46 protein-coding genes, 1 tRNA gene, 2 pseudogenes and 1 riboswitch (2 of these 50 running past the window's edge) are annotated in these 57,671 nt (G+C 43.8%); of the genes and pseudogenes, 21 read left to right on the top strand and 28 right to left on the bottom strand.

Annotation, left to right across the window (positions count from 1 at the left end; genetic code table 11):
- Together ptsP and F972_RS01965 are read left to right on the top strand one after the other, a co-directional pair.
- On the top strand, positions 1 to 1,196 hold the 3' portion of the coding sequence (ptsP, locus tag F972_RS01970) for a phosphoenolpyruvate--protein phosphotransferase (RefSeq protein WP_004680589.1). Its footprint begins 1,099 nt before the window's first position; the window shows 1,196 of its 2,295 coding nt (coding positions 1,100-2,295); its start codon lies off the left edge, out of view; the stop codon is at positions 1,194 to 1,196.
- 255 nt (positions 1,197 to 1,451) lie between these two features.
- Entirely contained in the window at positions 1,452 to 2,972 is a 1,521-nt protein-coding gene (locus F972_RS01965; protein ID WP_004756204.1) for a catalase, read from the top strand.
- A 59-nt stretch (positions 2,973 to 3,031) separates the two neighbouring features.
- Here the strand turns inward: F972_RS01965 and F972_RS01960 are convergent, their stop codons facing one another.
- Positions 3,032 to 3,355: a GNAT family N-acetyltransferase gene (locus tag F972_RS01960; protein WP_228127211.1), complete on the bottom strand. Its 324-nt coding sequence runs from the start codon at positions 3,353 to 3,355 to the stop codon at positions 3,032 to 3,034.
- A 56-nt stretch (positions 3,356 to 3,411) separates the two neighbouring features.
- Here F972_RS01960 and F972_RS14935 point away from each other — a divergent pair.
- A protein-coding gene (locus F972_RS14935) for an IS4-like element ISAba1 family transposase (RefSeq protein WP_141629355.1) occupies positions 3,412 to 4,502 on the top strand; the annotation gives its coding sequence in 2 pieces (ribosomal slippage) (positions 3,412 to 3,949 and positions 3,949 to 4,502; 1,092 coding nt in all).
- 200 nt (positions 4,503 to 4,702) lie between these two features.
- Here the strand turns inward: F972_RS14935 and F972_RS01945 are convergent.
- The 6 genes and pseudogenes from F972_RS01945 to F972_RS16520 all read right to left on the bottom strand — a co-directional run bounded on the left by F972_RS01945 (position 4,703) and on the right by F972_RS16520 (position 9,677).
- A complete protein-coding gene (locus tag F972_RS01945; RefSeq protein ID WP_004756210.1) occupies positions 4,703 to 5,755 on the bottom strand; it encodes an MBL fold metallo-hydrolase in 1,053 nt (350 codons plus the stop codon).
- 421 nt (positions 5,756 to 6,176) lie between these two features.
- Positions 6,177 to 6,785 (bottom strand): glutathione S-transferase family protein, encoded by a 609-nt coding sequence (locus F972_RS01940; RefSeq protein ID WP_004680602.1) that lies wholly within the window; start codon positions 6,783 to 6,785, stop codon positions 6,177 to 6,179.
- Between the two features lie 52 nt (positions 6,786 to 6,837).
- A complete protein-coding gene (locus F972_RS01935) occupies positions 6,838 to 7,536 on the bottom strand; it encodes a helix-turn-helix transcriptional regulator (RefSeq protein WP_004680604.1) in 699 nt (232 codons plus the stop codon).
- A 75-nt stretch (positions 7,537 to 7,611) separates the two neighbouring features.
- Complete coding sequence (locus F972_RS01930; RefSeq protein WP_026040077.1) at positions 7,612 to 8,286, bottom strand: HAD-IA family hydrolase; 675 nt, start codon at positions 8,284 to 8,286, stop codon at positions 7,612 to 7,614.
- A 20-nt stretch (positions 8,287 to 8,306) separates the two neighbouring features.
- Complete coding sequence (locus F972_RS01925; protein WP_004637773.1) at positions 8,307 to 9,239, bottom strand: RluA family pseudouridine synthase; 933 nt, start codon at positions 9,237 to 9,239, stop codon at positions 8,307 to 8,309.
- Between the two features lie 62 nt (positions 9,240 to 9,301).
- A pseudogene (locus F972_RS16520) lies at positions 9,302 to 9,677 on the bottom strand (hypothetical protein).
- 354 nt (positions 9,678 to 10,031) lie between these two features.
- Between F972_RS16520 and F972_RS01920 the strand changes: the two are divergent.
- The 3 genes from F972_RS01920 to F972_RS01910 all read left to right on the top strand — a co-directional run bounded on the left by F972_RS01920 (position 10,032) and on the right by F972_RS01910 (position 15,777).
- Positions 10,032 to 13,382 (top strand): Rne/Rng family ribonuclease, encoded by a 3,351-nt coding sequence (locus tag F972_RS01920; protein ID WP_004680609.1) that lies wholly within the window; start codon positions 10,032 to 10,034, stop codon positions 13,380 to 13,382.
- A 247-nt stretch (positions 13,383 to 13,629) separates the two neighbouring features.
- Positions 13,630 to 15,471: a long-chain-acyl-CoA synthetase gene (locus F972_RS01915; protein WP_004680611.1), complete on the top strand. Its 1,842-nt coding sequence runs from the start codon at positions 13,630 to 13,632 to the stop codon at positions 15,469 to 15,471.
- Between the two features lie 230 nt (positions 15,472 to 15,701).
- Positions 15,702 to 15,777, top strand: a tRNA-Lys gene (locus F972_RS01910).
- 124 nt (positions 15,778 to 15,901) lie between these two features.
- On the opposite strand, the gene hemW is transcribed toward F972_RS01910, so the two are convergent.
- Positions 15,902 to 17,056, bottom strand: coding sequence for a radical SAM family heme chaperone HemW (hemW, locus tag F972_RS01905; protein WP_004763739.1), 1,155 nt, complete (start codon positions 17,054 to 17,056; stop codon positions 15,902 to 15,904).
- A 109-nt stretch (positions 17,057 to 17,165) separates the two neighbouring features.
- Between hemW and F972_RS01900 the strand changes: the two genes are divergently transcribed.
- The 4 genes from F972_RS01900 to F972_RS01885 all read left to right on the top strand — a co-directional run bounded on the left by F972_RS01900 (position 17,166) and on the right by F972_RS01885 (position 20,899).
- Entirely contained in the window at positions 17,166 to 17,627 is a 462-nt protein-coding gene (locus F972_RS01900) for a DMT family transporter (protein WP_004763738.1), read from the top strand.
- Between the two features lie 28 nt (positions 17,628 to 17,655).
- Positions 17,656 to 19,017, top strand: a complete 1,362-nt coding sequence (locus tag F972_RS01895; RefSeq protein ID WP_004756218.1) for an MATE family efflux transporter — start codon at positions 17,656 to 17,658, stop codon at positions 19,015 to 19,017.
- Between the two features lie 189 nt (positions 19,018 to 19,206).
- Complete coding sequence (locus F972_RS01890; protein WP_004756220.1) at positions 19,207 to 20,499, top strand: ABC1 kinase family protein; 1,293 nt, start codon at positions 19,207 to 19,209, stop codon at positions 20,497 to 20,499.
- Between the two features lie 145 nt (positions 20,500 to 20,644).
- On the top strand, positions 20,645 to 20,899 hold the full coding sequence (locus F972_RS01885) for a type B 50S ribosomal protein L31 (protein ID WP_004756222.1): 255 nt from the start codon (positions 20,645 to 20,647) through the stop codon (positions 20,897 to 20,899).
- A gap of 113 nt (positions 20,900 to 21,012) precedes the next feature.
- Here the strand turns inward: F972_RS01885 and crcB are convergent, their stop codons facing one another.
- Positions 21,013 to 21,393 carry a fluoride efflux transporter CrcB gene (gene crcB / locus F972_RS01880; protein ID WP_004756224.1) on the bottom strand — a complete coding sequence of 127 codons (381 nt, stop codon included), beginning with the start codon at positions 21,391 to 21,393 and terminating at the stop codon, positions 21,013 to 21,015.
- Positions 21,394 to 21,522: 129 nt separating this feature from the next.
- A riboswitch (Fluoride riboswitch) is annotated at positions 21,523 to 21,589 on the bottom strand.
- Between the two features lie 267 nt (positions 21,590 to 21,856).
- Between crcB and F972_RS01870 the strand changes: the two genes are divergently transcribed.
- Positions 21,857 to 22,189: a HopJ type III effector protein gene (locus tag F972_RS01870; protein ID WP_004756226.1), complete on the top strand. Its 333-nt coding sequence runs from the start codon at positions 21,857 to 21,859 to the stop codon at positions 22,187 to 22,189.
- A 50-nt stretch (positions 22,190 to 22,239) separates the two neighbouring features.
- Here F972_RS01870 and F972_RS01865 read toward each other — a convergent pair whose 3' ends face one another.
- From F972_RS01865 to F972_RS01855, 3 genes are all read right to left on the bottom strand, one after another.
- Positions 22,240 to 22,842: a flavin reductase family protein gene (locus F972_RS01865; protein WP_004756228.1), complete on the bottom strand. Its 603-nt coding sequence runs from the start codon at positions 22,840 to 22,842 to the stop codon at positions 22,240 to 22,242.
- 131 nt (positions 22,843 to 22,973) lie between these two features.
- Complete coding sequence (locus F972_RS01860) at positions 22,974 to 24,173, bottom strand: TIGR03862 family flavoprotein (RefSeq protein WP_004756230.1); 1,200 nt, start codon at positions 24,171 to 24,173, stop codon at positions 22,974 to 22,976.
- Positions 24,163 to 24,810 (bottom strand): class I SAM-dependent methyltransferase, encoded by a 648-nt coding sequence (locus F972_RS01855; RefSeq protein WP_004680636.1) that lies wholly within the window; start codon positions 24,808 to 24,810, stop codon positions 24,163 to 24,165. Before F972_RS01855 ends, F972_RS01860 begins: the two co-directional genes overlap by 11 nt.
- Before the next feature lie 91 nt (positions 24,811 to 24,901).
- Between F972_RS01855 and F972_RS01850 the strand changes: the two genes are divergently transcribed.
- A complete protein-coding gene (locus F972_RS01850) occupies positions 24,902 to 25,093 on the top strand; it encodes a DNA gyrase inhibitor YacG (RefSeq protein WP_004680638.1) in 192 nt (63 codons plus the stop codon).
- 27 nt (positions 25,094 to 25,120) lie between these two features.
- On the opposite strand, the gene F972_RS01845 is transcribed toward F972_RS01850, so the two are convergent.
- From F972_RS01845 to F972_RS01825, 5 genes and pseudogenes are all read right to left on the bottom strand, one after another.
- Entirely contained in the window at positions 25,121 to 25,765 is a 645-nt protein-coding gene (locus tag F972_RS01845; protein ID WP_004680640.1) for an MBL fold metallo-hydrolase, read from the bottom strand.
- 23 nt (positions 25,766 to 25,788) lie between these two features.
- Positions 25,789 to 26,805, bottom strand: coding sequence for a ferrochelatase (gene hemH, locus F972_RS01840; RefSeq protein WP_004680643.1), 1,017 nt, complete (start codon positions 26,803 to 26,805; stop codon positions 25,789 to 25,791).
- Between the two features lie 87 nt (positions 26,806 to 26,892).
- Positions 26,893 to 27,876: pseudogene (locus F972_RS01835) on the bottom strand (DUF4062 domain-containing protein); the annotation flags it as partial.
- Positions 27,877 to 28,335: 459 nt separating this feature from the next.
- Positions 28,336 to 29,214, bottom strand: coding sequence for a glutamate racemase (murI, locus tag F972_RS01830; RefSeq protein WP_004763733.1), 879 nt, complete (start codon positions 29,212 to 29,214; stop codon positions 28,336 to 28,338).
- 47 nt (positions 29,215 to 29,261) lie between these two features.
- Complete coding sequence (locus F972_RS01825) at positions 29,262 to 29,900, bottom strand: DUF1285 domain-containing protein (protein ID WP_004763731.1); 639 nt, start codon at positions 29,898 to 29,900, stop codon at positions 29,262 to 29,264.
- A gap of 186 nt (positions 29,901 to 30,086) precedes the next feature.
- Between F972_RS01825 and F972_RS01820 the strand changes: the two genes are divergently transcribed.
- Entirely contained in the window at positions 30,087 to 31,799 is a 1,713-nt protein-coding gene (locus tag F972_RS01820; protein WP_004763730.1) for an electron transfer flavoprotein-ubiquinone oxidoreductase, read from the top strand.
- A gap of 263 nt (positions 31,800 to 32,062) precedes the next feature.
- Here F972_RS01820 and F972_RS01810 read toward each other — a convergent pair whose 3' ends face one another.
- A complete protein-coding gene (locus F972_RS01810; protein WP_004763728.1) occupies positions 32,063 to 32,857 on the bottom strand; it encodes a tetratricopeptide repeat protein in 795 nt (264 codons plus the stop codon).
- A gap of 35 nt (positions 32,858 to 32,892) precedes the next feature.
- Positions 32,893 to 33,150 carry a sulfurtransferase TusA gene (gene tusA / locus F972_RS01805; protein WP_004680654.1) on the bottom strand — a complete coding sequence of 86 codons (258 nt, stop codon included), beginning with the start codon at positions 33,148 to 33,150 and terminating at the stop codon, positions 32,893 to 32,895.
- Between the two features lie 175 nt (positions 33,151 to 33,325).
- Between tusA and F972_RS01800 the strand changes: the two genes are divergently transcribed.
- Together F972_RS01800 and lnt are read left to right on the top strand one after the other, a co-directional pair.
- Positions 33,326 to 34,165 carry a CBS domain-containing protein gene (locus F972_RS01800; protein WP_004756240.1) on the top strand — a complete coding sequence of 280 codons (840 nt, stop codon included), beginning with the start codon at positions 33,326 to 33,328 and terminating at the stop codon, positions 34,163 to 34,165.
- A complete protein-coding gene (lnt, locus tag F972_RS01795; RefSeq protein ID WP_004756242.1) occupies positions 34,162 to 35,721 on the top strand; it encodes an apolipoprotein N-acyltransferase in 1,560 nt (519 codons plus the stop codon). The genes F972_RS01800 and lnt overlap by 4 nt, the downstream gene beginning before the upstream one ends.
- 55 nt (positions 35,722 to 35,776) lie before the next feature.
- On the opposite strand, the gene F972_RS01790 is transcribed toward lnt, so the two are convergent.
- The 3 genes from F972_RS01790 to gspF all read right to left on the bottom strand — a co-directional run bounded on the left by F972_RS01790 (position 35,777) and on the right by gspF (position 38,133).
- Complete coding sequence (locus tag F972_RS01790; protein WP_004756244.1) at positions 35,777 to 36,121, bottom strand: hypothetical protein; 345 nt, start codon at positions 36,119 to 36,121, stop codon at positions 35,777 to 35,779.
- Between the two features lie 264 nt (positions 36,122 to 36,385).
- Complete coding sequence (gene gspG, locus F972_RS01785; protein ID WP_004756246.1) at positions 36,386 to 36,919, bottom strand: type II secretion system major pseudopilin GspG; 534 nt, start codon at positions 36,917 to 36,919, stop codon at positions 36,386 to 36,388.
- Between the two features lie 8 nt (positions 36,920 to 36,927).
- A complete protein-coding gene (gene gspF, locus F972_RS01780) occupies positions 36,928 to 38,133 on the bottom strand; it encodes a type II secretion system inner membrane protein GspF (RefSeq protein WP_004756247.1) in 1,206 nt (401 codons plus the stop codon).
- A 162-nt stretch (positions 38,134 to 38,295) separates the two neighbouring features.
- On the opposite strand from gspF, the gene F972_RS01775 reads away from it, so the two are divergent.
- From F972_RS01775 to F972_RS01755, 5 genes are all read left to right on the top strand, one after another.
- Positions 38,296 to 40,521, top strand: coding sequence for a primosomal protein N' (locus F972_RS01775; RefSeq protein ID WP_004756249.1), 2,226 nt, complete (start codon positions 38,296 to 38,298; stop codon positions 40,519 to 40,521).
- A gap of 37 nt (positions 40,522 to 40,558) precedes the next feature.
- Positions 40,559 to 42,376, top strand: coding sequence for a cation:proton antiporter domain-containing protein (locus tag F972_RS01770; RefSeq protein ID WP_004680666.1), 1,818 nt, complete (start codon positions 40,559 to 40,561; stop codon positions 42,374 to 42,376).
- A gap of 118 nt (positions 42,377 to 42,494) precedes the next feature.
- Positions 42,495 to 43,370 (top strand): Hsp33 family molecular chaperone HslO, encoded by an 876-nt coding sequence (locus F972_RS01765; RefSeq protein ID WP_004680667.1) that lies wholly within the window; start codon positions 42,495 to 42,497, stop codon positions 43,368 to 43,370.
- A gap of 255 nt (positions 43,371 to 43,625) precedes the next feature.
- The gene (locus F972_RS01760) at positions 43,626 to 44,591 is read left to right on the top strand and encodes a DnaJ C-terminal domain-containing protein (protein ID WP_004680668.1); all 966 of its coding nucleotides are present in this window, start codon (positions 43,626 to 43,628) and stop codon (positions 44,589 to 44,591) included.
- Positions 44,592 to 44,602: 11 nt separating this feature from the next.
- Positions 44,603 to 44,929: a chaperone modulator CbpM gene (locus tag F972_RS01755; RefSeq protein ID WP_004763725.1), complete on the top strand. Its 327-nt coding sequence runs from the start codon at positions 44,603 to 44,605 to the stop codon at positions 44,927 to 44,929.
- 62 nt (positions 44,930 to 44,991) lie between these two features.
- Here the strand turns inward: F972_RS01755 and F972_RS01750 are convergent, their stop codons facing one another.
- From F972_RS01750 to rpsO, 4 genes are all read right to left on the bottom strand, one after another.
- Positions 44,992 to 47,985 (bottom strand): hypothetical protein, encoded by a 2,994-nt coding sequence (locus tag F972_RS01750; protein ID WP_004763723.1) that lies wholly within the window; start codon positions 47,983 to 47,985, stop codon positions 44,992 to 44,994.
- A 237-nt stretch (positions 47,986 to 48,222) separates the two neighbouring features.
- On the bottom strand, positions 48,223 to 49,446 hold the full coding sequence (locus F972_RS01745; RefSeq protein WP_034422377.1) for a magnesium transporter CorA family protein: 1,224 nt from the start codon (positions 49,444 to 49,446) through the stop codon (positions 48,223 to 48,225).
- 86 nt (positions 49,447 to 49,532) lie between these two features.
- Positions 49,533 to 51,620, bottom strand: a complete 2,088-nt coding sequence (pnp, locus tag F972_RS01740; RefSeq protein ID WP_171062614.1) for a polyribonucleotide nucleotidyltransferase — start codon at positions 51,618 to 51,620, stop codon at positions 49,533 to 49,535.
- Positions 51,621 to 51,889: 269 nt separating this feature from the next.
- Positions 51,890 to 52,159, bottom strand: coding sequence for a 30S ribosomal protein S15 (gene rpsO / locus F972_RS01735; protein ID WP_004637724.1), 270 nt, complete (start codon positions 52,157 to 52,159; stop codon positions 51,890 to 51,892).
- A gap of 237 nt (positions 52,160 to 52,396) precedes the next feature.
- On the opposite strand from rpsO, the gene F972_RS01730 reads away from it, so the two are divergent.
- Positions 52,397 to 53,695, top strand: coding sequence for a serine hydrolase domain-containing protein (locus F972_RS01730; protein ID WP_004763717.1), 1,299 nt, complete (start codon positions 52,397 to 52,399; stop codon positions 53,693 to 53,695).
- A 719-nt stretch (positions 53,696 to 54,414) separates the two neighbouring features.
- Here the strand turns inward: F972_RS01730 and recD are convergent.
- Both recD and F972_RS01720 read right to left on the bottom strand, forming a co-directional pair.
- Positions 54,415 to 56,118 carry an exodeoxyribonuclease V subunit alpha gene (gene recD / locus F972_RS01725; RefSeq protein ID WP_378251354.1) on the bottom strand — a complete coding sequence of 568 codons (1,704 nt, stop codon included), beginning with the start codon at positions 56,116 to 56,118 and terminating at the stop codon, positions 54,415 to 54,417.
- A 147-nt stretch (positions 56,119 to 56,265) separates the two neighbouring features.
- Positions 56,266 to 57,671 carry the 3' end of a UvrD-helicase domain-containing protein gene (locus tag F972_RS01720; RefSeq protein WP_004756256.1) on the bottom strand. The gene runs 2,323 nt beyond the window's last position, so only the last 1,406 of its 3,729 coding nucleotides appear in the window; the start codon falls outside the window, past its right edge; it ends in the stop codon at positions 56,266 to 56,268.

Raw genomic sequence — 57,671 nt, 5'->3', positions numbered from 1 at the left:
ACATGGTAATCGTGGCACGCGCTCTGGGGATTCCAACGGTTGTGGGTGTCACCGAATTGCCAATCAACACCCTTGATGACATTGAGATGATTGTCGATGCCTATCAGGGACGTGTTTTTGTCAATCCACCGCGCCGTCTACGCCAGCGTTATAAGGAAGTCCAGAAAGAAGAAGAACAGATTGCCAAAGATTTGAAGCAATACGAAACCCGTGATGCCATTACTCCTGACGGGGTGGAAATTCCATTGTTCGTCAACACAGGCTTGATGATTGATGTGGTGCGTGGGGTTCAACGGGGGGCCAAGGGCGTCGGTTTATATCGCAGTGAAATTCCGTTTATGTTGCGTGAGCGCTTCCCAGGTGAGGAAGAGCAGCGTGCCATCTATCGTCAACAGCTTAGCCATTTTGCCAACAAGCCTGTGATTATGCGGACGCTGGATATTGGTGCGGATAAGGACCTACCCTACTTTAGCATTGAAGAGGAAAACTCGGCACTAGGCTGGCGTGGCCTGCGCTTTACCCTTGACCATCCAGAAATCTTTTCCGCACAGATTCGCGCCATGCTCAAGGCCAGCATCGGCTTGAATAACCTACATATCCTGCTGCCGATGGTCACCAGTGTCAGTGAGGTGGAGGAAGTCCTGTATTTGCTGGAACGTGACTGGATTGCGGTTCAGGAAGAAGAACAGGTGAAGATCACCAAACCTAAAATCGGCATCATGGTTGAGGTTCCAAGTGTCCTGTTCCAGATTGATGAATTTGCAGAGTTGGTAGACTTTTTCTCTGTAGGTTCCAACGACCTGACCCAATACCTGCTTGCGGTTGACCGTAACAACCCGCATGTTGCCAATGTCTATTCACATTTTCATCCGTCTGTGCTGCGGGCTTTGCAAAACCTTGTTCAAGCCTGCCATCAGCACCAGAAGCCGATTAGTGTATGCGGAGAAATGGCGGGCGACCCCCTGACCGCCATCCTGCTCATGGCGATGGGGTTCAATACACTTTCCATGAGTTCAAGCAACATCTTGCGGGTACGTAAAGCCATTTGCCATGTGCCGATGAGCGATGCCAAAAAGCTATTGGACGATGTGTTAAAAATGAACAATCCTTTGCTGATTAAAAGCTGGCTGGAGCATTATTTTAGAACCCATGGCTTAGCCGATATGGTCAAGTCTAATCGCTTGCTCAGTGCATAAAGTAAAAAAGCATCCTGTTTAGGGTGCTTTTTTTAACAGTATCTATAAGCAAAAAAACGTAAATCCTGTTTAAGATGGTATGCTGTGTCCATCGAATAAAGCACTTGTTGTATGCGCTTTTATCCATTGGAAAAAAAGCCACCAGCAGCCTATTGTTAAACTATAAACATCCAACACATTTCATGATGCAATTTACAACAACTCAATAATTCGGATGACTCAACTCAACAGTCATCCTGTAAATGGAGAATAACCATGAGCCAAGACGATAAAAAATGTCCTTATAGCCAACTTACAACAGACTTTGGTGCGCCCGTCGTTGACAACCAAAATAGTTTAACTGCGGGCGCGCGAGGACCACTCCTTGCCCAAGACTTGTGGCTAAATGAAAAACTTGCCAATTTTGTGCGTGAAGTGATTCCTGAGCGTCGTATGCATGCCAAAGGTTCAGGTGCATTTGGTACATTTACGGTCACCCATGATATTACCCAATACACTCGCGCTAAAATTTTTAGTGAAATCGGCAAAAAAACTGAAATGTTCGCCCGTTTTACCACCGTTGCAGGTGAACGCGGTGCGGCCGATGCAGAACGGGACATTCGCGGTTTTGCGTTAAAATTCTATACAGAGGAAGGCAACTGGGATATGGTGGGCAACAACACCCCTGTATTCTTCCTACGTGATCCACGTAAATTCCCTGACCTGAACAAAGCGGTCAAACGTGACCCGAAAACCAATTTGCGCAGTGCAACCAACAACTGGGATTTCTGGACACTGCTTCCAGAAGCGCTGCATCAGGTCACCATCGTGATGTCAGACCGTGGTATTCCTGCCAGCTACCGTCATATGCATGGTTTCAGTAGTCACACCTATAGTTTCATCAATGCGGCCAATGAACGTTTCTGGGTGAAATTCCACTTTAGAACCCAGCAGGGCATTAAAAACCTGACCGATGCTGAAGCCGAAAGCATCGTAGGGAAAGACCGTGAAAGCCATCAACGTGACTTATTTGATGCGATTGAAAATGGTGATTATCCAAAATGGACACTTTTTGTTCAGGTTATGCCAGAACAGGATGCAGAGAAAGTACCATACCATCCATTCGACCTGACCAAAGTTTGGCCTCATGGTGACTATCCACTCATCGAAGTTGGGGAGTTTGAGCTAAATCGTAATTCAGAAAACTTTTTCTTGGATGTTGAACAATCCGCCTTTGCACCGAGCAACCTCGTTCCTGGCATTAGCGTTTCACCAGATAAGATGTTACAAGCACGTCTATTCAACTATGCCGATGCTCAACGTTATCGTTTAGGTGTGAATTATCAACAAATTCCAGTCAACGCGGCACGCTGCCCTGTACATAGCAATCACCGTGATGGTCAGGGCCGTATTGATGCCAACTATGGCGGTTTACCACACTATGAGCCAAACAGCTTTAATCAGTGGCAGGAACAACCCCAATATCGGGAACCCCCATTGAAAATCAATGGCGATGCTGATTTCTGGGATTTCCGTGAAGACGATAATGACTACTTTAGCCAACCCCGCGCACTATTTGAATTAATGGAACCTGAGCAACAACAGGCATTGTTTGACAATACAGCAGGCGCGATGGGTGATGCACTAGACTTTATTAAATATCGCCATATTCGTAACTGCTATGCATGTCATCCCGCTTATGGTGAAGGTGTCGCACAAGCATTAGGTTTAACTGTAGCTGATGCTCAAGCCGCACGTGCAACCGATCCAGCGAGACATTTACCAAGCTTTCTTTAATTTTTGAAGTACAAAAAAAGCCATCCTCGGATGGCTTTTTTTACCCAAACAATTTAAAGCTACAAACTCAAATGCAAAATTGGGAAAGGTTTGCCCAATCCGTCCAGTGGGGAACGAGAAATGACTTTAAAGCCTAAACATTCATAGAAACCAACTGCCTGTGGATTTTGTTCATTGACATCTACGTTAGTCGCACCAAGCTGTTCAACTGCATAAAATAACAACTGCTTGCCAATGCCTTGACCTCGTGCTGCATTTCGAATAAACAACATCTCAATCTTTTTCTCTGCCACACCAACAAAGCCCAAAATCGTACCTGTATCACTTTTCATACACTTTAAAGTGACTGCTGGAAAAGCCTGTTCCATCTCTGTACACGACAAAAATAGATAACTCATTGAAATAATGTCACAATAATTGTTTTCTAACGACGAATACTATGACACATCTCAATGAGTTATATCTTATCTTAAACAAATCTCTAAAATGGAACAAGTCACATTTAAAGTGCTTTTCGCTCATCATGCTTGCGATCATTTTAAAGCAAACGTGCAATCTTTCTTCTGCATCTAAAGCCTTGCCCATCAAGTGCTTACCACAATCATTTTATCGGCGTATGCAGCGCTTCTTTGCAGGTCAGTATTTTGATTATCGTCAAATTTCTCAGTTGATTTTCAATATGTTTTCATTCGACCAAGTGCAACTGACTTTAGATAGAACCAATTGGAAATGGGGAAAACGAAATATTAATATCCTGATGCTCGCAATCGTTTATCGTGGAATAGCGATACCTATCCTTTGGACATTGCTTAATAAACGTGGAAATTCAGATACGAAAGAGCGTATTGCTTTGATTCAACGCTTTATAGCCATTTTTGGTAAAGACCGTATTGTGAATGTGTTCGCAGACAGAGAGTTTATCGGTGAGCAGTGGTTTACATGGTTAATTGAACAAGACATCAACTTCTGCATTCGTGTAAAAAAAACTTCATTGTCACCAATCATTTAGGAAAGAATCATAAAATTAGTGATTTATTTCGCCATCTTAAAGTTGGTCAAATTGAATGTCGTAAACGACGGATTTTGGTTGGTCGGGTGAAACTATATATAAGTGCACTACAGTTAGAAAATGGAGAGCTTTTACTCGTCGTTTCTCCTCAGTTTAATGCCAATGCTATTCAGGATTATGCATTACGCTGGGAAATTGAAACCTTATTCAGTTGTCTCAAAGGACGCGGGTTTAATCTTGAAAATACGCGCTTGACAGACCCTAGACGAGTGAAAAAATTGATTGCGGTGTTAGCTATAAGCTTCTGTTGGTGTTACTTAACGGGTGAATGGCAACATAATCAAAAAAAAGCGATAAAAATAAAGAAGCATGGACGACTCTCAATGAGTTTATTTCGCTATGGTTTAGACTATGTTCAAATGGCGATTCAGCATTTAATTGGTTTTGGGAAAAAAGAAGAGTTTAAGGAAATTTTGGCAATTTTAAGAAAGCAGAATCCTGATAGGATAAGGGTTCTGTGAAATTTGTCGTGTACAGAGCTGTTCCATAATGATTGGCTTAAAAAAGGCAATATCATCTTCACTAATAAAATCATGTGTTGCTCGAACAGAATCCTCCCAAACGGCTAGTAGTTCTGCATAGTTTTCAGGATGTACAGCGTCTAGGACCATAGTTTTCTCATATTTAAAAATAACAAATCAAGATTTAGCTTAATTAAGTTTTAAGCACGTATGAAATGCCCTTCACGAATACAATAAAAAGGACTAATCAATCTTGAAGATGATTTCATTGCATGCATCAATTCATTTTCTGGCGTATCACGGTCTTCATCCGTCAACTGAAAAGTTCGATAATGAATCGCCAAAGAACGGTGGGCATGGAGATCTAAATGAGCGTGGAATGCATCCTGTGGATTCATATGCACATAACGCATCAACTGACGTGGCTCATAGGCGCCAATCGGCAGCAACGCAATTCTTGCAGCCCCATAGCGTTCATAAATTTTCTTGAAATGACCTGCATACCCGGTATCACCCGCAAAAAAACAGTGCCCCGTTCTTGCCAATAGTGAAAATCCGCCCCACAGCGCCCTGTTCTGGTCCCTGACACCACGTCCTGAGGCATGCTGCGCTGGTGTATAGGCGATCTTTAACTCATCATGAAAGGGGATTTCCTGCCACCAGTCCATTTCAATGACATGCAGGTGCTTCGGTAGATAGTGACCATTGCCCAAACCCGTATAAATTGGCATTTCAAACTTCTGATGTAACCAATCCAGAGTTGCTAAATCCATGTGATCATAATGATTATGACTCAGCAAAACCCCATGAATAGTTGGCAAATGCTCTAAAGCTATGCCTGCGGTACACACACGCTGCGGCCCTCGCCCTTGTCTTGGGCTGGCATATTCACACCAAACAGGATCGGTCAAAAAATTATAAGGGCCGATTTGAATCAAAACAGTAGCATGACCAATAAACCACATTTGCCAATCATTGAGATCTGCATGCGGACGGTTTTGTGGCAATTCCAACATCTGATTACGCAGATTCAATTCTTGCGCAGGATCAACACGCCATGTAAAAGACTTACGCGTCGCAAGCCATTTAAATAAAGCTTTACGACCCAACGATGCTAAAGGTCTTTCTAGATTATAAAAACGATCAATACCAGAATGCTCAGAAGCCTCGTGTGGAAATGGAGGTTTCTCCCAAGTGTGGCTCAAGCAAGATTGTGTCGGCAATTGATAGGTTAATGTCGGCTTATCTTTCATGTACGTCTTCTTTGGTGGAATCCAATCGCATGAGGCATCAGCGAATATGTATTAAATGATAAGAAGTCTTTCAATCTAAATTTTATCAAATCAATAGATTGTATAATTTTTAAAGGATTTTATTTCATCCAAATCATCGACTTCAATCCTCACATAAGGTTCTTAGTTATGCTGATTTTCTCTAGTCGAGTCAATATAATTTTATTGCTGATCCTCATTGTTTACTTAATTTATGTAAGCTGACGTAATCCATTTTTTCCAAAACCTAAAATGAATAAAAAAACAGCCGATTAATACGACTGTTTTCTGCTTTCGTTTATTAGAACTGTTTCATCACTATTTAGCCTCTTTATATTTCTCCCATAGGGGCATGAGGAACGTTTGAAGTTTCACAAGGGAATTGATGAAAGAAATCTATTTTTTATACGTTACTAAAAAATGCAGCGAACTGTTGATAACTTGGTCGTTGGCTGACATTTTCTAAATAACGTTCTATTGCAGGATGAGGTTCTATTTCATTCATTTTTAACTGCCAAAATAACATCGCGGCGACCATCACATCCGCCGCAGTAAACTGAGCCCCACATAAATATGGATCCGCTGCACTTAAGCCTTGCACAAAAGCAGTATAAACATCTTGATCGTCACCATATCCAACAAACATCTTCTGTTCTGGTTTTATTGTTATACCGAGCATTTTATTGGTCGATGCAGCATCCCACGGTCCAGAAATGAAGAATAACCAACGATAATAAACACCACGTTGCGGATCATTTAACGCTGGCGCTAAGCCTTTCTCTGCAAACTTATCGGTCAAATAAGCGCAAATAGCCCCCAACTCATAGATCACCACATCATCATCAACCAGAACAGGTACTTTCCCAAAAGGATTCATTTTTAAATATTCAGGTGTTTTCATTTCCGTATCAAAAGCAACTTCAATGCGTTCACATTCAATACCCAGTTCGATTAACAACCAATCGACAACAACACCACGTGAAAAAGAATTTGTATATAGTTTTAGAGCCATTTTGATATTTCCTTGTTTATTTGGTCTTATTTAAATTTAATACTTGTGATTGTCAGTTTTTGTCAGTAGTCGAATGGCAAACTTCTTGTATCCACCATTGTTGGAAAAGTTGTTGTTTAAAATGAGGATATAACTCTTGGCTTAAACTCAATTGCTGTATGCGATCTATTCTGAAATGTCGAAAGCCATTACGCAGTTCACACCATGCTGCTAAAACGATACGATCATTAAAATATCCTAATGCAAATGGCCACAATACTCTTGAACTGACTCGTTGCTGCTCATCGGCATAATCAACCATGATTTTGACTTGTTGACGAATCGCAATTCGAACCTGCTCGACTAACTGCTCATCTACAGGCAACCATGTTTGAATTGATCTTAGCGTGGTTTGTTGTAGTAGATGCTGACAATTCGTAGGTAGCACCGCATTCAGTTTTGCCAATACAGAAGTTGATGCTGATTTTAGGGCTTGATCAGGAATCTCACTTAACCAGTTTAATGCCAAGAAAATAGCTTCAATTTCGGTTTCATTTAATGTCATCGGTGGAAGTAAGAAGTTTTCTTTCAGTTGAAAACCTAGACCCGCAGCAGCATCAATATTTACCCCTTGCTCTCGCAAACTCTCAATATCACGATAAACACTACGCTGACTGATCCGTAAACGTTCCGCCAGTACCTTTGCTGTTACTGGATATCGATATTCTCTTAATAATTGCAAAAGATTGAGCAAACGAATTGAGCGACTCATGGTTTCCCTATTGCTTTGTTATTATTGTCTGATGGGAGAGCATACTCCCCCACCTTAGTGTAATGCTTAAACCACTTAACTCTCTGAGAGTGCCGTCGATTGTATCATCCCTTGCAAATAATCATGCAATTGTTGCACATTATCCGCAATCGTAAGCGGTTGATAACGTTGTAACGTTTCAACACTATGCACGCCATAACTGACGCCGATTCTTGGCATATTCAGATTTTGTGCCATCTCAAGATCATAACTGGTATCTCCCACCATAATGGCGCGATCCACAGCCACATCCATCTCTGAAATGATTTCTTTTAACATCAATGGATCTGGTTTCGATCTTGTTTCACTCGCCGCACGGGTAATATCAAAAATGTCATGGCTATTGGTTTGTCCAAGCACCCGATCCAAGCCTTTACGGCTTTTGCCCGTCGCAACAGCAAGTTTTAAACCTTGTTGCTTTAAATCTGCGAGTAGTTCAGCAACCCCATTAAACCAGACATCACCCTTCGAGTTCGCCACATAATGATCCGCATAACATTGCAAAATATCCTGCTGTAAATGAGGCACTTGTGGAAATAAGATTTGCATGACCTCAGGCAAACCCAAACCAATAATACTTTTCGCAGCGTCATTGCTCAGCGGCTGTTCAAATTGTTGTGCAGCATGCTGCAAACTTGCCACAATTTGCCCAACAGAATCAAATAAGGTTCCATCCCAATCAAAAATCACCAACTCCACATTTTGACGCATGATGATGTTCTCAATTTGATTCATGATTGCTTTCTCAACTCATCAATTAACTGCTGCATATCTTCAGGCATGGGTGCTTCAATGGTTGGATAATTTGGAATCTCTAAACGCATGGCATGTAAACACAAACGTCGCGCTTCAGGCCCTGAATACGCTGTATTGTGCCCATATTTATCATCACCAATCAGTGGATGACCAATACTTAAACCATGTACACGAATTTGATGGGTACGACCTGACAAAGGCGAAGCATGCACCAGAGTTGCTGTTTTAAAACGCTCAGCCACCTTCCATTCTGTTTTACTGGGCTTACCTTCTTTGGTGACACGCACACGGCGTTCACCATTAGCCAGTTCATAACGCAATAAAGGTGCGTCAATCAACTGCTTATCCAAGCTGACCTGTCCTTTGACAATCGCCGCATAGGTTTTTTGAATTTTATGCTCACGCAGTAGGTCTTGTAGCAATTTTAAGGTGCTACGCTTTTTACTGATCATCACCAAGCCAGAAGTGTCTCGGTCAATCCGATGAATCAGTTCTAAATATTTTTTTCCTGTCGCCGCACGTAAAGCCTCAATCAAGCCATATGCGACACCACTACCGCCATGTACTGCAATACCGGAAGGCTTATTGACCACCAATAAACCTTCATCTTCATAGACGACACGGCTCAATAAGCTTTGAGCAACGCTATCACTCACAGGCGCAGCCGTTTCATCTTTTTGCTCATAACGAATCGGTGCAACACGAATCTGGTCACCAATCTGCAACCGTGTTTCTGCTTTTATTCTTTTTTTATTGACACGTACTTGTCCTTCACGAATCAAACGATAGATTCGACTTTTTGGAACACCTTTTAATCGGGTAAATAAAAAGTTGTCTATTCGCTGCCCGTCTTGATGCTCATCCACGTCAAACCAAGTGACACTTTGCCATTGTTGTGTAGAATTCATACGCTCGATTTATCCAAGATTTGCTAAATATGATTAAAAAATGATCATTTAGCTAAGTTATTTCACAAGAAACCTAAACTTAGCCCATAGGCAGATGCCGCAAGGTTTGATATATTCAGCGCACGGATACCACCGTAAGTGAGCATCAAATCAAAAATTTTATTTAGATAAAATTTTAAATCGATGAGATATTCACCAACAGCTCGGATAGGTCGTAAAGAATTATGCCGACGCCGAAGGCTTATTATATCGGCAAAATGACAAACTGTTGCGTTTAATTGTGCATCTGCACATAGGGTTTATTGATATTTCAATATACCCTGCGGTTTGTCCAGAAAAAATATGTTGCCAACAGGTTTGTTGGCTATTAAATGTAAACTGATCCACATCAGACAATTTGCTCCCTGATGCCGCATTCAGGCTAAAGCGTTGATGCATTGGAACTGCCAGGCGAAGATACGATGATCATTCCGTATCAGGACGTCCAAATGGGGCGGCCTTAATGCTTAATGACAGTGAAAGTCATCACATCCAATGCACCGCTCACCCGCCAGTGAAGCGCACAGGAAACTTGGATCATTTAGGGTCCAGTGATATATCACGGTGCCCAGGATTGAAGCAGGATTGCCGACATCGAAATAACCGTATCAGAACCCAGAACTGGATTTACAGTCAGTGGTTTCAGAGCTTCGCATATCAAAGCTGCTCCTGAGTCTTGATCACGCCAATTTGATGTTTGCTCAAAAATAGCGAGCGAGTTGTTTGTGTGTATCACTATTAGGTGTCACACCCATGAAACGTATGCTGATTAATGCAACCCACGCTGAAGAGGTTCGCGTTGCACTTATCACTGGTAGTCGTCTTTACGATTTTGATCTGGAAAATCGTACTCGCGAACAGAAAAAATCAAACATCTATAAAGGTCATGTCACTCGTGTTGAACCGTCTCTAGAAGCGGTTTTTGTCGAGTACGGCGCTCAGCGCCAGGGCTTTTTATCAATGCGGGAAATTGCAAACTCGTATTTCAAGGCGGACCCACGCCAAACCTCCAACATCCGTGAACTGATCACCGAAGGCACAGAATTATTGGTCCAGGTTGAAAAAGAGGAACGTGGCAACAAGGGTGCCGCGCTTTCAACTTTCATTTCACTGGCTGGCCGTTATCTGGTTCTGATGCCAAACAATCCGAAAGGTGGTGGCATCAGCCGTCAGATTTCAGGTTCTGTGCGCGAAGAACTCAAAGAAATTCTATCTTCTTTAAATTTACCTCGTGGCATGAGCGTCATTGTTCGTACTGCGGGTATCGGTCGCTCACAGGAAGAACTGCAACTTGACCTACAGCATTTGCTGGACCTTTGGGCACAAATTCAGGGTACGGCAAGTTCTGGTCCATCACCAATGCTGGTGCATCAGGAAGCGGGTGTGGTGACACGCGCCATCCGTGACTATCTACGTGATGACGTTGCTGAAATCCTGATTGATAGCGAACAGGCCTATAATGAAGCTTACAACTTCGTTAAAGCTGTGATGCCACGTCAGCTGGACAAGTTAAAAACCTATACCCAGAATGAGCCATTATTTGCTCATTTCGGTATCGAAAGCCAAATCCAGACTGCTTATGAACGTGAAGTAAAACTTCCTTCTGGCGGTTCAATCGTGATTGACCAAACCGAGGCGCTGGTTTCCATCGATATTAACTCGGCGAAATCAACCCGTGGTCATGATGTTGAAGAAACCGCATTAAATACCAACCTTGAAGCGGCTGAGGAAATTGCGCGTCAACTTCGTTTACGCGATATTGGTGGTTTGGTGGTGATCGACTTTATCGACATGGCCAAGGACCGCAACCAGCGCATGGTTGAGGCGAAACTTCGTGAAGCAACTCAAAGTGACCGCGCACGTATCCAGTTCGGCCAGCTTTCACGTTTTGGCCTGATGGAAATGAGTCGTCAGCGTTTGCGCCCATCGCTTGAGGAAGCAACGGGCTATGTGTGCCCACGCTGTCATGGCACAGGCATGGTACGCGACCTACGCTCCCTTTCACTTTCAATTATGCGTAAAGTGGAAGAAATTGCATTACGTGAACGTCAAGGCGAGGTACAGGTAGAAGTCCCTGTGGAAATCGCTGCATTCCTGTTGAATGAAAAGCGTCACAGCCTTGTATATCTGGAACAAACCTCCAATGTGCGTGTCACCATTCTGCCGCATCCACATTTGGAAACGCCACATTATGAAATCCAGTACAATCCAGCAGGCTTTGCGCCATCCAGCTATGAACGCACTGAAGCGACCCGTGACAGTGAAAAACAACTGGGTTATGAGTCTTCTGAATGGCATCTGGAAGAAGCTGAGCACAGTCATGCTGCTCCAGCACAGCAGCAGGCGACAGCGCCACAGAAAAAGGCTATAACACAGCAAGGCACTGCCCAGCCAAAACAGGCACAGGCAGCAGCGTCAAAAGCAGCAAGCCCTTGCGCATGGTTAGAGAACCTGTTTGTTCAAAAACAGGCTCAGACCATTGATCAGTCCCGCTCTGCACAAAATGCGGCGTCAGCTATTGAACAGATGATCAATAATGGCGCTGTGAGCCGTGGTCAATTCGGCCAGGTTGAGACAGCTGCAATTGCGGAAACAACAGCAAATAATGTCTATATTTCCCAGACACCTGTAAAGCAGGAAACTCGCGAAGCGTTTGAGAAAGACGAAAAACTGAACCGTCCAAATCAGTCTCAAAACCCAAAGAAACGTAAGCATAAAGAGCAACGTGAACAGCATGTACTTGCCCATGAGCAACAAAATCAGGTGCATGAGGAAGTTGTTCAACTGTCACGTCAGGAACAGCGTCAAGAGCAACGTGACCTGAAACGCCAGCAAAAACGTCCGCAGGAATCACAAAACCAGCAACAGCAAAATGATGCTGTTCATGGAAATGATACCTCTGTACCGTTGCCACGTCGTGACCGTCATAGCCAGCAGCGTCCAAACCGCCCGAACCGTCACCGTGACCAAAGTGTTCTCAACGAAACGCCTGTTGCAGTTGAGGCTGCATCCAATCCACAGCAGCTTAAAGTTGATGTGATTGATACACCTCGCACTGAACCAATGAATACGGCATTGATCGTCAACATTGATCAGGGACAAAGTGAAATTGTTGCGCTCAATCCACAGCAGACCACTGCGCCAGCACCACAGGCCGAGCCAGTAAAAGCGGTTGTGAGGGCTGCTGAAACAACTGCGCCTGTTCAGGCAGAGCAGGTTGCTGCTGAAACAACACCAGTTGAAGAGGCAACCCAGGCACCAGCGAAACGTGCAAGCAATGATCCACGTTCACGCCCTCGTCAGCGTGGGGCGCAAAGCAGCCAAAAAATGGCAGCAAAAATTGCACCATCGCAAATTCCAGCGTTGGGACAATACACCATGGGTGGCCTGATTCGTCATATTTATGGTGAAGACTGCAAATTCCTGATTGAGCAGTTTGGTTTGGTGACTACATTCAACCGTGCCTTGCAGAAGTTCGCTGAACAATATGCCAGCACCCTGGTGGTTGAAACAGCTGCTGAGGAAAAGCGCCCTGTTACACGTGATGTAGAACTTCCACGCCAGAAGCCAACCGAAGAAGCTGAACCAGCACCTGTATTGCCATTAACACCACCAGAAGCATCCGCTTCGCGTGTTGCCAACGATCCACGTGAACGTCGTCGTTTAGCAAAACTTGCGGCTGAGCAAGCAAAAGAGGAGCATCTGGCTTCCAATATAGCGCCTGGTGCCCCTGTAGAAAGCACTGAAACCACGCAAGAAGTGCAGGAAACAGCAATTGCGACTGTTGTTGCGCAAAACACTGTTGGTGATGCAGCACCTGAACAACAGGCACTGGCACTTACAAATGAAGAAATGCCTGTGGTGGTGGAAGAAACAGCACCTGTTGAAGCAGTTGAGTCAGCGCAAGCTGCTGTTGAGACTGAAACTGCGGTGGTTACAGATGCAGTTGAAGCAGTGCAGACTATTGAAAACACTGAACCAGTCGCAAGCACTGAAGAAACAGATGTGGAAGATGAAGCTGCCAAAGCGGAAAAGGAGAAATCTACCCGCCCTCGCCGCCCTCGTGGACGACCACCGAAAAAGAGTATCGTTGGCAATGAATAATTTGCTAAATTACACTCAATAAGCAAAAGCCTAATCATTTCGATGATTAGGCTTTTTTGTTACTGTAAAATGTAGCGTCATTGAGATATTGTAAGAGAGCTAGGCCCTTGCGCTGCTTTAGACGCAGCTCAGGTTGATTGCTCTAGGGAATCGCCACTAAAAGCAGCATCAACAGCAAAGATGTTAAATGGTAGTGTTCCAAAAAATAGCCACTTCTTGGATTGATCAAAAAATAAACAGGATTGATATGAGCCAAACTACGCAGACCGATATTATTACCATTGGTGATGTCGCAACCCGACTTCCGAACTTCATTACCAAAGTACCTCATATCCTCAGTGGTCTTAAACAGGCATATTTGCGGACACCAGCCTCTCCAACTGGTTTAGGGATCGCATTTGAAAAAGCAGTAAAGCGTAACCCACAAGGTATTGCACTGTTATTTGAAGATCAAAGCTATAGCTATCGAGCACTAAATGAATGGGCAAACCAGATTGCACATTACTATTTGTCTCTTGGCGCAAAAAAGGGTGATGTTATTGCGGTGATGGTTGAAAACCGTCCTGAACTGATTGCTACGATTGTTGCTTTAGCTAAAATTGGTGTCACGATCGCACTCGTAAACACATCACAAGTCGGTAAAGTCCTTGCTCATAGCATTAATTTGGTTAATCCAATTGCAGTGATTGCAGGTGAAGAAGTCCGTGCTGCGATTGATGAAGCTCGCCCAGAATTAAAAGTGCCACAAGACCGTTTCCACTGGTTTGCTGACCAGGAAACGCGCAAGCATGCTGGTACTGCACCTAAAGACTATGTCAATCTTGCCCAGCAAATTGATCAATTCCCGAAATTCAATCCATCCACCACACGTACAGTGACAGGTAAGGATGGCCTGTTCTATATCTATACTTCTGGTACAACAGGTCTGCCTAAGGCGGTTATTTTCACCCACAGCCGCTGGACGCTAGCTTATGGTACATACGGCCATATCCTTAATCTTGGCAAGGATGACGTGATGTATGTGACCCTGCCACTTTACCATGCAACAGGTGTGGTGGTGTGCTGGTGTGGCGTGATTGCGGGTAGTGCAACACTTGCGGTACGTCGTAAATATTCAACCAGTGCATTCTGGAAAGATGTTCAAAAATTCAATGCATCTGCGATTGGTTATGTTGGTGAGCTTTGCCGTTACCTCATTGATGCGCCGACAACGGAACTTGATCGCGCCCACCGTGTCACCAAAATGATTGGTAACGGTATGCGTCCAAACATCTGGGGCAAATTCAAGGAACGTTTTGGTGTGCAGGAGGTTCTTGAACTTTATGCATCAAGTGAAGGCAATGTTGGCTTTAGCAACATCTTCAACTTTGACAATACCGTGGGCTTCTCTCCTACCCCTTATGCCATTGTTGAGTTTGACAAGGAAAAGAATGAGCTTGTCCGTGACAAGAAAGGCCACTGCAAGAAAGTGAAGACAGGTGAAGTGGGCCTGCTGATTGGCAAAATTACCAGTCGTTCCCCGTTTGATGGCTATACCGATCCTGAAAAGAACAAGTCGGTTATTCTTAAGGATGTATTTACCAAGGGTGATTCATACTTCAATACAGGTGACCTGGTTCGTGACATCGGTTTCCGCCATGCACAGTTCGTGGACCGTTTAGGCGACACTTTCCGATGGAAAGGTGAAAACGTATCCACCACCGAAGTTGAAAACATGGTTTGCGAATACCACAAGATCGCAGAAGCGGTGGTTTATGGCGTGGAAATTCCAAATACCAATGGCCGTGCAGGTATGGCTGCAATCACGCTTGTGGATGGTGAAGAACTGAATGAAGCTGATTTAAGCGCTATGGTGAACGTATTCAAGAAATACCTGCCATCATACGCAATCCCAGTATTCCTTCGCGTTCAGGCCAAGGTTGAAACCACAGGCACATTTAAGTATCAGAAAAACAAGCTGAAAGAAGATGCCTTTAATCCAGCCAAAACGTCTGAACGTTTGTTGGTGTTATTACCAGGCGCAATAGCCTATTGCGATGTAAATGCTGAAATCTTTAACAATATTCAAAATTATCAGTACCGCTTTTAGTTTATTTTTTAGCTAAACGAGAGGAAATCGTGTTTTTTATAAACAATCATTCGCATGATTTACAATTTCCTCTTGTGTTAGCTGAATAAATTGCTAGAATACGCAACATCAAAACGATGCAGTGTTTGAAAGATTTATCTTTCCTCTGATTGCTTAGGATCCAAGACCAAAGAAAGTCATAGATTTTCTCTTGCGCTCGGGTAAAGCGTTGCTTTACTTATCCTCGCTCAGGGTCGTTAGCTCAGTCGGTAGAGCAGCGGACTTTTAATCCGTTGGTCCCGCGTTCGAATCGCGGGCGACCCACCAGATTCTAAAAAACCTCATCTTAAATGATGAGGTTTTTTATTTTGTGCGGACTATCTTTCTAAAAGATGACAACAAATAATAGATTACTTTAAGCATTCTTGCTCAAAGCAATCTTGCAGCTAAATTATAAAAAACTTTCCAACACCGAATTTAAAAACACATGCCCCTGTTTAGTACATGAGATGCGGTTTAAATCGTTAATCAATAAATTCTTTTCACGCAATTGGTTCAATGTTTTATTCAGGTCATTTAGATCAAGTCCTGTACACTGCTCATAAAGTTCGGCATTAACTCCATCATTTAAACGCAATGCATTCATCATAAATTCAAAAGGCAATTCATCGGCTTCAATCTTTTTCATCTGGAGATGATCCGCAGGAACCTTGGCTAAATAATCCCTAGGCAAACGGGTTTTCTGAAAACGATAAATTCCATCTGGACGGGTGATCTTAGCATGTGCCCCCGCTCCAATTGCCAAATAATCGCCAAACTGCCAATAGTTCAGGTTGTGCGCTGATGGCTGTTCTTTACGCCATGCAGAAACCTCATAATTGATAAAGCCCTGTGCCTTTAAATAAGCTTCGCCCTGCTCCTGTATCTGCTCCAACAGTTCATCTTGCGGTAAAGCAGGTTGGGTACGAAAGAAAACGGTATTCGGCTCAATCGTTAACTGATACCAACTGATATGGGTTGCGCCCTGCTCTACCGCAAGTTTAAGGTCAGTTAAAGCCTGTTCAAGGGTTTGTTGCGGTAAACCATGCATTAAATCCACATTAACACGCTCAAAGCCTGCCTGCCGCGCCTGCTGAATGGCACTGAGCGCATTATCGGCAGAATGAATCCTTCCCAAACGCTGTAAATGTTCCGTATTAAAACTTTGCACACCAATCGACAATCGGTTAATGCCCGCAGCAAGATAATCTGCAAAAGGATCATGCTCAACCGTTCCAGGGTTGGCTTCCAAAGTGATTTCGCAATCAGGTTCAAAGTCCAGACGAGCCCTGAGCTTTTCAAATAACCATGTGTAGCCCTGTGCAGAAATCAGCGATGGCGTCCCCCCCCCAATAAAAACGCTATGGATAGAGCGCCCTTGTGCCATTTCCAGCTGAGTTTCAAAGTCAGCCACCAATGCCGCCAGATACTGCTGTTCCAAATCTGTAGACAATTGACCATCAGGTACAGCATGTGAGTTAAAGTCACAGTATGGGCACTTGCGCACACACCAAGGCATATGGATATAAAGTGAAAGTGGAATAAGGGCTGGATTTAATGCACTCAAAATATAAGCTCAATAACAGAACTTAATTATTTTAACATGACTCGACTAATCAACGGCTCATCATCTATGTTATGTATGAGAATTACCAAGAATAATGAATGATATAAATATGATCAAACTCTCAAGCCAGTTACTTTTTATCATTCCCCTCGCTTTGGGAATTGGTATTGCAATGGCCTTTCAAACTGCAATAAATACCCAGCTTAAAACATATTTACATTCGCCCATACAGGCCGCTTTTATTTCATTTTTGTTTGGTACAATTATTCTTGCGGTTATGGTCTATTTCCAGAGCGCAGCAAAGCCAAGTTTAAGTGAACTCTTACACATTCCGTGGTTCTTGTGGCTGGGTGGGATACTTGGGGTTTATGCAATTAGTACGAGCATCTATACTGCACCTAAACTTGGCTTCTTAACATTTACGGGTTTGGTCATTTTTGGGCAGCTTTTCATTTCCATGTTACTGGATCATTTTGGCTGGTTAGGGACAGAGAAAACCCCTATCAACTGGCAGCGCCTACTGGGCGGTATTGTCATTTTCCTTGGTGTTTTACTGACTTTACAACGCTGATTTTTCACAATTTTAAAGAGTATTTTTTGTGCCCCACACCCACACTGCACGGTTTGAACTTAAGCAACTGTTTCACCTGATGTTACCCATCCTGATTACACAGTTCGCCCAAGCGGGTTTAGGCTTGATTGACACGATTATGGCAGGCCACTTATCCGCAGCCGACCTTGCCGCAATCGCGATTGGTGTGGGCCTGTGGATTCCAATTATGCTGCTGTTTGCAGGCATCATGATTGCCACCACCCCACTGGTTGCGGAAGCACGGGGCGCAAAAACCCCTGAGAAAATCCCAACCATTGCACGCCAGTCCTTATGGGTTGCCGCAATTCTTGGAGTGGTTGCCATGTTGATCTTACAGGGTATGCCGTTCTTTTTACCCCTGTTTGGTGTGCCTGAAAGCTTACTCCCCAAAGCCAGCCTGTTCCTGCATGCCATTGGTTTTGGCATGCCCGCAGTAATGATGTACGCCGCCCTGCGCAGTTATTCCGAGGCATTGGGACATCCCCGTCCTGTTACAGCAATTAGCCTACTTGCCTTATTGGCGCTGATTCCCCTGAACCTTGTTTTCATGTATGGATTTGGTCCTATTCCAGCATTGGGAAGCGCAGGCTGTGGCTTTGCCACGGCCATCTTGCAATGGCTGATGTTCATCACTTTAGCCATCTATATTTCCAGAGCTCAGGCTTACAAACAGGCACCGATCTTTACCCAATGGGAAAAACTGGACCTAGGCTGGACAAAACGTATTCTAAAACTGGGCTTTCCGATTGGTCTGGCGGTTTTCTTTGAGGTGAGTATCTTTAGTACAGGTGCAATTGTCCTCAGTCCATTAGGGGAAAATGCAATTGCAGCACACCAGATCGCCATTTCCGTCACGTCACAACTGTTTATGATTCCGCTATCGTTAGCGATAGCCTTAACCATTCGGGTTGGCATGTATTATGGCGAAAAAAACTGGCTCGCCATGCGTCAGGTACAAAAAGTCGGGTTGATTAGTGCGACCATCTTTGCTGCCTGTACCATGGCCCTGATTGCCTTGGCCCGCCCCTATATCGTGGCGATTTATACCAATGATGTACACATCATGCCGATTGCCATGTACCTGCTCTGGTTCGCAATCGCATATCAATTGGTGGATGGCTGGCAGGTCAGTGCGGCAGGCTGTCTACGTGGCATGCAGGATACACAGGCTCCGATGTGGATTACCCTGATGGCGTATTGGGTGGTGGCTTTTCCAATTGGCTTGTACTTGGCCCGCTATACCATTTGGGGCGTGGCGGGTGTTTGGCTGGGCCTGATCATTGGCTTAACCATTGCCTGTGTCCTGTTGATTGGTCGTTTATATTTGAATAATAAACGTTTAATGCAACTGAAAAGCTCAAATCCATAAGCAACAGCTCCTATTCAGTTACTATGATAAGGCTAGCGTGGATACTGTCCTCATGATAATAAAACCCAACAAGATGGAGTGATTGATTCATAAGACTTACACGACTTAACATTTTCATCTAGGCAATTTAAGTTTTGTCGCCTATGATCAGGGTATCACTTAAAAACAGAACATAGAGGCGCAATCATCATGGCAAAGCATGCAAGTTCTCCCAGTAAACGTTTTCTAAAACTGGCGGGCATGACTGCAAGCATCGCCAGCAAAAGCGTTGCCAATTCCATTCGCAACCTGACCGCAGATGAAGAACAAAAAAATGCGGCACGCAGCCAGCTTTTTCAGGAAATCGGTTTACAGATTGCCGATACACTTGGAGAAATGAAAGGCGCAGTGATGAAAGTCGGACAGATCGCCTCACAATACAAAGACATTTTCCCACCTGAAGTCGCCAATGCGATCTCAAAACTACAACGCCAAGCCCCAGCCATGCCTTTTGCTGAAATCAAGCAGCAGGTCGAAAAAGAACTGGGTAAGCCACTGAATGAGATTTTTACCTCATTTGAGCCAGAGCCTTTCGCGGCAGCCTCGATTGGTCAGGTACATCGTGCAGTACTCCCTGACGGGCAGGCGGTGGTGGTGAAAGTGCAATATCCTGGCGTTGACCAAGCCTGTGAAAGTGACTTAAAACAGGTCCGTCTTGCCCTGCGTTTAATGGGTGTTTTAAAGATTGATAAAAAATTACAGGATCAGTTGTTTCAAGAGATTCAGGATAGCCTTTCCGCAGAATTAAACTACGAAATTGAGGCGCAGAATCTGGAAGTATTTAAGACTTTCCATGAACAGCTTGATGATCAAGTAATTATTCCAACCGTGTATAAACAATATTCTTCGCGAAGGGTACTCACGCTAAGTCTGGAACAGGGCGAATCCATTGAAACCGCAAGCACATGGTCGGTTGAAACCCGCAACCAGATTGGCCGCCGCCTGATCCGTGCCCTCGGACAGGAAATGTTCTTCCTGAAACGCTTCCATTGTGACCCACATCCAGGCAATTTTGCTTTTCGGGAAGATGGCAGTGTCATCATCTACGACTATGGCAGTGTCAAAACCCTTTCACCAGAACTGATTCAGCACTTCAAGGCACTGGTCAATGCTGCACGTCAGGAGGATATTGCCCAGGTTGAAGATTTACTGGTTGAACTGCATTCAATTGCTGAAAAACAGAAATTCCCAAGTGAGCTGTACGTGCAGTGGATAGAGGTGCTGTTGCGTCCATTGAACACACATTATGACTTTGCCGAAAACTCATCCCATCACGATGGCATGCGTCTGGTGAAAAAATCATTGAAATACTGGGATGTGTTTAAGCCATCTCCAGATACATTAATGGTCAACCGTACCATTTCAGGACATTATTGGAACCTGATCCATCTTAAGGTACATGACAACCTGAATGATCTGTTTGAGGAATTGGTTCCCAATTAACACTTGATACAGGATTTTCATAACCGCCCTGTCTGCATAAGGATTCATCAGACCAAAATGATCGGAAACAAAACTTGAAATAGATTAGATTGACTCCATTTAATGTTATGTTATAACATTTCATAAAACAATGGAGTATTTCACAATGCGTAAAGATATTCATCCTGCTTATCAACAGGTTCTTTTTCACGATACCAATGCCGATGCCTATTTCCTGATTGGAAGCACCATTCAAACCAAACAGACTAAGGAATATCAGGGCAAAGTTTATCCTTACGTCACACTGGATATTTCCAGCGCATCACATCCGTTTTATACAGGTGAAGTGCGTCAGGCCAGCAATGAGGGCCGTGTCGCCAGCTTTAAAAAACGCTTTGCACGTTTTAATCGCAAAGGTTAATCTTGTTTTAAGTTTCATTCATTAAGCTATTAATATTGGAAGTCTAAGGTTATATCTCCTCCGCTTAAACTTCTTTTTTTATGCCTAAATTAGCTGTTTGTTTATCTTTTAAGCTAAGCAGCCGTCAGCCATTGATGCAGGCTCATGCCCAGAATGGTAAACAGCAACGACCCGATCACATGAATTAAAATCGCTGCACAGGCGTAGCCCAGCTTGCCACTTTGTAATAGGGCAATAATTTCGGCGGAAAAAGTCGAAAATGTAGTCAGTGCGCCACAAAATCCCGTAATCACAAACAGTTTGTAATTGGGACTCAGCGCACTTTGGGAAAAATAAGAAATTGCAAAGCCAATAATAAAGCCACCCACAAAATTAACGGTGACCGTACCTAAAGGAATATTGGGAAAAATAGGATTCAGCTTTAAACCCAAAAACCAGCGCAACCATGCACCCAGCACAGAACCCAAGGCAATTGAAATTAAAGGATAATACATGGCTCACCCCAAAAAAGATTTGGAGAAAATGGAGGATTGGATATAGATTTTTGCTTGTGCTAGAAATTTTTTCATCTGCGAACTCCAGATAGAGAATAGAGCACGCACGAACCTACGTCCCCTATTCAGGGTCACGTAGGCATCATTAGCCACTATGGCGGTTTGTAACAGGAAGAATGCCATCTCCTTTATCCTAAAATAACATAATTTTTCGACAACTCAACTGCTGTTTTTGGGCCGTGATAAAGCTGTGCATAAGGTTTAAGTTATCCACAGCTTAGGGAAATCTGGCTAAAAAACGAAAAAACAGCAGTTCCTATATTGATGACTTTAAAATAGCTTAATTCTTTACTCTGGGCTTAAACCACCTGTGTTGCTGCATCCAGTTTAATTCCTGTCTTCATCAATTCCATTAATTCAATGCTATGATGCTGCCATTCATTTGATCAACAGAGAACTAAATATGGCTCAAGCATTATTGGCACAATTAAAAGATGGTTCTGTGAAGTTTGCAGACGTGTTGGCATTTATCGAGGCGCGTTATCAGCATACGCCAACGGCTTTTCAAAATGGCGCGCAGTTTAATGCGGCGACTGAAAATCAGGGCAGTGCCAAAGTGTTCTCCTTTGCCAAACTTGAGGGTTTAAACCAACAGGACACCCTCAAGTTGTTTGCGGAACATTATGCATCTGTATTGGCGACACCTGAAGCAAGCGACCACCAGAATATTCGCCAGTTTATGCAGAATGGCTGGGATGGTGTGAAGTTTGAGGGTGAGGCCTTGACAGCAAAGTAATAAAAACAGGAGGTGCTAAAGCCTCCTGTCTTTTTTAATCTATGCTATTTTTAAGGCCTTTCCAGTTTGCGTAGCTCAGTGGTTAAACTATAAAAATCTCCACCCATTTTGCCTACGCTATCCAGTTGCTGCTGGTTGATCATGGTGCCATTCCAAAGACGGTCATCGACATAAATAGACTTTACATCCAGCAAGGCAACCGTTCCACCTGATGGCAGGCTACTCAATGGAATCACCTCCCTTAAATGACATTCATAACGGATGGGAGAGTCTTTCACTGCCAGCGCTTCAACACTATTGCTCGCACATGACTCAATCTCAGCAAAATCAAACTCACTCTGCTCAGGCGAAAGCAAGGCACAGGATAAATTCATCTTTTGCATTAACTGGGAATTCACAATGTGTACCACACATTCCCTGGTCGCAATTAAATTTCTCAAGGTGTCCTTATCCTGACCACTTTGTGGATTGACCTGTGAATACCACAGGATAGGAGGATTACAACTGGCCACATTGAAAAATGAGTAAGGGGCAATATTGTCAATGCCATCAGTAGATCGGGTACTGATCCATGCAATTGGACGCGGCGTAACACCACCGACCAGTAAGCGATAGGCTTCGGCTGGACTTAAGGAGGCTGTATCAAAAATCATGGCAATAACAATGCAGGCTTAAGGACGTTCAGCATCTTGTGGTAAATAGGGGTAACTTGAGACATGCCCATTATCCTAATCAAAGTTTTCTAAAAACTAGCATTTTTGAAAGCTCAACAACAAGGTAAATATTATATGGCTGCATTCAATAATTGATGTACGCCTTGCCCTGCCGCTCGCCCTGTGGCAAAACAGGCTGTTAGTAAATATCCACCTGTCGGTGCATCCCAGTCCAGCATTTCGCCACAGCAAAACACATAAGGATTAGATTTCAATTGCAGTTGTGAAGATAAAACATCTTGCTTGACCCCGCCCGCACAGCTAATCGCTTCCTCAATTGGACGGAAACCATCTAAAGAAATACTGAGATACTTGATCTGCTGCACCATTTTCTTGGCATCTGACCATAAGCTTTTATCGACGATTTCCCGAAGCAGATTAATTTTGACCTGATCCAACCCTGCTTTACGCCAAAGATTTGTGAGAGACTGCTTTTTGTTGCTCTGCAATTTTTTTTCCAATTGCTCAATACTGAGATCAGGGAGTAAATCCAGATGCAGTTGCAAGGGCTGGTTCTGGACTAGAAGCTGTCTTAACTCACGTCCCAGTTTATAAATAACTCCACTTTCCAAACCATAATGTGCCACCACAATATCACCATACGTTTGCTGATCAGGCTGTACCCATGCATTGACACGCTTGAGTGGCTGGCCAAAACAGTCCTGCATAAACGGCGACCAAGCCTTTAACACACCCACATTACTGGCCTGAAATGGCTTAATTTCATTTGAGGATAACCAGTGTTGCCAGTCACCCTCACTGCCCAACTGTGGCCATGACACTGCACCACAGGCCAAAATAATCGCATCATAGCTTTTTGTGAACATTTGCTTCTGATTTTCAATGGTTAATTGATTGCCTGACAATGCCACACAACGATGGCGATAATGAAATTTCACGCCATTCGCTATTAGACGTTTTAACCAAGCCCGCAACAATGGCGCGGCTTTCATCTCCACGGGAAATACCCGTCCAGAACTGCCAATGTAGGATTCAATGCCCAGCCCGTGCATCCAGTGCTGAATCCACTTTGCATCCCATTGCTCAATCCATGAGCCTAGCCATTCAGCATGGTCATAACGCTGTATAAACGTTGCAACAGGCTCGGCATGGGAAATATTCAGTCCCGTTTTGCCTGCCATTAAAAACTTGCGTGCCGCCGATGGTTTTTGCTCATAAACCTCAATATCGTAGTTGTATTGGCTCAGCACTTCAGCCGCCATCAATCCTGCTGGACCTGCACCAATAATCGCAATACGCTTATTCGCCATCAGGCTGCCCTTGTATGTTCCGCCCTTGTAACGGCGCAAAATCATCAAAACGGGTCTGATAGTGCTGTGGTTTAGTGATTAGTAACTGCTGGCACAGCTCACCACGTTCTAAATATTTAATTTCAAAATGGGTACGGGCTGAGTCTGTTGCAATCTTTTGCTTTTGGTAAGGTAATTTCCACACATCAATAAGCTGTTGCTCTGCCTCATCAATATATGCTGGAATGTTGCTCGCCAGCGTAATCATGCCATTCGGTTTTAGGCGAGACAACAGGAACTCGAAAAATGGCATGTTCAGCCAGCGCTGTGCTGGATTATGTGGCTCTGGATTGGGATAGAGAATAAAAAACTGTTCAACCTGTGTAGGAAACAGGGCATGCACCACCCAGGGCAAGGCGTCGGCATGCACAGGGTTTAAATGTTCACGCGGTTCCAGTTGATGCTGTTTCTGCATCGCCACAAACTTTTCCCTGGTTCGTTCAATCGCATACAACGTTACCTGCGGATGTTCAGCCGTGAACAACAAGGCATGCCTGCCTTTTCCAGCCCCAATCTCCACGTAGATCGGGGTATCTGGAATCGGCTGAAAATCACGTGGTGCCCGCATGCGTTGTGCTTGAAATTGACGAATCAACATAATCCCATCAAACTATCTATAAATCGGCATAAGTCTAACAACTCACCTGACGTTTGCCTAATCTATTTACCTTCTGCCTTAGGAGTTTTCTATGCCCCGTACCTTTCCCTGCCCTCGTTGTGGCCAGCCAAGCACATGGGAAAATAATGATTTTCGTCCATTCTGCTCAGAACGCTGTAAATTGATTGATCTGGGTGCCTGGGCAAGTGACGAATATAAACTCCCAACTCAGGATGCGCCTCAGGCCGATCTCAAACGCCATGAAGATGATTATGAGGATTAATCATCTTCTTGTTTAGTCGTACCGAACTCAACCCGCTTTACTTGCCACAAAAGGATTAAATCGCTTTTCATAGCCGATGGTGCTCATTGGCCCATGCCCTGAAATAAATTGCGTGTCATCAGGCAAACTAAAACATTCACGCTGGATGGAATCCAGCAATTGCTGATGATTCCCTTTAGGAAAATCAGTACGCCCAATAGAACCCTTAAACAGGACATCCCCCGTCCATAATAAACCATGTTTGGCATTGTAGAACATCACATGGCCTGGGGTATGACCAGGCGCAAAACGCACCTCAAACTCATCCTCACCCAGTTTCAGCACTTCACCACCCTCTAGCCACTGATCGACCTTGACGGGTTGTGGAATCGGGAAGCCATAACGTGCCGAAACTTCCTGAATCATGTCCAGCCAGAATTGATCCTCTTTATGTGGACCAATCACAGGCACTTTCCATGTATCAACCAACTCACCGACCGCACCTGCATGATCAAGATGTCCGTGGGTGAGCCATAATGCTTTCACATGCAGACCCAAGGCTTCGATTTCTTTTTTCAGCACTGCCGCATCACCGCCTGCATCAATCAAAATCGCGTCTTTGGTTTCACTGTCCCATAAAATCGAGCAGTTTTGTTGAAAGGCAGTCACAGGGACAATTTTGACTTGTAGCATAAAAACCTCTGGCTAAAACGCAGTTAACGGTGGGCTAAGGTATGGGTTAGGGCATCAAGATTAGCCTGAACCAGACTAGCAAGCAAATCAATATGGGCCTGATCGGTATTCAGCGCAGCAATATAGGCATATTCCCCACCACCCGCATGTTGAAACAGTTCTTTATTCTGAATCGCCAACTCTTCCAATGTTTCTAAACAATCCGCCGAAAATGCAGGACTAATCACCTGCACGGACTGAACCTTTTGCTCGCCCCATTGTTGTAATAACTGGTCGGTATAGGGTTTGACCCATTCCTGCTTACCAAAGCGAGATTGAAAACTAATCGCCCATTCCTCATCTTTCAAGTGCAAGACATTTGCAACTAAACGGGCAGTGATTCGACAACGGTCAGCATAAGGATCACCCTTGTCCGCATAAGGCTGGGGAATGCCATGAAAGGACATCAACAGCTTTTCAGGCTTGCCATGTTCAGCCTGATAGTTGAGAACACTATCCGCCAATGCCTGAATAAACAGCGGATGCTGGTAGTAATCCTTGATGAGGGTCAGACCTGGCAAATGACGCTGCTGTGGAATCCATCTGGCAAAGGCGTCATACAATGGTGCAGTTGAGGTGGCTGAATACTGGGGAAATAGCGGCAACAGAATCACATGCTCTTGCGGTGTTTTTTCCAGTTGTGCCAAGACATCATAAATGCTCGGTTGCCCATAGGTCATCGCAGGGACGACCGTGAGGTCAAGCTGATGATTTTCATCTTGCAAGCGTTGTTTAACCAAGCGTGTTTGCTCAAGTACAATTTCCCGCATTGGAGAATCTTTTGACCACACTGAGGCATACGCCTCGGCAACCCGCTTGGGCCGAAAAGTCAGTACAAACAGGTGCAGGATAATCCACCAGATTACTTTGGGGATTTCAATGACACGGGTATCGGATAAGAACTGTTTTAAGAAACGACGTACTGCTGGTACAGTGGCTTGGTCTGGCGTACCTAAATTTGCTAAAACCACAGTTACTTTGGGTTTTGGTGTCGCTGACATACATCACTTCCGCTATAGCTGAATTTCTCCCTATACTTTAGCAGTTTTGCCGTACTTTTTTAATTTGCCGTACTTTTTTAAATTGGATTAATGCATGGTCTTAAACTGAAAAACCCGATTGCTTTCCAGAAGCTTCTGCCCTTTTGCGGTCAGTTGCCACAGCATACGTTGGCGGTCATCTCGTCCTGTTGGCACAATCCACTCATTCTGGCGCATCTGCAACTTGATTTCATGCAGGGCACGGATATTCACCTGTGCACGTGAAACAGCATGCGCGCGTGGCATTTCCTTGCGCGCATCATCCAGACCCGTTTCGTTTAGATATTCATTCATGCGCTTGGAAAAATATTCTTCAGTTGTTGGAATCACAAATGATGAACCAAGCACATTCAGTAACTGTGCCCATGTCATTTTACGGAATGGTTTAACTTCTTTGAAATTACCATCCTGATAGGCATGCATACGGTATTCAAATGAATACACCTCATGCATGGACACCTTGAGCACACTGGTGAGTGGATCGGCTTCCCGACTGCCTATTTCAGTTTCAAGCTGTTTAACCTTGGCACGCAAACTGTCAATTTCATCTTGTAAAACTTGCGTATTTTGTGGACGAACCCACCCCACCACAGGATAGCGTTCCAGCATTTGTGGCATACTGGAGCGAACAGCAAGCTCCAGATCCCTTAAGCTAAGATAGGTAAAAACTTGATCAACTTCATGTTGAAGCTGTTTTCTAAACTCTTTGAATTTTTCTTTTAACTCGGCTTTATGGTCATGCAGTTTAGCTTCGCGTGCTTCTGGCTCTTCATGCATAAACACAATCACGGGTTTCTGTTTGGTCATGGCATAGATATATTCCAGATGCATATAGCCCACACCTGAAACGGACTGCTCGCCATACTGGCTCCCCAGCAAAATCACCACGTAATCACAGTCATCAATCTGTCGGCGAGCAATCGAGGTGCTTAAGGGTGTGCGCTGTTCCAAGCCCCACGAAAAGAACCCCATTCCAACCAGTGTCTGGGCCAAAACCGCCCGTTCTGGTTGCATTTCATTGCCAGACGTAGAATTGACATCCTCCCCGACCTAAAGGACGGGGATTCCTACTGCTAGATGGCAATGTCCTGCCACGAAACAGATACTATAGTTCTCTGCTTCTTATTCCAATGTAGTCCTACCTTTCGGATTGCAAAGAGTGCACGGATTACAATGGGGAAAACTGTTTTTTTCGTGTTGTATCAGTCTGCTGACTAAAAATATACAACGTAATTATCATAGCACATGGATTACTAGATTCAAATGTTTTTAGCAATCCTAGCTAATCCCCACAAGGGGGACTAGCGGATTGCAGCCTTATATCCTCGGGCTAAACCCCGAGGTTTTACGGCTATTCGGATAAAAACCTGATAGCGAGTATCTTGCATAGGCTAGGTCCCAGTTCACTTATCAATAACCCTTAAGCTGTTTCGCTTAAGCCTTATCAACAATAACCCCAATAAAATCTTGAATATGAATCAACTGATGCTTTTAGGCGCCCAGATCATCTAAATTCTGAATCGTCCATGTTAATTGTTCTGGCATGAGATGCTGCAGTACCGATTTTAATTCAACAGCATTATGACCACTGACATAACATTCAATACGTGTAATATTATGACTTATTTTGTCACATAATAACCTATTTTTTATCAAAATATAGGCTGTTTGCCGCGCAACTGCCTGTCCAGAATCAATTAATTTTAACTTTTTATCAAAAACCTGATGAATTGCATCCCTTAAAAAAGGATAGTGAGTACATCCCAGCACTAAAAAATCCGCGCCCTGCTCCACCACAGGCTGAAATATATCCTGCAACACATCCAGACAGGCCTGGCTCATTTGCTGTCCCGCCTCAACAAAAGGCACCAGTTCCAGACTGGTGACTTTTAAAACCCGAACGCCAGCAGGTTCGGCAAACCTGCTCATCACATCCTTGATGAGCTGTCCGCGAAAGGTTGCAGGTGTCGCCAACACAGCCACCACTTTCGACCGTGTTTGCAGTACAGCGGGCTTTAATGCAGGCACCAATCCCACAATCGGAAAATGCTCGCCATAGTAGTCACGTAGGTAGTCCAGACTAAATGCCGATGCAGTATTGCATGCCACCACCGCAATCTTACAGCCCTGCCGATACAGCCACTCAATCGCACGCGCTGTTAATTGTCGAATTTCCTGATCTGAACGGGCCCCATAAGGCACATGCGCGGTATCGGCATAGTAGAGAATCCGTTCGTTGGGTAAATGTCGGGCAATCTCCTGCGCAATCGACAAGCCTCCAATTCCTGAATCAAAAACCCCAATCGGCGCATCAGAGGATGCATGTGGCATGGGGTCAGCCAATACGGGCAGGGATTGGACAGCAGTCATACAAATACATTAACACTGTGGTTTCTTCACTCTTTTAAGCTTAAACCTCAGGTGCTTAAATGCAAGACCAAATCACCACTTTTTAATGTCAAAACTGTCTCACCCCGTGCATTTTCAGACAAACTGCCATAGTTCACAAGGTGATAAAAACTTTGACGCTGAATCAACGCATTCATTCCAAAACGAACATGCACATAAGGACGCAATTCATCCTCTCCTGCTTCATTTGGATAGGCACGCATAAAAACTGGGTGTCGCTCATCCACAATCACCACATCCTGATTGCTGGTGGTGAGCTGTAAATAGGTCTTGCCCTCTATCTCAACCTGATCCACCTGGTTGATTAGCAGTGGCTCATCCTCAACCTCAATTTCAATCTGCTCAACAGGTGTTTTCAGGTAAAACTTTCCATCCTCTTTCCACAGCACCTTGCTAAACAGGTCGAGTAAAGCCTGCCGCTTGATCAATTGACCTTCGTGCCACCATTCTCCATTGGCTTTTATCTTTAGATCCATTTTGCCGCAATGCTTTGGATGCCACTGGTCTAAAGGTGGAATTGACCTTTTGTGACTTTGCTGTACATCTTTTACGTATTGTGCAATGCTCATTAAGTTTCTATCATCAGGAAACACGATTTTTCCCTGATTTTCTAAAGGGTTTTGTGAAGAATCATTTTCATTTATCATAGTTTATGCCTTGCTGACGAGAAAATATGACCGCTCAGCCAATTGGCGAGCCCAAGGTTTAAAACTATACTATCCCAAACGTTTGCAAGTACAATAGTGTCTTTGTGCTTGGCAATACAGAACACTCATGGCAGCACCGAATCGCAATATTACGGTTGCCACCCTTAAAAATATGAGGAGTCCTACATGGAACACATCGAACGTGAAGCGATGGAGTTTGACGTAGTGATCGTAGGCGCAGGGCCTGCGGGTTTATCTGCTGCGATTAAAATTCGTCAACTAGCGATTGAAAACAACCTACCAGACCTTACTGTGTGTGTTGTTGAAAAAGGCTCTGAAGTAGGTGCGCATATCCTTTCTGGTGCTGTACTTGAACCACGCGCCATGAATGAACTGTTTCCGAACTGGAAAGAAGAAGGCGCGCCACTCAATGTTCCTGTAACAGGCGACGAAACCTATTTCCTGCTTTCTGATACCAAGGCACAAAAAATGCCGTATTGGATGGTACCAAAATCAATGCACAACAAAGGGAACTATGTGATTTCCCTCGGTAACGTTGTTCGCTGGTTAGGTCAAAAAGCGGAAGAACTGGAAGTTTCAATTTTCCCTGGCTTCGCCGCTTCTGAAATTCTTTACCATGAAGATGGTACTGTAAAAGGTATCCAGACGGGTGATATGGGCATTGGCAAAAATGGTGAGCCAACGCATAACTTCACCCCAGGTTATGAGCTTCATGCCAAATATACCCTATTTGCAGAAGGCTGCCGCGGTCACCTTGGTAAGCGCCTAATTGCTAAATATAACCTAGATAAAGATGCTGATCCGCAACATTATGGTATTGGTATTAAAGAACTTTGGGAAATTGACCCAGCGAAGCACAAACCGGGCTTAGTGATGCACGGTGCAGGTTGGCCATTGAACGAAACTGGTTCGTCTGGTGGTTGGTGGTTATACCACGCTGAAAACAACCAAGTGACGTTGGGTATGATTGTTGATTTATCTTATGAAAATCCACACATGTATCCATTCATGGAAATGCAACGTTGGAAAACTCACCCAACAATTAAGCAATTCCTAGAAGGCGGTAAACGTATTTCTTATGGTGCCCGTGCGGTTGTGAAAGGTGGCTTTAATGCCTTACCTAAACTCACTTTCCCAGGTGGTTGTTTGATTGGTGATGATGCAGGTTTCTTGAACTTCTCTAAAATCAAAGGTTCTCACACTGCCATGAAATCTGGCATGTTGTGTGGCGAGGCTGTATTTGAAGCTATCGCTGCTGGTGTAGCGAAAGGTGGTGATCTTGCCATTGCTCGTGTACTTGAAGGCGAAGATCATTTCGACAAAGAATTAACCGCATACACTGAAAAATATAACAATTCTTGGTTAAAAGAAGAGTTATATAGCTCGCGTAACTTTGGCCCAGCGATGCACAAGTTTGGTCAATGGATTGGTGGCGCATTTAACTTTATCGATCAAAACATCCTTAAAGTGCCATTTACCTTGCATGATCTACAGCAAGACTTTGCTGTGCTTAAAACAGTCGATACCTCAACGTTCAAACCAAACTATCCAAAACCAGATGGTAAGTTGACCTTTGACCGTTTATCTTCAGTATTTGTATCAAATACCGTACATGAAGAAAATCAGCCTGCGCATTTGAAATTGACTGATCCATCGATTCCAGTGAATGTAAACCTACCGAAATGGGATGAGCCTGCTCAACGCTACTGTCCTGCTGGTGTTTATGAAATCATGGAAAATGATGATGGTTCCAAACGCTTCCAGATTAACGCAGCAAACTGTGTACACTGTAAGACTTGTGACATTAAAGACCCTTCACAAAACATTACTTGGGTAACCCCTGAGGGTGGTGGTGGTCCTAATTACCCTAACATGTAATCTATTATCATAGTCATTACTCAAAGCCCTGATTGAAAGATTGGGGCTTTGTTTCTTTTAACATTCGAGCTAAAATCAACTCAATTTTTTCTTTTTATGCAGATAAAGGAAAGGTTTTTAAGCAACTCAAACATCAGAATATTCAATGGCGTGAAATTACTGAGATAGCCAAGTTTGAAAATTTGCTTAAAAATAGCCTGATCAAGGAAGCATAATAAATATATCGCCCTGTCCCAAAATGTCAGGGCTTATTCATAGCATGACTATATATTGGCCAATAAAAACTCATGAGTGGGGCTTCCATATTCCCAAAGATGACCAAACTCTCTCCAGTAAACAAATGCCTGATCTTTCCCACCCATAGTGATATATCCCTCCTCAAATTCAGCAGGTTTAGGATGACGTTTTTTCTTGAGTTCTCGAGCAACCAGTGGAAAAGCAGCTTTTGCTTCAAAAAATGTGGCTTTAGCTCTATCCATATCTTGCTGCATTAATGCAAACAATACTTTTCCATATAAAAATTCAGGGCTATGGTCTTCTGGATACTTGGTATCCAGCCATTGCAATTTTAATTTATTCCCTGTTTCAAGAAAGCGTTTTAATAACAGATAGCGTGCTCCCTGATTATCATTTGGGGATATCTTCACTAATCTTGTAAAAATCTGCTCCGCTTCAACAGCCATCGGTGTATCAGCCAAATGTAAGGCTAAATTAAAGCAAGCCCTTAAAAATGGACGGTTCTCAATAAAGCCCCATTCTAATAAATCTTTATCCCAGTTAAATGTAGTGGAAAATGCTGCCAATCCAATACGATGAGCCTCACGCAAAGCAAGATAAGATTCCATTTTTCGACCAGAATATTCATAAACCAACCCAAGATGAACCCAGGCATCAATATGTTGGGGATACTCAGAAAGTAGCTTGGTTAGAGTCAGCTCTGATGCAAGTAAACTGCCTTGAGACAAGTACTCCAATGCTTCATCAAATTGCTGCTCTATATCCTCATCAATCAAAGTTTCAAAAACCCACATGTGTTTTTCAAGCTGTTTTAATTTCACTGGGCCATTTCCTCAAATTTAATTCAATATCCAGACTACCCTTTCTGTACCAAGTAGCGATATTCAGTGTGACTGTTTTCATCGAGACTTTCTTCTTTTAATAATAGTTCATGCCCTAAATGCATACAGAATTTTGGAATATCCCATGAGGTTGACGGGTCGGTTGCCAGCACCTCCACAACATCACCCGACTTTGCCTTGCGGATAGCCTGATGCAACATCATGACAGGCTCAGGACAACGTAAACCTCTAGTATTAAGTTGAACAGTGGGAAGTTGAGGTTGTTCGGACATCATCATACTCATATATTTTAATATTCACATTTTAACATAAAGTAAGTCGATAAAAATCATCAACAGCTTTTTGAAAAACTGTACATTTTTCGCATCGTTTTATTAATGCATATCCGCTTTTTCTTCGGTATGATGAAAATCATCTAATTGATATACAGAGTCTTTAGGAAAGATCATGGTCGAGGAATCCAGTCCGTCGTGGGGTATGCGTGGCTTAAGAAAGTGGTTAGGTACTGCACCTGAAACCCGCGATGAATTACTCAGGTTAGTTCAAGACTCACGTCGTTTTTTAGAACCAGATACTGTTGCTATGCTTGAGGGTGTTCTCGATCTACCAGCAACAAAAATTCGGGAAGTCATGACGCCTCGAACTGCAATCATCAGCTTACAGGAAGATGATCAGTTATTGGATATTTTAGATATCCTGATTGATTCAGCACATTCGCGTTTCCCAGTGTTCTCAGCAGATCAAAGTGATAATGTTGTTGGTATTTTATTAGCAAAAGACCTTTTACCTTTTTTGACTGAGCGTAATGTCAAAGTCGATATTCGTTCATTGATGCGCCAGCCTGTATTTGTGCCTGAAAGTGCACGCTCAGATCAGGTGCTACGCATGTTAAAGAATACCCAGACCCATATTGCCATCGTGATTGATGAATATGGCTCAACCTCTGGTCTGGTGACACTTGAAGACATTCTCGAAGAGATCGTTGGTGAAATTGAAGATGAACACGATATTGCCGATGAAGAAGCGTTATATATCGTGCCAGACAATGACCCAACCACAGCCAATACCTGGATTGTGCAAGCACTTACACCCATTGAACATTTCAACACTATTTTAGATGCTGATTTTTCTGACGATGAAGTTGAAACTATGGGCGGCTTACTGCTGCAAGAAATTGGTTTAGTCAGCGATTTACAGGGTCAGACCATTGAGCTTGGGGATTGGCAATTTACCATTATTGAAGCAGATGCACGCACTATTCATCTGATTCGAGCTGTCCGTCAATGAGAAGCTATTTTGAAAAGCTGTTAAATTCATCTCAACCACAAAAACAGCTTCCCTTTATTGTTCCACTGCTGATTGCGCTGATCTCAGGCGCAATCTTTAGCTTGGCACTCGCACCCTATAATTTCTGGTGGCTGGCGATTCTATCGCCAGCCTTGCTTTATGCAGTGTTACGCCAGAGGAATCCCAAGCAGGCCTTTGTGCTGGGTTGGGCCTATGGTTTTGGTTTATGGTTTGTCGGCGCGTTCTGGCTCTACACCTCCATCCATACCTATGGCGATACCAATGCCTTTTTAAGCATCCTGATGATTGTCTTTATGGCAGCCGCAATGGGCTTATTTACTGCTTTTCAAACATGGCTGTACCGTCGCTTTTTCCCAGAAACACCACTCACCTTTGCCCCGCTCTGGGTGATGTTTGAATGGGCAAAAACCTGGGTATTTACAGGTTTCCCATGGTTGTTTGCTGGATATGCATTTACTGAACGGCTACTGGATGGCTATGCACCTTTATTTGGTATTTATGCAGTTTCATTTGTGGTCATTGTGCTGGCATGTGCGCTAGTCGAAATTTTAAATCGGCGCTGGTTTTGGGCCATTCCATCCGCCTTGCTGGTGCTAGGAGCATGGGGGGCTGGATTCATCCAGTTTGTTCAGCCAAAAGCTGCAAAGCCACTGAGCGTGTCTCTGATTCAGGGCAATATTCCTCAAGACCTGAAATGGCTGACTGAATACCAGATCAAGACTTTAGAGATTTATGCAACCCTGACCCGTGCGGAATGGGGGCGTGACCTGATCGTTTGGCCTGAATCTTCAATTCCAATGTTCCAGACCGATATTCCTGAATTTTTGGAGGCCATGGCAGCTCAGGCAAAAAAGACAGATACAGCATGGGTCACAGGTATTCCCTATTGGGACGTGGCAAAATCACAGCAGGTGGGTGAACCACTGTACTACAACAGCCTCATGTCTTCGGGCAGCGACTCTCACGGTCTGTATAAAAAGCAACGCTTAGTGCCGTTTGGTGAGTACATTCCATTGTCAGGCATGTTGAAATGGGTACTGCCCGCCATGCAGAACGATGTCAGCATGAGTGGTTTCTCGCGTGGTGAAGCCAATCAGAAGCCACTGATCGTAAAAGGTCATGCACTCGCAGCCGCAATTTGCTATGAGGTCGCCTACCCGAACCTCACCCGCCGCAATGCATCGAATAGCGACTTTTTAATCACGGTTTCAAATGATGCCTGGTTTACAGGAACGGCTGGACCTTGGCAACATCTACAAATGGTGCAAATGCGCGCCAAGGAAAATGGTCGCTGGTTTATTCGCGCCACCAATACAGGCGTGACTGCGTTTATTGACCACAATGGCCATATCGTGAAACAGGCACCTTTGGATGAGGCGTTTGTATTACGTGGTGATTTACCTGCAATGCAGGGACAAACCTTATATAGTCGTTTCAGCGATTATCCTATTCTGATCTTCTCCATTCTTCTATTGGTTGTAGGCTGGATTTATCGTCCACGTAAAGTTGATGTATCGTTTAAATCACGGCGGTAAGATGAAAAGAGCGTTTGAATCAACGCTCTTTTTTATAACGGGATTGATCTTTGAATTACAAGGCCAATGGCAATTGCACGGATAAATATGCAACCAGACTCGATAAAAATAACATCGGAATATAGCGGTAGACTTTAAACAACAATTGCTCATATCTGGAAATCATCTCCTGATTATCCCATACCGTTGTTTTTAAGGCACTTAGGAAACACAGTACAAACCATGCGCTCAACATGCTTAATGCAAAAAAGCCAATCATAATCTGGCTACTGCCCTCTGTGGTCTGCCAAAGGCTTAAGGCACCCTCACTGATGGGCAACAGGCTTAAAATGAACAACACAGACTTAAGCATTGTCCAATGAAACTGATTCAGTTCATCCAACATAAAAAATGCTTTCATCTGATGACTCCATACTTGATTTAAATGGTCTGAATTTATTATGCAAAGCTTCGATATAAAGAGAAAGTCTATTTCCCTACATAGTTTCTATTTCTTGTAACTATTAAATATGGAAATAATTCTTATTATAACTCTCAAATATCATCTATTTTAATAGTTCTATATTTTTCAAAGTATTATATTTTATTTACGAATTAAGAAACATTATCACTTCACTCCTGATTTATTTTATTTGAAAAGTGAAGTGATATTTTTGATTAGTTATTATGGCTGATAATAAATATCAGCATCATTACCCTCGCCGCCCTCTTTACCATCCGCACCAAAGGAATATAAATCAAATGCACGGCCTTCACGGCCCGGAATCACGTACTGCAAGTCATTTTCCCAGCTGTCTTTAGGATAGCCACCCTTGACATAGCCACCTGGCAACCAGTTCTTTGCAGAGGCAGGCTGGTTTACCAAGGCATCCAGACCACCATCCTGCATGCTTGGATAACGCCCATTATCTAATTTATATTGGTCTAAAGCGCCAGCAACACCTTTTAGAGTAATTTGCGTGGTATCAACTTTAGCTTTTTCGCCACGCCCCATCACGTTAGGTACTATCAGCGCAGCCAATACACCTAAAATCACAATCACCACCATCACTTCGATTAAGGTGAATCCTGAGACCCGAGAAAACCGAGCAACGCTCGGTCGGGTCGCAAGACGAGAAGCTGTGCTTCGAGTAGCAGAATTAGGATTATGCTTAGAATGCTGTTCACTCACTGAATTATTCATTTTCATCTCAAACATCAAATTTCCTAGATCATATTATTCATATTAATAATTGGCAACATGACTGCAATCACAATCACCAATACAATGGCTGCCATAAAGACCAGCATCAGCGGCTCCAGTAATGCCAGCAAGGTGGAGATAAAGGTGCTAACTTCCCGATCCTGCATGGTCGATGCCCGATCCAGCATGCGGTCCAGTTCACCCGAAGCTTCACCACTCCGAATCATTTGTACCATCATTGGTGGGAAATAACCGCAACGCTCCAATTGTGTTGCCAAATTACCACCTTCTGTTACACGTTCCATCGCTACTTCAATCGCATCGCGAATCACCCAGTTATTGCTCACTTCCGCGCCAATGCGTAATGCCTCAACCAAAGGTACGCCCGAACGGGTCAGGATTGACAGCGTACTGGCAAAACGCGCTGCATTTATACCACGTGAAAGTTTACCAAACAGTGGCAACTTGAGCGTTAAACGGTCAAAGGCATAATGCCCTGCTGTGGTTCTGAGAAAGCGGGTAAATAGGATAATTGCGATTACGGCAAGGATCAGCATTCCTATCCAGGTATGGCGAATAAAGGTACTGGCTTTCATCAGCAGAACCGTAATCCACGGCAAGGCTTCCTTGCTTTGCTCAAAGGTTTTGACGATTTCAGGCACGACGTAGGTCATCAAGCCCATCACGATTCCGAATGACATCAGCATCAGGATAATCGGGTAGATCATCGCGCCCTGAATTTTCTTCTGCATGGCAAAGCGGTTTTCAGTGTAGTCTGAAAGCTGGTCTAAAATCAGGTCCAGATGCCCCGAACGCTCCCCTGCCGCAACCGTAGCAATATACAACTCAGGAAAACGACCTGATTGCTGCATGGCCTGAGCCAGTGAATGGCCTTCCAGCACTTTAGAACGCACGGCAATTAACAGGTTTTGCACATGGGCCTTTTCGCTTTGTTTACTGACCGCACGCAAGGCTTCTTCCAGCGGAATACCTGCCGCAACCAGCACTGAAAGCTGACGGGTCATCAACGCCAAATCATAGGCACCAAAACCCTTTCTAAACCATGAGCGCTGTTGCTGTTTGTCTTTTTGTTCAACCGCATCGACCGCAATCGGTGTCCATGCTTTATCTCGTAACTGTTGACGGATTTGGCGCGCGGAATCTCCCTCAAGCACACCTTTATGTTGCTTTCCTGAAGCATCAAGCGCAGTAAATTGATAAGCAGGCATGGTTCTGTTCTAATTATCCCAAAATAGTTGTCGTTACCGTTATATCCGTGTATGAGATGGGGAACCAGTGTTCCGCAAGAAATTCATCGACATAATGCACAGCACTTTAGCATAATTCAACAACATGCAGTCATGCCATTTTACACCTGATTGAAGCCTAATATGCCGAACCAAAATTCCAGCGCCGTTGTTTACCGTATTCGGGTCGCCATTCCTGTCTATATTTATGACACGTTTGACTATACGCTCAGTGCAGAGCAGTATCCACAGGCACAGGTTGGCGCACGGGTTGCGGTTTCTTTCGGGCGGCAGAATCTCATTGGTATCATCACTGAAAAGCTTGACCCAAACGAGGCATTTACAGGTCAATTCAAGCTTAAGGCGATCACGGAATTACTCGATAATGAAGCGATTCTAGACCAAAAAGTTTTAACTTTATTGACATGGTCAGCACAATATTACCAATTTCCAATTGGCGAAGTCATACAAAGCGCCTTACCCACCTTACTCAGGCAAGGCCGCGCCCTGGACATCCTGTTTCATCAATGGAAAGTCATTCCACATGATGACCCTAATGGCTTATTGAAACGCTCGCAAAAACAATATGATGCTTACCAGATTCTGAAGCTGCATCCACACGGAACCACAGAGAATATTTTAAACTTGAGCGGCGTGGAAACCGCCACACTGAAGGCACTGGAAAAAAAGGGGCTGGTGCAATGTCAGCTTGAACCGCATGATTTCACGCCTATGCCTGTACAGTTGGCACAAATGCCACTCACAGCCAATCCAGACCAAAAGCAAGCCATTGAACAAATTTTAAAATCGCTGCATCACTATCAGGCTTTTTTACTGGATGGCTTAACAGGCAGTGGTAAAACTGAAGTTTATTTGCAGGTCATGTATGAGGTGTTAAAACAGGGCAAACAGGTGCTGGTGCTGGTGCCTGAAATTGGCCTGACCCCGCAAACCGTTGCACGTTTTAAGTCTCGCTTTCACTGTGATGTAGCCTTGCTGCATTCAGGCCTGAATGACTCAAAACGCCTACAGGCCTGGCAACATGCCCAGACGGGTAAAGCTTCAATTGTGATTGGCACACGCTCAGCAATTTACACGCCATTGCCCCGTCTTGGCCTGATTATTCTGGATGAAGAACATGATCTTTCCTATAAGCAACAAGAGGGTTTTCGTTACCATGCCCGTGATGTGGCACTCTATCGGGGGCATCTGCAACAATGTCCCGTAATTTTGGGGTCAGCCACACCAAGTATTGATAGTTACCACTTGGTCGAGTCAGGTAAATTACATTTACTTGAATTAAACCAACGTGCTGGCGTTGCAAGCCTACCCAAGATGCATGTAATTGACCTGAAAGTGGCAAAAAAACAGCATAGCATCAGTCAGCCCCTGATTGAGCAAATCAGGCAGACACTGGAACGCAAGGAACAGGTACTGATCTTTCTCAACCGCCGTGGCTATGCGCCTGTGTTGATCTGTGAAAGTTGTGGCTGGCAAGCCAATTGCCCACATTGCGATGCCCACTTTACTGTGCATTCACAACCCTATCATTATTTGCATTGTCACCATTGCGGTACCATTCAGCGTTTGCCTGAACACTGCCCTGAATGTCAGCAACACACGCTGAAAAGTCTGGGTGCAGGGACAGCAAAAGTTGAGGAACAGCTGAATGAGCTGTTTCCGCATCACGATGTGATTCGGGTGGATCGTGACAGCACCAGTCGGGTGGGGAGCTGGCAGAAGATTTATGACCGTATTCAGCAAAACAAACCCACGATTTTGCTGGGTACGCAAATGCTGGCAAAAGGACATCATTTCCCCCACGTCACCCTAGTTGCCATTCTGGATATAGATGCAGGATTATTAAGTGTGGATATCCGTGCGCCAGAGCGTACTGCCCAGTTGATTGTTCAGGTTGCAGGTCGTGCAGGCCGTGGTGAACACAAAGGCAATGTCTATCTGCAAAGCCTGCGTCCTGACCACCCCATGCTGACCACATTGATTGAACATGATTATCGAACTGTGGCAAAGCACATGCTGGCTGAACGCAAAATAGCGTTATTGCCACCCTATCGTTATGCTGCACTGGTTCGGGTTGAATCCAAAGATAGAGAATATAGTCAGCAATTCCTGTCTGAGATTGCCCAGCAATTCAGAGTGATGGCAACAGACAGTGTTGATATTTGGGGGCCTATTCCTGCACCGATGGAACGTAAAGCAGGCCGTTATCGGGCACACATGGTGATTTTGTCTGCTGATCGGGCAAAACTGCATTTTTATTTACGTCAATGGTGGCAACAAGTGGTACATTTACCTCGTCAGCATCAACTGAGACTGTCGATTGATGTGGACCCACAGGAGTTTAGTTAGAACTGAATATGAGAAACATAAAAATTTGAGGCATTAGATGTCCTTACTGCTACAAATCATTTTATTATTGCTTGCGACCTTAATCTTTGCACCATTGGCAAAACGCTATGCCTCAACCTCTATTTTGGGTTATCTAATCGTAGGGCTATTGCTGGGTTCTGGTGTTTTTAATCTGATTCATGATGCAGGGCTAATCAGTCAAATGACTGACTTGGGCATGATCATGTTGATGTTGTTTCTGGGCTTTGCCTTTAAACCGCAACAACTCTGGGTACAGCGCCATAGTCTGATGATCAATAGTGGATTGCCACTGTTACTTAGCATTATTTTCTTGGTCAGTGCCAGTTTTTTCATCCTACAGGATTTTCTAAAAAGTATGATTCTGGGCTTTGCACTTGCCCTGTCATGCATCACCCTTGTACAGCAACTGCTTCAAAATAAAATACAAATCAACAGTAAATTGGGGCAGACTGCACTATCCAGCCTACAGTTACACAGCTTGTTTGCAGTGGTTCTGATTGGCTTGTTTCCCCTACTGGAAGACACCGCATCAACCCAGCATGGAATCGCCTATTTCGCTGCGATTATTGCTACCATTTCAGGCTTGTTTCTCGCAAGCCGTTATCTGGTTCGTCCTGCCTTTCGCTTTTTGGCACATCGCCATAGTATTGAGCTGATTCCAGTTCTGGGATTATTGATTGTTCTCTCAGTGGTTTTAATCATAGATATTCTGAATATCCATGTACTGATTGGCGCTTTTCTGGCAGGCATCTTACTGGCAGAGACTGAGTTTAAGGTAGAGGTTGAACGGATTATTTCCCCTTTTAGAGATGCGGCAATCGGGTTGTTGTTCCTTGCCATAGGACTGGGACTTTCCCTGGCTCCCCTGCTACAGTCACCTTTATTCATTCTGGGTTGCATTCTTGGATTGTTGCTGATTAAAACCGTTGTGATTGCGGCATGCAGTTATTATCAGCACCGTTCTACCAAGTTCAGCCTTGGACTGTCCATCCTGCTGACACAAAGCGGTGAAGTGTCTTTTATTCTGCTAAAAATCGCAGAAACCGAACAGTTACTCAACAAAGAGATTTTGCAACCGACCTTGCTGATCATATTTGGCTCGATGCTGCTCACCCCACTGCTGTATTGGCTAATGAATGCCAAAATCTTACCCCTGATACAGAAAAAAACGCCTGCACCTATTCAGGATGTGCCACAGCATCCCATTCTGATCGTGGGCTTTGGGCGTTTTGGACAAGTCGTTGCACGCGCCTTACATGCGCAAGGCAGGCAGTTCAGTGTGATGGACAGCAACCAGCCCGATGCCGACTTTATTGAACAATATGGACACCATTTTCTGGATGCCGATGTCACCCAAGTCGAAAATCTGCGTGCGGCAGGTATTGAATATTGCAAGTTGCTGATTGTTGCCATTGATGATGTTGAGGACAGCATGAACCTGGTTCGTCATCTTCGTTTAAATTATCCAGACCTGAGCTTGCTGGTACGTGCGCGTGACCGTCATCATGCCCATTTACTGCATGATTTGGGCATTCAGCATGTTTGGCGTGAAACCTATTTATCTTCTGTGGATATGGCCCAACAGGCACTGATTGAAACTGGATGTTCAACTGCGGATGCACAGGTACAAATCAGCCAGTTCCAGCAGCAGGATCAACAGTTGCTGAATCAGTCGCTCTGGTCTCATGATCAGTATGCAACAATGGACCATTATCCCAATGCACTAGCTGAACTTGAGTATTTATTTGAAAACATAAAAATTATTTCTCCAGAATGCTTGCCTGATGATCAGGTGACACAAACTGCTGCAAAATCGCCGCATGAAACATCTTGAGTTTTGGTAAAGCGCCACCATTATTGACTGCATACCGCCATTCACCCACTTGTGAAGTCTTTCAAACTTGGCAAGTCAAAGCGTTGTTTGTGCGCTGTACGGAATACTGGAGAAAAAGATGTCTGATTTACGCCAACGCTTTTATATTGAAGACTGCCCTGTTCGCGGTGAGGTGGTTCATTTGGAAGAAACGCTGCAAACCATTCTGGCACAACGTGAATATATGCCTGCGGTGCAAAGCCTGCTGGGTGAAATGCTCAGTGCCACCGCCTTACTGGCAAGCACGCTTAAAATCCGTGGCCGTATCAGCCTGCAAATTCAAGCCAATGGCACATTCAAGTGGGCAATGGCGGAATGCAACCACTTGGGTGAAGTGCGCGCACTGGCGGATTATGAAGATGACCCAAGATTCGTAGAGGGGTCGGATAGCCGTACTGTACTTGCATCACTGAGCAGTCCTGTTCTATTTATCAATATCGAACCTGAGCATGGCGAACGCTATCAGGGGATTGTACCACTGGATCAACCGACACTGGCAGGTTGCCTGATGCAGTATTATGACCTGTCTGCACAGATTCCAACACATATTGTTCTGGCAACCAACAGTAAACGTTCGGGTGGCTTACTGATTCAGTTGCTTCCGCGCAATAATGAGGAAGAACAAAAACTGGTGGATGAGGACTTATGGCCACGTCTGACCATGCTGACTGAAACACTAAAACCAGAAGAGCTAACCGACCTACCAGCCAATGAAATTCTCTATCGTTTGTATAACGAGGAAGAGGTACGTTTACCTGATGTTGAGCAATTAAAGTTCGGTTGTACCTGTTCAAAGGAACGCTGTGCCAATGCGCTGATCCAGATTGGGGTGGATGCGGTACACGAAACGCTGGAAGCACAGAATCCAATTCAGATGGATTGCCAGTTCTGTAATGCACGCTATGAATTTACCGCCGAAGAGGCTTTGGCCTTATTTGGTGAACATTTGAGTTAATTGATTTTTCTCATAAAAAAAGACGGGCTGCCGTCTTTTTTTATTTTACGTTAAGGTCTACTGGATAAGGCATTTATCCAAAACTCTATCTCAGTTAAAGTTATAGCCCAATGGATATCATGATCGGTGTCAGCCAAGCCAAAGTGCTGGCATTTTTTCCAAAACAACAAAACAAGTCTTATACAATCCAGCCTATTGAAATCTTGGCAATTCGCTTCATAATAAAAGAAACATCTCATTATTATATTTAAGATCATGGCAAAAAATTATTATGAAGAGCTCGGTGTTTCAAGAGATGCCTCAGCAGACGAAATCAAAAAAGCATATCGTAAACTGGCAAAGAAATATCATCCAGATATTAGTAAAGAGGCAGATGCTGAAGCCAAAATGCAGGCGATTAATGTCGCCTACGATACCTTGGGTGATGCCACTAAAAAGGCTGAATATGACCAGATGCTGGATCATCCGCAGGGTTTTGCTGGCTTTGGTCAGGGTGCTGGCGGATTTGGTCAGGGCACGGGTGGATTCGATGGTTCCCAGTTCTATCGCCAAAGTTCAGACGATGGGGGTGCAGACTTTAGTGGCTTTGAGGATTTATTTGGTCGATTTGGCTCAGGTTTTGGTGGTGGGCAGCAGCGTTCGCAACGCCAGCAACGCAGTTACAAGGGCGAAGACCAGCATGCCAGCATTCAAGTTGACTTAGATATTGCCTATCACGGTTCAACCCAACAGATTACCTTGCAAATTCCAACTTATAACGTCTATGGTGAGCCTGAAGTACAGCGGAAAACCTTGCAGGTTAAGATTCCAAAAGGAATGAAAGAAGGTCAGCAAATTCGCTTAAATGGTCAAGGGCAAAGTGGTATTAATGGCGGTGAAAATGGTGATCTTTATATTGAAATCCAATATAAAGATACCGATCGTATTCGTATTGAAGGGGCTGATGTCTATCAAACTATTGATGTAACTCCGTGGGAAGCAGCTCTAGGACAAAGCATTGAAGTCAATACTCCCGCAGGGCAACTCAAAGTCAACTTACCTAAAAATGCCAAAAATGGACAACAATTACGTCTCAAAGATAAAGGAATACCAAATAAAACCGCAGGGCATTTATATCTAATTATTAATATTGTTTTACCACCAGCACACAGTGAACAAGAACAACAGGCTTATCAACAGTTTGCCGAAGCCTTCTCCACTTTCCGACCTCGTGCCTCATAAGGAGCAAGATCATGACAACTATTCAATACAAAGAAATTCAATATGACGGTCACTGCCAAGTTGAAATTATTGATGAACAATTGGCACTTGATCTCGAACACTTTGCCGAAGCCTGTGGTCAAAGCACCGACTGGGTACTCAAGCTAATTGACTACGATATCTTGCAGATTCAGGTTGATCCGCAAAGCCACCAGTTTATTGGTGAAGATGTTGCCCGCGCCCGTCGTGCCTACCGTTTACAGCGTGACTTTGATGCCAGCCTATCTGCGGTTGCGGTGATGCTGGACCTGATTGATGAAGTACAGCAACTCCGCAGGCAGTTAAAACATTTTCATTAATTGAAAAATAAAAACTGAAATATAAGCCATGATGCTTATATTTCAATCAATTTCAAGTCTGGTCATTTACTTAACTGATTGAACAGTGCTAATTTTTGAAAGGTTTGCATACTGGTTGCATTCACAATATCAATCGCTTCACGTTTCGGCGCATAGTCAAAAGGCAGTAAATAACCAGTTTTTGCCGCTGTATTTTGATAAAAATCGGTATTTTTAGTATTTAAAGGTAATAACACTAACGACTGTGACTGAGGGATAGCTTTGATTTGCTTCTGCTGATTATATACAGTTCCTGCCTGATCTTTAAAATACCGATATGCACCTAACGAATTGTTTGGGTTATAGGGTCGAGCAACCGAATGTAAACCCAAGATTGGTTTAGAGGTAGATTGATCATGTCCCGTCAATGGTAGATAAAGTACATTAAATTTTTTCCAAAGTTTATCATCAGGGCTGCTCGTATAAGGGAAGTTGAGCGAGTAATCCCAGTTGCCATCAGGTAAGAATGAGTTGCCTGATGAAAAGATAACTTTTTTCATTTCATCATTCAGCACCTGATAACGATCTTGTTTATCATCTTTTGAACTTGCCCAAAATGCCCATTTCGATTCTAAACTTGGTGCAATCCCTGAGTCTTTTGATATATACACACCATCGTTATGGTTTTTATCCACTGTTCCAAGCCATTGTGGCGTGGGTTGTACTACCCAGGCACGCCCATAAATTGTCTGATATGCACCGAACATTTGTATAAAGACCAAAGTCGCTTTGTCTTTTCCTTGATCCTGAGGATTAAAAATATATACAGGATACCATGGGGTTTGCATTGGGGTATTTTTATACAGACTCAAAGGATTTTGCCCTCTGTCTCGATAAGCCACAGATTGCATGACTTTGTTGCCGTACTTATCATCGTTATACGCTGAAATATCTGCCCAAATGGCCAACTCAGGCTCGCCATTCGCCTGGATACGGAGTGGCATATATCCCCCAGATCCCTCCGACCAGACTTTACCTTTTACAGGGTCTAACAATGTTCTCACATAATCATAATATTCAGGTGTTCCCAATTCTTCATACAATTTACCTTGATAAATATTGGCATTTTCCGCTGTCTTCGCAATCTTACCAAGCTGATCCAGCATCCAACCATTCAAGATATTCGAGTTCACATCTACACCAGCGGTCATTGATTGGATTATGATTTCATAAGCCTTATCTGCGGCATTGCTATAAAATTGACTGAACTTTTGACTGAGTTCAGATGAAACCTGACTCACAGGTAAAGTCGATAAGAAACTTAAATAACTATTTAAACGTCCAAGTTTTTCCAGCTCTATCATTAAAGTCTGTAAATTTTCATATCCCTCGAACGTCTGTTCTGTTTCGTCAGGAATTTTCAAATCTGGGCGTAACTGAGGGATGACCTCATCATAAGCACGTAATTCAAAATCATTGGTAAATGTACCTGGTACTCGTACATTATTACCATTGTCGTCTGCATTCAGTGCAAACAGTAACGGTTTTTGCTCCGCTTGTTTCTTTTGATCTCTTGCCTCATTTAAAGCATTCAGCTCTTTTTGAAACTGTTGATAGAGTTTTACAGAACCATTGATTTCAGGGTTTCCCTGCTCTACTTTTGCTTGTGTTGTTTGTGCATCTTTTTCTGGATCTGTTTTTTTATAATATTTTTCCCATTCATCCAAACTCTTAAACAAATGGCTAGGGGGCTGTAATTCTTCTTTTGGCTTTTGAAGTTCAGTATCAGGAAATTTGATGTCTACCGTTTTTGGCAGTGTACTTGCTGTAGGAAGTACAATAGCCTTCCCTGCTTCTACACTTAGATTATTCATCCAATCTCCGAGTTCTTTTCTCCATCCAGAAATATCAATTGAATTACCAATTGAATCAGGTTCAGCTGTCACGGTGATGTTAATGTTTTTAAATATATCTGATTTTGCCTTTCTTAAAGATTCAGTAAACTCAGCGGAGACTCCACCTCCTGCGCCAATACCACTATAAGATATGGATAATCCACCTCCGTTATAATGCTCTGAATTACTACTGTTGCTACCAAAACTTAGTTTTCCCTCACCAATCGCACGATTCATCACTTCAACTTTTGTGACAAAAGAATCGCCATTCTGCTTATAAAATGTTTGTATCTCTTTAATAATGTGCTTACGCAATTCTCGCATATTGACCACTAACGTTTGACGAGTTTCAGCATCATTACATTGATTATATTGTGTTTGAAGTTGCGCAAAAATAGTCTGCATTTTTGAAAGCACTTGAATACTGCCATAGATGTTCCCTTTATCCAACGGTTTACCATCAATATTAACGGCTTTAATATAATGACATTCGCCTACACTCGCAGGTTCAACCACGGTATGTACTTTCTTTTCAAGCTCTTCTTCAGTCAGTGCTGTTCCAACTAAATATGCAGTAAAGTTATCACCACTATCATCCATACTCACAGTGCCGATTGTAATCGTCTTACCCGCACCCACTTGACGCATAATCGCAGAAACACTTCCTACCGTACTGGCTGTGGCATTCGCTTCGGCATGATGATATTTCGCTGCAACTTTAAAACCGAATCTTTTAATATTTGCAGAACCGCCAACCGACCATTGCTGATCTCTTAAACTACTGCTTGCACTACTCTTAATCTCAAAACTATCTGTTCTTGAAGACTGGGCATCATCGACAAACAAAAGATCGTCTTTTTTCAGTGCAGCCAAATTAAAAACCGAACGCATCACATAAGTCGCTTTCTGGGTATCAACTGGATAGCCAATATTGAGTGACTTAATATTCTCTGGTTTGGTTAGATCACGCACTCCTATGCTGTCCAAGCCAGTGTTTAAATAAATATTAAACTCACTTTCATCCATGTCTAAATATTCAGCCAGCATTGGGTATTGCGCCATCAACGATGAACCCGATGGGGTATGCTCATTCAAACTTGATTTATTTTGATCTTCATTTTTCAGTTCACATCCCATCAACGGCAGCAAAAGCAGCAATGTTATTGATAAACGGTATGACATTCTATTTCTCCCCCTTATATTTTAGACTTGAATTATAAATGATCATTTTTTGTAGCAACATCACTGAAATTTGGTATTTTTATTTACCTTTCAATAAAATAAAAATCATTAGAATCTCAAATAAACCTATAATTTTATTTAAAAAATAAAGCATAAACCTACAAATACAAAATATTAACGAAATAAAATTAAAGCTTAAAAAATAATAAACTTGGCTCAGTTCTATACAGCCATTGGTTACTTAAATTTAGTCATTTTCTCAACCTCCTTGAGGGTTTGCTTAATCGGTTCATAATCCAGAAACCAGAGCAGGTTCAAGTTGCGTTGTTTATGCTGCTGCGCCAGCAGGTCAATCACACTACGCTCACCCCGCCCCACCAGATGCTGCTGATAGAAATAATACAGCAACAGCACTGTGCTTAATAACATCACCGCCAGCATGATCCAGAACCCGACAGGGGACTTTAATCCTGGAATAAACTCAAAGTTCATTCCGTAAATTCCCGTCAGCAAAGTCAAGGGTGCGAATACGGCGGTGATGATCGCCAAAATCCGCATATTTTCATTGGTTTGATTCGCAATAGCTGAAAAATGTAAGTCAATCGCCGATTGAATCGCATTTCTTAAACGCAAGGTATGTTTTTGAACACGCTCTACATGGCTCATTAAATCATTGAGACGAACCAAGAGAATGTCTTGATTCTTATGCTTATGTTCCCCCATCACATGATGATAATTATCCACCAGTTCATCTCGGAACTCCTGCAAGGTCTCTATTTGTTCCTCACATAAATTTTCAATTTGCTGGAAAGCCATATCTTCATGAAACAATTGATGCCACTGTTTAAAACGCCGATTGCCCTGCAAAAGTTGCTGTTGCCAGTATTCAACACGACGTGTTAGTGGGGTGCGCAGGTTTAGGTAGCCATCAATCATGCTGTTGAGCAGGCGCAAACAGAGATCCGCTGGGGTACTGGCCAGTTTACGGGGTTTATTCTGCTCCTCAATCGCCCGCCCCATAATGGTCTGGATACGTTGGATATAGCTTTCGATTGCTTTATTCCCCTGCTCCCTCACACTCACCAAAATGTTCGGCGTTAGAATAAAACCCATCGGTGTAGTTGCTAGGCCAAAAATACTTTCATGAGATTCTAAAGTATTGTCACTTTCATAAATTTGATCGTCTGGGCTAATCAGTTTGCGGAACACCAGCAGGTCATATTCCTCGACACTGTCGAAAGCACAAGGATGTTCGATATTGAGCAGGTCGCGCATATGAAATTCGTTAAGCACCACACCTGTATGCTCATAAATATTTTTTTGCCAAGAATCGGTATGATTAACCAGATCCTGTCTTAAACTATCCACCCACAAAAATTCCAGCATATGTTCTGATTGTTCTTCGGCACTAATAAAAATCGTATCTTCACTGTTATGACGATAAAAATAATAAAGTTGCATAACCCTGATATTCATTTAAATCCTAAAAATATCATGCCATAAAAAAGCCCGCACAAGGCGGACTTTTTGTCAGTCGATTGCAGCGACTACACTTGTTCGATGTCTTTCATGGTCAACTTGATACGACCACGGTTATCCACATCCGCAACCTGTACTTTCACATCTTGACCTTCTTTCAATACGTCAGTCACGTTGGCAATACGTTCATTTGAAATTTGCGAAATGTGAAGCAAACCGTCTGTACCTGGCAAGATATTGACGAATGCACCAAATTCAACGATACGAATCACTTTACCTGTATAGATTGTACCTGGCTCAACTTCAGCAGTCAGTGCCTGAATTTTTGCAATCGCAGCACGAGCAGCAGCTTTCGTTTCACCAAATACACGAACTGTACCATTGTCTTCGATATCAATCGCAGCTTTAGTCTCTTCTGTAATGGCACGAATGGTAGCACCACCTTTACCAATGACATCACGAATCTTGTCTGGGTTAATGCTGATCACTTCAAAAGTAGGAGCATGCATTGAAATTTCAGGACGAGCACGTGAAATGACTTTATTCATTTCATTTAGGATATGCATACGACCAGCAAAAGCTTGGTTTAATGCAACTTCCATGATCTCTTCAGTAATACCTTCGATCTTGATGTCCATTTGAAGCGCAGTAATACCGTTTGCAGAACCTGCTACTTTAAAGTCCATATCACCCAGATGGTCTTCGTCACCCAGGATGTCTGAAAGTACTGCAAAACGCTCACCCTCTTTCACCAAGCCCATTGCGATACCCGCAACTGGTGCTTTAAGCGGAACACCCGCATCCATCAGTGCAAGCGAAGCACCACATACAGACGCCATTGAAGATGAACCATTTGATTCAGTAATGTCTGAAACCACACGTAACACATACGGGAAACGGTCAACTGGAGGAAGTACCGCCTGTACACCACGACGCGCCAAACGGCCATGACCGATTTCACGGCGTTTAGGACCAGATTCACGACCTGTTTCACCTACAGAGTATGCAGGAAAGTTATAATGCAACATGAAGTTGTCAGTTTTGGTACCAGCCAAGGTATCAACCATCAACGCATCACGAGTGTTACCTAGAGTTGCAGTCACAAGTGCCTGAGTTTCGCCACGGGTAAACAATGCTGAACCATGGGCACGGCCCAGCACGCCAACCTGAACGTCGATAGCACGAACAGTTTTGGTGTCACGACCATCGATACGTGGCTTACCAGACAAGATGTTGTCACGTACGGTACGGTATTTAAGATCTTCGAATAAGAAATCAACTTCATCAGCGATGCCATCAACATCTTCTTCAGGAACGAATTGCGCTTTTGCTTCTGCATAAAGTGCATCTAAAGCTGCATAACGATCTTGTTTAACCGCAATGGTATATGCTTCTGAAATTTTTGCTTCAAATGCTTCTTTTAATTTAGCACGTAATTCTTCGTTGTGTGTTGGAGCAACCCACTCTGATTCTTTCGCACCAACAGCTGCAGCAAATTCTTTGATTGCTTGTACAGCAATTTGCATTTCGTCATGACCGAAAAGTACTGCGCCTAACATTTGGTCTTCTGAAAGTTCTTTCGCTTCAGATTCAACCATTAACACTGCTGACTCTGTACCTGCAACCACAAGATCAAGATCAGATTGTGCAAGTTGTTCTAACGTTGGGTTAAGAACATATTCACCATTGATCAAACCAACACGTGCGCCACCAATTGGACCACGGAAAGGTGTGCCTGCAATCGACAATGCAGCAGATGTACCCAACATTGCAGCAATATCAGCATCCATGGTTTTGTCAGAAGACACAACTGTTGCTGTGACCTGGATTTCGTTGAAATAACCTTCTGGGAACAATGGACGAATTGGACGGTCAATCAAACGAGAAATTAGAGTCTCTGCTTCAGAAGCACGGCCTTCACGCTTGCCATAACCACCAGGGATACGACCCGCCGCATATTGTTTTTCTTGATAATTCACAGTTAACGGGAAAAAGTCTTGACCCGCTTTTGCTTTTGGCTGAGCCACAACCGCAACAAGCACAGTTACACCACCCATTGTGATTAAAACTGAATTTGCTTGACGTGCAACACGACCCGTTTCTAAAACAACTTGGTGTTGACCAAATTGGAATTCTTTACGAACGATATTAAACATTGACATGTATTATATTTTCCTGATGTCTTTTAAAAAGTTATTCTAGTGAGACCCCTAAGGTTTGGCATTCAGACCACAACTGGCGTGTGGATAAATGACAAAGCTTAGAAGCCATCGCACCAGATCAAAATTTTTAAATAAATTTAAACACAAAGAAGGAGCGAACATGCGCCCCTTCTAAAAATCGCCTAACTTAAATCAGGCGAAACTTTGTTTTCAGCGTTAAGGCATTGCAACATGCGAAATACCGAAAATAAAGCCAAATCGAATTAACGACGTAAACCTAATGCGCCGATCAAAGCAACATAACGACCGTGATCTTTACCATTTAAATAGTCAAGTAGTTTACGACGCTGGTTTACCATACGAATCAAACCACGACGGCTGTGGTGGTCATGTTTGTGCTCTTTAAAGTGACCTTGCAAATCATTGATTTGAGCAGTCAACAAAGCAACCTGTACTTCTGGTGAACCTGTGTCGTTTTCAGCACGAGCAAATTTAGCGATGATCTCTGCGCGATCTGCGTTAGTTAAAGCCATTCGATTTCTCCGAGATGCTTAAAAAATAAAATGATAATGATCAGTTGCAAGCAACTGATTGCCGTGCATCACTACAGCAATTCGCCTATTTTAAGTGATCTATGGCTATATTGCAAAAATGTTTTTATTTCATCATTGGGACAATGACAATTGTCAGAAAAACAGGCAAACTATTTATCAATTCTGTTTTCAGTTTATAACAGAAATGAAAGAAAACGAAAAATTAGCGAGGGAATCGTGAAAATCTTATCCACCAATACCTGTTATGTGCCAGATGACCTCAATCAAGTCATTCGTTCCAAAGATGAAGTCGCGGCTGAATTGGGCGGCTTGACGGAAAAGCAGGTCCAGAAGATTTGGGATAGTGTTGAATGCCTGTATAAAACAGGGAACTATCCTTTAATTACCTTATGTCTACGCCGTCAGGGAAAAATCCTGCTGAACCGTAGCATTGGCTACGCTCAGGGCAACACTCCCGATGGTCTGGGGGCGGATGCCAAGATCGGCACACCAGACACCCCCGTTTGCCTGTTCTCAGCCTCTAAAATGGTCACGGCCATGCTGGTACACATGCTGGATGAGCGTGGTGACCTGAACCTGCTGGATCCAATCAGCTATTACATTCCTGAATATGGGGTCAATGGCAAACGGCGTGCGACCCTGTTCCACCTGTTATCACATCGCGGTGGAATTCCACGGATCGACGGTGAGATCACCCCTGAGTTGCTGTTTGATGAGAAAGAGATTCTAAAACGCCTGTGCGCGGCCAAGCCAGTTTCACCATCAGGTACGCATCTTGCCTATCATGCCGTGACCGCAGGCTATATTCTGGGTGAGGTGATCAAGCGTGTCACAGGACAAAGCGTGCGTGAATATCTGGCTGAACATATTGAAAAGCCAATGGGTCTGGATTATTTCAACTATGGCCTAAAACCAGAGTACCGCGCAGATGTGGCAATGAACTACGCCACTGGCATGCATCCAGGTTTAGGTACGGATCGTTATTTAAAGCATGTGCTGGGTGCTGGGCTACAAACCGCTGTGGACATTACCAATGACACACGTTTCATGGACATCATCTGCCCTGCTGGCAACATCTACACCAGTGCAGAGCAGTCAGGACGTTTTTTTGAAATGTTGCTCAGTGGTGGTGAATATCAGGGCAAACAGATCATGAGTGCCAAAACCGTTTTCCGTTCGACCTTGCCGACCTCTGGCGTCAGTATCGACCGTAGTTTACTTGCGCCAATGCGTTATGCACTTGGCCCAATGCTGGGCAGCAACCCTGTCGGTCTGTTTGGGCCAATGACAGGACAGGCTTTTGGACATATTGGCTTCTCGAATATTTTATACTGGGCCGATCCAGAGCGTGATATCAGTGTGTCATTACTCACCACAGGAAAATCTGTAGTCGGTACCCACTTGCCTGCGCTGACAAAAATGTTGTACCAAATCTCAAATAACTGTCCAAAAATCCCGAAAAACCAGCGCCGCTCATTATTTGCCACTGACCGTAGTGAAAATGATCTGGTTTAATCAGTTGAAGAACAGCTACGCACAAAAAAGCCCAGATTTTCACCTGAGCCTTTGCGCGTAGTTTTTATTATTCTGGTTTTGATTTATTTTTATTGCTTGTTATTTTTCATTCAGACCCTCTGAACGCTTACCACAATCTTATGATTTTTACGTTTCCTTTGGTGATATCTTCTTTCCTCTGTACTTACCATTCTGTCGAAATTAATTATGAAGAAAAATAGGATTTCTCTCATCTCTTTGTAAGCAAAAACGTACGGTTCTTTATAACATTTAACTGAATAATCCAGAAAAGCTGTCAAACAACGATACCGTAGCTTTTAGATGTTGCCGTTATTTTTCACTAGATAAATGTGCATGGACAAGACATGCAACCGATCTGACGCAATGCTTGAACAAGTAGAGTTTAAACAATACTGGTTAAAATAAAACCAATATTTATCATGATTTTATTCATTTAATATGGATAAAAATAAAAAAGCCCTGTAGTCTCTCCCAAAACTACAAGGCTTAGCGGCTGTAAGTTTCCTCTTTTATCACTTACCTCACTGTAAGTTCGCTGTCTTTCAGACTTTCTTATTATCGTTTTGCGATTTATCTAGCTTTCCGTGCCAGATTCGTTGTGTTTCCATAATCTCAAAAACATTCGGCTTGCTCTAGCGACAATATCTCGAATCCTTGTAAGCTTTTTCTTACAAAACGGTGAATTTTAAAGAATAACTTTATAATCCAGCAAAATTGATCTTTTGTACTAAACCACTACGGCGAACTGTTCGAATTGTAAGCGCCTGTTGCAAGGTGCCTGAATCGGCCAGAATACTGACCACTTTTTTTGCGCGCGTCACTGCGGTATAAATCAGTTCCTGACTCAGTAACTTCTCTGCGGGGGCATCCAGAACAATCGCGGTATGGGTAAATTCAGAGCCCTGTGATTTGTGAATGGTGAGCGCAAATGCAGTTTGCATGTTACGAGGTAAGCGGTGTGCAGCAATCCATTTATCCAGACTTGGAAAATACACCTCAAACTGCTGAGATTGGCTTCTATGTTTAAAACAAATGCCAATGTCTCCATTGGAGATTCCAAGCTGATAGTCGTTGTAGGTCATCATCACGGGACGGCCCACATACCAGTCGCCCACCGCAATCTGTTTAAGCTGCTGATTGAGCCACTGTTCAGCATAACGGTTCAGTTGCTGCAATCCCAGTTGCCCATGTCGAACGGCGGTTAAAATTCGGTAATCATCAAATGCGTGTATCACCTGCTGGATATACGGTTCTGGTTCATCGCCCTGCACATAGTGTTGCAGTGCCTCAACATAGCCCTGAAACCCATACATCAGCTTTTGTTGATAGGGTTCAATTTCGAACTCACCATACTTGGGCAAATATTCCAGTTGAATAAAGTCTGACATGTCTTTGGATAATGCAATCGGTTGCAAGCTGCTAGGTGCAGCAATCTCCTGTTGCAGTCTGGTCAATACCTGAGCATGTTGTGTTGGCTGCTGCTGGGCCTGAATAAATCTTGCCAACTGTCCAATTTTTGCCTCACCCGCAAAACGGCGGCTTTTTTGCAACCGGACACGGTTTTCAGCCAAGCCCTGCACCTGCTGTAAGTCTGCAAGTACAGAACCCACATCCACAGAAGCCAGCTGATTGGCATCACCCAGTAAAATAATGCGGCAGTTTTCAGGCACCGCCTCAAACAACAGGGTTGCCAGATTCAAGTCCAGCATGGAGGCTTCATCCACCACTATCACATCATAGGGCAAAGGCTGCTTTTGATGAAAACGTGGGATCTGCCGATTGCCTATACCCAGCAAACGGTGCAGGGTCTGGGTGCTTTGGTGGCGCAGTTCATCGGTGACCAATCCCGACTCAAGCAGCTTGGGGTCATTCAATGAATGTTGCAAGGCCTCCTGCATACGCTGGGCTGCCTTGCCTGTCGGTGCCGCCATCGCAATGCGCAGGTCAGGAATCATCTGGTTCAGTACCGCGATAATACGAGCCAGCGTATAGGTTTTGCCTGTTCCTGGCCCCCCTGTAATGATACTCAACCATTGCTGCATCACCATTTTAAGGGCGGCCTGCTGATGTTCATCGCTGAGCAAGTGCTGATAAGGTGCTGTATCGAGCAACTGAATCGTTTGTCGCTTTAATCGACAAATCTGATCAGCTAGGCGTTGTTCCAGTTGCCAATATCGGTATAATGCCAAGCCCTGCTGATCGTGGACGCATGGGGCAACGTGAGTGCCTGCAACATCGCTGCAAACCACCAGATCGCCCAGCGCCTCAAGCTGTGCTGGATTTGCCTCAATACAACTGTCGCCTTGCAGGCTGGCCTCAATCAGTTGCTGTAGCATTTGCGCCGCGCCAACTGCCTGAGCTGATTGGGAAAATGGTGCCTGTGTGAGATAGCTACTCCACATCTCAAGCCAGCCCGCCGTTGCTGACTGATTATTTACCTGTTTGTCCACAGAGTTATCCTCAAACTTACCCACACGCTTGTCCACAAGGTTATAAACATGCTTATCCACATAGTAAGCTACTGTTTAATCTAAATTAATTACTTTTATCTACATTGGTTTACCCATTTTATCCTCAGAGAAGTATCCGAGGACGGCATCCAGACGCAAGATAAATTCATCATCAGGTTTCCAGTACATATAGCCCTGCTGCGCCTGTCCATTCATGCCACGCAAATACAGATAGGATGCCCCACCCAGATGCTGCTCAATCTGATAATTCTGTAGTTTCACGCTCAGATAGCGGTGCAGTGCCACCAGATACAAGGCCGCCTGTAACCAGTAGCTCGACAGCGACATACTATCTGCAATTTGGCTAGGCTGGTAATCTGCCTGTTCAGCGCCCAGATAGTTACTTTTATAATCAGCAATGTGATAACGCTGACCGTCAAAATAGACCAAGTCAATAGAGCCATTTAAGTAACGGGCAGATTTCGCCTCCAGTAATTCAGGCATGCTGATGCCATATTCTGTGAACAGTTGCTGTACGCGCTGCATGGCCAGCACACGATCCGACAAGGCCAGATAAAATGGACATTCCGACAGATATTGTCCTGTCAGCAATTGTTTTAATTGGAAACCATCGTTCAGTGGCGTGGCCAATACCTCACCCAACCATACCGCAATCCATTGGTATAGTTGCTGCTCTGAATTTTCCCGTGCTGGAAAGTGATTCTGGTATTGATCCAGCAAGTCAAACCATAAGCCTTGATAGGTATTCTTAAAACGGCGGCGGATTTCCTCAACCCATGTTTCAGGTCGCTGAAAATCAATCTGCTCAAAAATCTCATGCAGGAAATTTCCAGCCAGTGTTCCTTTCGGAAAATATTGCTTAATCCACGCGATTGGTTGGGAAACAGGCGCAAATGCTGTCAGTATAACGTTTAGCTCATCTTCAGCCTGATCAAAGTTCTGCTCAATATTGGCCAGACGATCCGCATGACTGGCCTTGTGTCTTAAATGCTGTGCCAGATAACTGAAGCTGGTCTTGCCTCGTGCATAAAAACGCTGCATAGGTAAAGGCTGAGCAGAAAGTGGGATTCTTTGTTGGGTCTGTTGCTGGCGGTGGAGAGCCTGTGGTCGTTCCAAAACCAGAGCTTCATCCAGACAGTGTGGATGCTGGAATGCCTCACCCTGATTCTTCCAGAATGCCAATCCTGAAAGTTTGTTCTTATCTCCCTTTTCAGGTTCAAACACCGCATAGACCCGATGACTGGCACGGGTCAGCGCCACATACCACAAACGGTTCTGCTCAGCCTGCGCCCGTTGCTGGTGCTGATCCAGCTCATTCTGTTGCAGAAAGTTTTTATCCGCAATCGCCACCACGCGTTGCATTCGGGTCTGCCCTGTTTCTGGTAACTGGATTTCCGTGGTTGAAAAATTTAAAGCCTCTTTTTTTGAGTCTGGTGCTGCTTTATTTGCTCCAAGTAAAAAGACGATTTTAAATTCCAAACCCT

The sequence above is a fragment of the Acinetobacter sp. CIP 102529 genome (assembly GCF_000368325.1).
In the GTDB taxonomy this organism is placed as follows: Bacteria; Pseudomonadota; Gammaproteobacteria; order Pseudomonadales; family Moraxellaceae; genus Acinetobacter; species Acinetobacter parvus.
This window is presented reverse-complemented; position numbering and strand designations above follow the sequence as displayed.

Excerpts from the sequence above, each read along its gene's own strand:
- F972_RS01755 (WP_004763725.1), top strand. The coding sequence starts at position 44,603 with ATGACAACTATTCAATACAAAGAAATTCAATATGACGGTCACTGCCAA.
- F972_RS01825 (WP_004763731.1), bottom strand. The coding sequence starts at position 29,900 with ATGATAAATGAAAATGATTCTTCACAAAACCCTTTAGAAAATCAGGGA.
- F972_RS01860 (WP_004756230.1), bottom strand. The coding sequence starts at position 24,173 with ATGGCGAATAAGCGTATTGCGATTATTGGTGCAGGTCCAGCAGGATTG.
- F972_RS01760 (WP_004680668.1), top strand. The coding sequence starts at position 43,626 with ATGGCAAAAAATTATTATGAAGAGCTCGGTGTTTCAAGAGATGCCTCA.
- F972_RS01775 (WP_004756249.1), top strand. The coding sequence starts at position 38,296 with ATGCCGAACCAAAATTCCAGCGCCGTTGTTTACCGTATTCGGGTCGCC.
- lnt (WP_004756242.1), top strand. The coding sequence starts at position 34,162 with ATGAGAAGCTATTTTGAAAAGCTGTTAAATTCATCTCAACCACAAAAA.
- gspG (WP_004756246.1), bottom strand. The coding sequence starts at position 36,919 with ATGTTTGAGATGAAAATGAATAATTCAGTGAGTGAACAGCATTCTAAG.
- F972_RS01765 (WP_004680667.1), top strand. The coding sequence starts at position 42,495 with ATGTCTGATTTACGCCAACGCTTTTATATTGAAGACTGCCCTGTTCGC.
- F972_RS01930 (WP_026040077.1), bottom strand. The coding sequence starts at position 8,286 with ATGCGTCAAAATGTGGAGTTGGTGATTTTTGATTGGGATGGAACCTTA.
- F972_RS01800 (WP_004756240.1), top strand. The coding sequence starts at position 33,326 with ATGGTCGAGGAATCCAGTCCGTCGTGGGGTATGCGTGGCTTAAGAAAG.
- F972_RS01850 (WP_004680638.1), top strand. The coding sequence starts at position 24,902 with ATGCCCCGTACCTTTCCCTGCCCTCGTTGTGGCCAGCCAAGCACATGG.
- F972_RS01890 (WP_004756220.1), top strand. The coding sequence starts at position 19,207 with ATGGCAAAGCATGCAAGTTCTCCCAGTAAACGTTTTCTAAAACTGGCG.
- F972_RS01750 (WP_004763723.1), bottom strand. The coding sequence starts at position 47,985 with ATGTCATACCGTTTATCAATAACATTGCTGCTTTTGCTGCCGTTGATG.
- F972_RS01920 (WP_004680609.1), top strand. The coding sequence starts at position 10,032 with ATGAAACGTATGCTGATTAATGCAACCCACGCTGAAGAGGTTCGCGTT.
- F972_RS01915 (WP_004680611.1), top strand. The coding sequence starts at position 13,630 with ATGAGCCAAACTACGCAGACCGATATTATTACCATTGGTGATGTCGCA.
- rpsO (WP_004637724.1), bottom strand. The coding sequence starts at position 52,159 with ATGGCTTTAACTAACGCAGATCGCGCAGAGATCATCGCTAAATTTGCT.
- F972_RS01940 (WP_004680602.1), bottom strand. The coding sequence starts at position 6,785 with ATGGCTCTAAAACTATATACAAATTCTTTTTCACGTGGTGTTGTTGTC.
- F972_RS01925 (WP_004637773.1), bottom strand. The coding sequence starts at position 9,239 with ATGAATTCTACACAACAATGGCAAAGTGTCACTTGGTTTGACGTGGAT.
- F972_RS01900 (WP_004763738.1), top strand. The coding sequence starts at position 17,166 with ATGATCAAACTCTCAAGCCAGTTACTTTTTATCATTCCCCTCGCTTTG.
- F972_RS01820 (WP_004763730.1), top strand. The coding sequence starts at position 30,087 with ATGGAACACATCGAACGTGAAGCGATGGAGTTTGACGTAGTGATCGTA.
- gspF (WP_004756247.1), bottom strand. The coding sequence starts at position 38,133 with ATGCCTGCTTATCAATTTACTGCGCTTGATGCTTCAGGAAAGCAACAT.
- F972_RS01845 (WP_004680640.1), bottom strand. The coding sequence starts at position 25,765 with ATGCTACAAGTCAAAATTGTCCCTGTGACTGCCTTTCAACAAAACTGC.
- F972_RS01790 (WP_004756244.1), bottom strand. The coding sequence starts at position 36,121 with ATGAAAGCATTTTTTATGTTGGATGAACTGAATCAGTTTCATTGGACA.
- F972_RS01855 (WP_004680636.1), bottom strand. The coding sequence starts at position 24,810 with ATGTTGATTCGTCAATTTCAAGCACAACGCATGCGGGCACCACGTGAT.
- pnp (WP_171062614.1), bottom strand. The coding sequence starts at position 51,620 with ATGTTTAATATCGTTCGTAAAGAATTCCAATTTGGTCAACACCAAGTT.
- F972_RS01885 (WP_004756222.1), top strand. The coding sequence starts at position 20,645 with ATGCGTAAAGATATTCATCCTGCTTATCAACAGGTTCTTTTTCACGAT.
- F972_RS01745 (WP_034422377.1), bottom strand. The coding sequence starts at position 49,446 with ATGCAACTTTATTATTTTTATCGTCATAACAGTGAAGATACGATTTTT.
- F972_RS01935 (WP_004680604.1), bottom strand. The coding sequence starts at position 7,536 with ATGAGTCGCTCAATTCGTTTGCTCAATCTTTTGCAATTATTAAGAGAA.
- F972_RS01965 (WP_004756204.1), top strand. The coding sequence starts at position 1,452 with ATGAGCCAAGACGATAAAAAATGTCCTTATAGCCAACTTACAACAGAC.
- tusA (WP_004680654.1), bottom strand. The coding sequence starts at position 33,150 with ATGTCCGAACAACCTCAACTTCCCACTGTTCAACTTAATACTAGAGGT.
- hemH (WP_004680643.1), bottom strand. The coding sequence starts at position 26,805 with ATGTCAGCGACACCAAAACCCAAAGTAACTGTGGTTTTAGCAAATTTA.
- F972_RS01865 (WP_004756228.1), bottom strand. The coding sequence starts at position 22,842 with ATGATTTTTGATACAGCCTCCTTAAGTCCAGCCGAAGCCTATCGCTTA.
- murI (WP_004763733.1), bottom strand. The coding sequence starts at position 29,214 with ATGACTGCTGTCCAATCCCTGCCCGTATTGGCTGACCCCATGCCACAT.
- crcB (WP_004756224.1), bottom strand. The coding sequence starts at position 21,393 with ATGTATTATCCTTTAATTTCAATTGCCTTGGGTTCTGTGCTGGGTGCA.
- F972_RS01870 (WP_004756226.1), top strand. The coding sequence starts at position 21,857 with ATGGCTCAAGCATTATTGGCACAATTAAAAGATGGTTCTGTGAAGTTT.
- F972_RS01945 (WP_004756210.1), bottom strand. The coding sequence starts at position 5,755 with ATGAAAGATAAGCCGACATTAACCTATCAATTGCCGACACAATCTTGC.
- F972_RS01770 (WP_004680666.1), top strand. The coding sequence starts at position 40,559 with ATGTCCTTACTGCTACAAATCATTTTATTATTGCTTGCGACCTTAATC.
- recD (WP_378251354.1), bottom strand. The coding sequence starts at position 56,118 with ATGTGGAGTAGCTATCTCACACAGGCACCATTTTCCCAATCAGCTCAG.